Source organism: Streptococcus sp. V913, from assembly GCF_054353455.1.
This window is the reverse complement of record NZ_JBTHHX010000003.1, coordinates 1-57671: the sequence shown is the minus strand read 5'-3', so window position 1 is coordinate 57671 and position 57671 is coordinate 1. Positions and strand designations below refer to the sequence as shown.

55 protein-coding genes, 2 pseudogenes and 2 riboswitches are annotated in these 57671 nt (G+C 41.6%); of the genes and pseudogenes, 43 read left to right on the top strand and 14 right to left on the bottom strand.

Annotated features, from left to right (window positions below; all coding sequences use genetic code 11):
* Positions 1-112 precede the first annotated feature (112 nt).
* The 12 genes from ACXYSL_RS06410 to dltD all read left to right on the top strand — a co-directional run bounded on the left by ACXYSL_RS06410 (position 113) and on the right by dltD (position 11624).
* Entirely contained in the window at positions 113-787 is a 675-nt protein-coding gene (locus ACXYSL_RS06410; RefSeq protein ID WP_458624276.1) for a lysostaphin resistance A-like protein, read from the top strand.
* Between the two features lie 11 nt (positions 788-798).
* Positions 799-1464, top strand: coding sequence for a lysostaphin resistance A-like protein (locus ACXYSL_RS06405; protein WP_458624275.1), 666 nt, complete (start codon positions 799-801; stop codon positions 1462-1464).
* 70 nt (positions 1465-1534) lie between these two features.
* Positions 1535-2761 (top strand): MFS transporter, encoded by a 1227-nt coding sequence (locus ACXYSL_RS06400; protein WP_458624274.1) that lies wholly within the window; start codon positions 1535-1537, stop codon positions 2759-2761.
* Between the two features lie 158 nt (positions 2762-2919).
* Entirely contained in the window at positions 2920-3615 is a 696-nt protein-coding gene (locus tag ACXYSL_RS06395) for an AzlC family ABC transporter permease (protein WP_081730819.1), read from the top strand.
* Positions 3605-3928, top strand: coding sequence for an AzlD domain-containing protein (locus ACXYSL_RS06390; RefSeq protein ID WP_000253936.1), 324 nt, complete (start codon positions 3605-3607; stop codon positions 3926-3928). The genes ACXYSL_RS06395 and ACXYSL_RS06390 overlap by 11 nt, the downstream gene beginning before the upstream one ends.
* A gap of 103 nt (positions 3929-4031) precedes the next feature.
* A complete protein-coding gene (locus ACXYSL_RS06385; RefSeq protein ID WP_000724973.1) occupies positions 4032-4862 on the top strand; it encodes an amino acid ABC transporter substrate-binding protein in 831 nt (276 codons plus the stop codon).
* 153 nt (positions 4863-5015) lie between these two features.
* Complete coding sequence (locus ACXYSL_RS06380; protein WP_458624273.1) at positions 5016-5870, top strand: MetQ/NlpA family ABC transporter substrate-binding protein; 855 nt, start codon at positions 5016-5018, stop codon at positions 5868-5870.
* A gap of 98 nt (positions 5871-5968) precedes the next feature.
* A complete protein-coding gene (locus ACXYSL_RS06375) occupies positions 5969-7342 on the top strand; it encodes a M20 family metallopeptidase (RefSeq protein WP_084939977.1) in 1374 nt (457 codons plus the stop codon).
* The gene (locus ACXYSL_RS06370) at positions 7335-8396 is read left to right on the top strand and encodes a methionine ABC transporter ATP-binding protein (RefSeq protein ID WP_084921149.1); all 1062 of its coding nucleotides are present in this window, start codon (positions 7335-7337) and stop codon (positions 8394-8396) included. Before ACXYSL_RS06375 ends, ACXYSL_RS06370 begins: the two co-directional genes overlap by 8 nt.
* Before the next feature lies 1 nt (position 8397).
* Positions 8398-9090, top strand: coding sequence for a methionine ABC transporter permease (locus tag ACXYSL_RS06365; protein ID WP_000444640.1), 693 nt, complete (start codon positions 8398-8400; stop codon positions 9088-9090).
* Positions 9091-9249: 159 nt separating this feature from the next.
* Positions 9250-10404 (top strand): D-alanyl-lipoteichoic acid biosynthesis protein DltB, encoded by a 1155-nt coding sequence (dltB, locus tag ACXYSL_RS06360; RefSeq protein WP_084939979.1) that lies wholly within the window; start codon positions 9250-9252, stop codon positions 10402-10404.
* A 47-nt stretch (positions 10405-10451) separates the two neighbouring features.
* Entirely contained in the window at positions 10452-11624 is a 1173-nt protein-coding gene (gene dltD / locus ACXYSL_RS06355) for a D-alanyl-lipoteichoic acid biosynthesis protein DltD (protein ID WP_084872389.1), read from the top strand.
* Positions 11625-11798: 174 nt separating this feature from the next.
* On the opposite strand, the gene ACXYSL_RS06350 is transcribed toward dltD, so the two are convergent.
* Positions 11799-12368 carry an MptD family putative ECF transporter S component gene (locus ACXYSL_RS06350; RefSeq protein ID WP_458624272.1) on the bottom strand — a complete coding sequence of 190 codons (570 nt, stop codon included), beginning with the start codon at positions 12366-12368 and terminating at the stop codon, positions 11799-11801.
* A 133-nt stretch (positions 12369-12501) separates the two neighbouring features.
* On the opposite strand from ACXYSL_RS06350, the gene ACXYSL_RS06345 reads away from it, so the two are divergent.
* From ACXYSL_RS06345 to nrdI, 5 genes are all read left to right on the top strand, one after another.
* Positions 12502-13116, top strand: a complete 615-nt coding sequence (locus tag ACXYSL_RS06345; RefSeq protein WP_295589131.1) for a YesL family protein — start codon at positions 12502-12504, stop codon at positions 13114-13116.
* A complete protein-coding gene (locus ACXYSL_RS06340) occupies positions 13094-14764 on the top strand; it encodes a sensor histidine kinase (RefSeq protein ID WP_458624271.1) in 1671 nt (556 codons plus the stop codon). The genes ACXYSL_RS06345 and ACXYSL_RS06340 overlap by 23 nt, the downstream gene beginning before the upstream one ends.
* Positions 14765-14775: 11 nt before the next feature.
* Positions 14776-16062 (top strand): response regulator transcription factor, encoded by a 1287-nt coding sequence (locus ACXYSL_RS06335; protein ID WP_458624270.1) that lies wholly within the window; start codon positions 14776-14778, stop codon positions 16060-16062.
* Between the two features lie 58 nt (positions 16063-16120).
* Entirely contained in the window at positions 16121-16654 is a 534-nt protein-coding gene (locus ACXYSL_RS06330) for an ABC transporter permease (RefSeq protein WP_458624269.1), read from the top strand.
* A 78-nt stretch (positions 16655-16732) separates the two neighbouring features.
* Entirely contained in the window at positions 16733-17203 is a 471-nt protein-coding gene (nrdI, locus tag ACXYSL_RS06325) for a class Ib ribonucleoside-diphosphate reductase assembly flavoprotein NrdI (protein ID WP_000724242.1), read from the top strand.
* 80 nt (positions 17204-17283) lie between these two features.
* Here the strand turns inward: nrdI and ACXYSL_RS06320 are convergent, their stop codons facing one another.
* The 3 genes from ACXYSL_RS06320 to argS all read right to left on the bottom strand — a co-directional run bounded on the left by ACXYSL_RS06320 (position 17284) and on the right by argS (position 21051).
* The gene (locus tag ACXYSL_RS06320) at positions 17284-18546 is read right to left on the bottom strand and encodes an NRAMP family divalent metal transporter (RefSeq protein ID WP_061588586.1); all 1263 of its coding nucleotides are present in this window, start codon (positions 18544-18546) and stop codon (positions 17284-17286) included.
* Positions 18547-18743: 197 nt separating this feature from the next.
* Entirely contained in the window at positions 18744-18989 is a 246-nt protein-coding gene (locus ACXYSL_RS06315) for a MarR family transcriptional regulator (RefSeq protein WP_084850017.1), read from the bottom strand.
* 370 nt (positions 18990-19359) lie between these two features.
* Complete coding sequence (argS, locus tag ACXYSL_RS06310; protein ID WP_458624268.1) at positions 19360-21051, bottom strand: arginine--tRNA ligase; 1692 nt, start codon at positions 21049-21051, stop codon at positions 19360-19362.
* A 154-nt stretch (positions 21052-21205) separates the two neighbouring features.
* Here argS and argR point away from each other — a divergent pair, with 154 nt between their 5' ends.
* Both argR and mutS read left to right on the top strand, forming a co-directional pair.
* Complete coding sequence (argR, locus tag ACXYSL_RS06305; protein ID WP_084911200.1) at positions 21206-21652, top strand: arginine repressor; 447 nt, start codon at positions 21206-21208, stop codon at positions 21650-21652.
* A 50-nt stretch (positions 21653-21702) separates the two neighbouring features.
* Positions 21703-24237: a DNA mismatch repair protein MutS gene (gene mutS / locus ACXYSL_RS06300; protein ID WP_268720053.1), complete on the top strand. Its 2535-nt coding sequence runs from the start codon at positions 21703-21705 to the stop codon at positions 24235-24237.
* A 42-nt stretch (positions 24238-24279) separates the two neighbouring features.
* Here the strand turns inward: mutS and ACXYSL_RS06295 are convergent, their stop codons facing one another.
* Positions 24280-24738, bottom strand: coding sequence for a DUF3021 domain-containing protein (locus tag ACXYSL_RS06295; RefSeq protein WP_000743973.1), 459 nt, complete (start codon positions 24736-24738; stop codon positions 24280-24282).
* Positions 24735-25175 carry a LytTR family DNA-binding domain-containing protein gene (locus ACXYSL_RS06290; RefSeq protein WP_000861940.1) on the bottom strand — a complete coding sequence of 147 codons (441 nt, stop codon included), beginning with the start codon at positions 25173-25175 and terminating at the stop codon, positions 24735-24737. Before ACXYSL_RS06290 ends, ACXYSL_RS06295 begins: the two co-directional genes overlap by 4 nt.
* 208 nt (positions 25176-25383) lie before the next feature.
* On the opposite strand from ACXYSL_RS06290, the gene mutL reads away from it, so the two are divergent.
* Positions 25384-27333 carry a DNA mismatch repair endonuclease MutL gene (gene mutL, locus ACXYSL_RS06285; protein ID WP_458624267.1) on the top strand — a complete coding sequence of 650 codons (1950 nt, stop codon included), beginning with the start codon at positions 25384-25386 and terminating at the stop codon, positions 27331-27333.
* Positions 27334-27762: 429 nt separating this feature from the next.
* Here mutL and ribH read toward each other — a convergent pair whose 3' ends face one another.
* From ribH to ribD, 4 genes are read right to left on the bottom strand one after another with little or no spacing between them, the layout of a single operon-like run.
* Complete coding sequence (ribH, locus tag ACXYSL_RS06280) at positions 27763-28230, bottom strand: 6,7-dimethyl-8-ribityllumazine synthase (protein ID WP_000860624.1); 468 nt, start codon at positions 28228-28230, stop codon at positions 27763-27765.
* Positions 28231-29436, bottom strand: coding sequence for a bifunctional 3,4-dihydroxy-2-butanone-4-phosphate synthase/GTP cyclohydrolase II (locus ACXYSL_RS06275; protein WP_061588628.1), 1206 nt, complete (start codon positions 29434-29436; stop codon positions 28231-28233).
* Between the two features lie 19 nt (positions 29437-29455).
* Entirely contained in the window at positions 29456-30091 is a 636-nt protein-coding gene (gene ribE, locus ACXYSL_RS06270; RefSeq protein ID WP_061588592.1) for a riboflavin synthase, read from the bottom strand.
* Positions 30076-31176 carry a bifunctional diaminohydroxyphosphoribosylaminopyrimidine deaminase/5-amino-6-(5-phosphoribosylamino)uracil reductase RibD gene (ribD, locus tag ACXYSL_RS06265; RefSeq protein WP_045617813.1) on the bottom strand — a complete coding sequence of 367 codons (1101 nt, stop codon included), beginning with the start codon at positions 31174-31176 and terminating at the stop codon, positions 30076-30078. Before ribD ends, ribE begins: the two co-directional genes overlap by 16 nt.
* Positions 31177-31309: 133 nt before the next feature.
* A riboswitch (FMN riboswitch) is annotated at positions 31310-31424 on the bottom strand.
* A gap of 156 nt (positions 31425-31580) precedes the next feature.
* Between ribD and ruvA the strand changes: the two genes are divergently transcribed.
* Both ruvA and ACXYSL_RS06255 read left to right on the top strand, forming a co-directional pair.
* Complete coding sequence (ruvA, locus tag ACXYSL_RS06260) at positions 31581-32174, top strand: Holliday junction branch migration protein RuvA (protein WP_061588593.1); 594 nt, start codon at positions 31581-31583, stop codon at positions 32172-32174.
* Between the two features lie 9 nt (positions 32175-32183).
* On the top strand, positions 32184-32753 hold the full coding sequence (locus tag ACXYSL_RS06255; RefSeq protein ID WP_061588594.1) for a DNA-3-methyladenine glycosylase I: 570 nt from the start codon (positions 32184-32186) through the stop codon (positions 32751-32753).
* A gap of 37 nt (positions 32754-32790) precedes the next feature.
* On the opposite strand, the gene ACXYSL_RS06250 is transcribed toward ACXYSL_RS06255, so the two are convergent.
* From ACXYSL_RS06250 to ACXYSL_RS06235, 4 genes are all read right to left on the bottom strand, one after another.
* Complete coding sequence (locus ACXYSL_RS06250) at positions 32791-33828, bottom strand: S66 family peptidase (protein ID WP_458624266.1); 1038 nt, start codon at positions 33826-33828, stop codon at positions 32791-32793.
* A 168-nt stretch (positions 33829-33996) separates the two neighbouring features.
* Complete coding sequence (locus ACXYSL_RS06245; protein ID WP_000331822.1) at positions 33997-34344, bottom strand: TfoX/Sxy family protein; 348 nt, start codon at positions 34342-34344, stop codon at positions 33997-33999.
* A gap of 15 nt (positions 34345-34359) precedes the next feature.
* Entirely contained in the window at positions 34360-35037 is a 678-nt protein-coding gene (locus ACXYSL_RS06240; protein WP_045617808.1) for a DUF1129 domain-containing protein, read from the bottom strand.
* An 11-nt stretch (positions 35038-35048) separates the two neighbouring features.
* A complete protein-coding gene (locus ACXYSL_RS06235) occupies positions 35049-35993 on the bottom strand; it encodes a magnesium transporter CorA family protein (protein WP_000815618.1) in 945 nt (314 codons plus the stop codon).
* Between the two features lie 136 nt (positions 35994-36129).
* Between ACXYSL_RS06235 and uvrA the strand changes: the two genes are divergently transcribed.
* From uvrA to ACXYSL_RS06130, 21 genes and pseudogenes are all read left to right on the top strand, one after another.
* The gene (gene uvrA, locus ACXYSL_RS06230; protein ID WP_458624265.1) at positions 36130-38961 is read left to right on the top strand and encodes an excinuclease ABC subunit UvrA; all 2832 of its coding nucleotides are present in this window, start codon (positions 36130-36132) and stop codon (positions 38959-38961) included.
* Positions 38954-40015, top strand: coding sequence for a M24 family metallopeptidase (locus ACXYSL_RS06225; RefSeq protein ID WP_458624264.1), 1062 nt, complete (start codon positions 38954-38956; stop codon positions 40013-40015). The genes uvrA and ACXYSL_RS06225 overlap by 8 nt, the downstream gene beginning before the upstream one ends.
* A 55-nt stretch (positions 40016-40070) precedes the next feature.
* A riboswitch (M-box (ykoK) riboswitch) is annotated at positions 40071-40222 on the top strand.
* A gap of 196 nt (positions 40223-40418) precedes the next feature.
* Complete coding sequence (gene mgtA / locus ACXYSL_RS06220) at positions 40419-43079, top strand: magnesium-translocating P-type ATPase (RefSeq protein WP_458624263.1); 2661 nt, start codon at positions 40419-40421, stop codon at positions 43077-43079.
* Positions 43080-43213: 134 nt separating this feature from the next.
* Positions 43214-43612, top strand: coding sequence for a transcriptional regulator Spx (gene spx, locus ACXYSL_RS06215; RefSeq protein ID WP_000591165.1), 399 nt, complete (start codon positions 43214-43216; stop codon positions 43610-43612).
* Positions 43613-43678: 66 nt separating this feature from the next.
* On the top strand, positions 43679-44248 hold the full coding sequence (locus ACXYSL_RS06210) for an SP0191 family lipoprotein (RefSeq protein ID WP_458624262.1): 570 nt from the start codon (positions 43679-43681) through the stop codon (positions 44246-44248).
* An 86-nt stretch (positions 44249-44334) separates the two neighbouring features.
* On the top strand, positions 44335-44601 hold the full coding sequence (locus tag ACXYSL_RS06205) for an IreB family regulatory phosphoprotein (RefSeq protein ID WP_000507060.1): 267 nt from the start codon (positions 44335-44337) through the stop codon (positions 44599-44601).
* Between the two features lie 3 nt (positions 44602-44604).
* Positions 44605-45024 carry a Holliday junction resolvase RuvX gene (gene ruvX, locus ACXYSL_RS06200; protein ID WP_458624261.1) on the top strand — a complete coding sequence of 140 codons (420 nt, stop codon included), beginning with the start codon at positions 44605-44607 and terminating at the stop codon, positions 45022-45024.
* Positions 45025-45039: 15 nt separating this feature from the next.
* Positions 45040-45345, top strand: a complete 306-nt coding sequence (locus tag ACXYSL_RS06195) for a DUF1292 domain-containing protein (protein WP_000017622.1) — start codon at positions 45040-45042, stop codon at positions 45343-45345.
* Between the two features lie 256 nt (positions 45346-45601).
* The gene (locus ACXYSL_RS06190; RefSeq protein WP_458624260.1) at positions 45602-46852 is read left to right on the top strand and encodes a bifunctional folylpolyglutamate synthase/dihydrofolate synthase; all 1251 of its coding nucleotides are present in this window, start codon (positions 45602-45604) and stop codon (positions 46850-46852) included.
* Between the two features lie 87 nt (positions 46853-46939).
* Complete coding sequence (locus ACXYSL_RS06185; protein ID WP_458624259.1) at positions 46940-47395, top strand: SP_0198 family lipoprotein; 456 nt, start codon at positions 46940-46942, stop codon at positions 47393-47395.
* Positions 47396-47580: 185 nt separating this feature from the next.
* The gene (locus ACXYSL_RS06180; protein ID WP_458624258.1) at positions 47581-48732 is read left to right on the top strand and encodes an iron-containing alcohol dehydrogenase; all 1152 of its coding nucleotides are present in this window, start codon (positions 47581-47583) and stop codon (positions 48730-48732) included.
* A gap of 284 nt (positions 48733-49016) precedes the next feature.
* Complete coding sequence (gene cls / locus ACXYSL_RS06175; RefSeq protein ID WP_458624257.1) at positions 49017-50549, top strand: cardiolipin synthase; 1533 nt, start codon at positions 49017-49019, stop codon at positions 50547-50549.
* 73 nt (positions 50550-50622) lie between these two features.
* Positions 50623-50766 carry a hypothetical protein gene (locus ACXYSL_RS06170; protein ID WP_009729685.1) on the top strand — a complete coding sequence of 48 codons (144 nt, stop codon included), beginning with the start codon at positions 50623-50625 and terminating at the stop codon, positions 50764-50766.
* A 35-nt stretch (positions 50767-50801) separates the two neighbouring features.
* A complete protein-coding gene (locus ACXYSL_RS06165; protein WP_458624256.1) occupies positions 50802-52319 on the top strand; it encodes a damage-inducible protein CinA in 1518 nt (505 codons plus the stop codon).
* A 128-nt stretch (positions 52320-52447) separates the two neighbouring features.
* The gene (nrdD, locus tag ACXYSL_RS06160) at positions 52448-54655 is read left to right on the top strand and encodes an anaerobic ribonucleoside-triphosphate reductase (protein WP_458624255.1); all 2208 of its coding nucleotides are present in this window, start codon (positions 52448-52450) and stop codon (positions 54653-54655) included.
* Positions 54656-54666: 11 nt separating this feature from the next.
* On the top strand, positions 54667-54807 hold the full coding sequence (locus tag ACXYSL_RS06155; protein ID WP_000521635.1) for a hypothetical protein: 141 nt from the start codon (positions 54667-54669) through the stop codon (positions 54805-54807).
* A gap of 43 nt (positions 54808-54850) precedes the next feature.
* Positions 54851-55351 carry a GNAT family N-acetyltransferase gene (locus ACXYSL_RS06150; RefSeq protein ID WP_458624254.1) on the top strand — a complete coding sequence of 167 codons (501 nt, stop codon included), beginning with the start codon at positions 54851-54853 and terminating at the stop codon, positions 55349-55351.
* A gap of 4 nt (positions 55352-55355) precedes the next feature.
* A complete protein-coding gene (nrdG, locus tag ACXYSL_RS06145) occupies positions 55356-55952 on the top strand; it encodes an anaerobic ribonucleoside-triphosphate reductase activating protein (protein ID WP_084881549.1) in 597 nt (198 codons plus the stop codon).
* Positions 55949-56575, top strand: coding sequence for a uridine kinase family protein (locus ACXYSL_RS06140; protein WP_458624253.1), 627 nt, complete (start codon positions 55949-55951; stop codon positions 56573-56575). Before nrdG ends, ACXYSL_RS06140 begins: the two co-directional genes overlap by 4 nt.
* A 13-nt stretch (positions 56576-56588) precedes the next feature.
* Positions 56589-57377: pseudogene (locus tag ACXYSL_RS06135) on the top strand (preprotein translocase subunit SecY); the annotation flags it as partial.
* Positions 57368-57670: pseudogene (locus ACXYSL_RS06130) on the top strand (nucleoside monophosphate kinase); the annotation flags it as partial. The pseudogenes ACXYSL_RS06135 and ACXYSL_RS06130, both read left to right, overlap by 10 nt.
* Position 57671 lies beyond the last annotated feature (1 nt).

The following is a 57671-nucleotide window of genomic DNA, read 5'->3' as shown; positions in this document are numbered from 1 at the left end:
TCTTTTTAGAAATATAAGGCCGATTCCTCGTGCTAGAGCTTTTGATTGGACGAAAGGACTCTGGGCAGGTTTGGCTGAAAGAAGGCGCAAATAAAACTTAAAAGGATCAACTATGAAAAGGAAAGAAACGAAATTTTATTTAGGGACAATTTTGGTGCTCGTGTCTTATTACTCGATTTTTAATCTTGTAGCAAAATTAGACTCGGTGAACCAATTATCCGATTTTGGATTTTATGGGATTCAAATTTTATTGATAGTAATTGAGGGAATTGCTGCTACTGTGGTTCTTGTCAAGAGTCAACGTTGGAAAGAGTACGGTCGTTTCCAGTTCCGTTGGTCTTATATCGGTGTTTTATTTCTTTCTTTTATACTGATGTTTTTGTGGGTGAATATAACAACTCGGATCTTTCCAAGCACGCAAAATGGGAATACTATACGAGAAGTGGCGACTAATTTGACAGGATTTAGTTACTTTATAACGCGTATTTTCTATGGTAGTCTCATTGCTCCGATAGTTGAAGAATTGGTCTTTCGTGGGCTTCTGATGACAGCCCTATCTAAATTTAAAAAATACTTTATTGACGTCATCATTTCTTCCACACTCTTTAGTCTTATCCATGTTTTGCAATATGGATGGGTGATAACAGACTTCATCATTTATGCAGGAGCAGGTCTGCTACTCTGTATGCTCTTTCGTTATACACGTTCAATTTATTGGTCAATGGCACTCCACATCTTGTGGAATAGCTTTTTAATTATCGTCAGCTTATTGGTGTTTGGGTTTTAGAAAAGTGAAATATGAAAAAGATAATTTCACACCACTACTTTATTATAGCCGTTTTACTTGTCATTGCTGACCAGTTCTTCATTCGTCTGGTTTTACACAGTGACCTTGCTGCTGGTCTATCTGACTTTGCCTATTATTTGTCGGATATGATGTTGAATTTTCTTGTGGTTCTGCTTGCTATTATTGTTATGATTCGGTCAGGTAAATGGCAGGAAATCAACAGTAGAAAGTTTAAAGGATCCTATCTTTTCTATTCCTTTTTAGCTCTGCTTGCTTTTGTTGTTTGGAATTTCGTCACCTTTTTTCTTTTCCCACCTACCCGAAATGAAATTTCTTATCAACTTGCTGCTCCAAATTTTAAAGGAGCTACGGCATTTTTGATGTATTTTTTCTATCCTGTAATTGCAGGTCCCATTTTTGAAGAAATGATTTATCGTGGATTGGTGATGACTGCTCTGGAAAAAGGTAAGAAATGGGGACTGGATGTGCTTGGTTCTGCTGTTTTATTCGGGATATTGCATATTAGTAATCATGGTTGGGTCTTGACAGACTTTTTCTCATATATGGGTGGTGGCCTCATATTTGCAGTCTTATTTAGAGCAACAAAGTCAATTTATTGGCCTATTGGACTGCATATAGTCTACAATGCCATTGGTCAAATTTTACCGTTGCTGTAATTTTAGGTGCTCAGTAAGTTTGGTCTATTCTTGGGGGAAGCTTCCCATTTGAACTCAAAAAGGAGTTGCGATGAAAGTATTTATTCAAAATAGAGATTTTAGGCAATTAACCATCAACCAGTGGATCTCAACGGTTGGGGATACGATTTTTTATCTTGCTTTTTTGAATTATGTGGCAGATGCTTCGTTTGCCCCCTTGGCAATTTTACTCATTACGATTTCAGAGACTGTTCCTCAAATTCTGCAAATCTTTATGGGAGTTTTGGCTGACTTTCAACATCATCGTGTTTTAAAGTATACGGTTATTAGTTTTGTCAAATTTGTACTTTATTCTATAGTGGCACTTTCGCTTTCAGGGCAGTCCTTTTCCTTATGGCTTGTATTCTTTATTTGTTTGATGAACCTCTTGTCGGATACATTGAGTTACTTTTCAGGAGCCATGCTAACTCCTATTTTTATAAGAATCATTGGGAAAGAACATCTGACAGAAGCCATTGGCTTTAAACAATCAACAGTTAGTTTAGTTCGGACAATCAGTAATATTCTAGGAGGGATTTTGCTAGGAATTCTTTCCATTCAGTTCATTTCCTTGCTAAACGCTCTGACGTTTCTGATAGCATTTGTAGGTATTCTTCTCATAAAAAATGATCTTTTGAAAGTTGAAAAAACAATTAGCTATCAAGAAGGTCTTTCTATAAAATCGTTTTGCCAGCATTTGTTCCAATCATCAAAATTGATCTGGAATATGGATAGAGTGATCTTCATTTTATTTATCGTCTCTATCAGCCAAGCGGTGATTAATGTTACTGTTCCTATTTCAACTCTTTTTTTAAGAAACCAACCGTTTTTGGATTTACAAACTGGTCAATCACTCGCTTTGTTATCAACACTAGAATTGTTAGCACTTATTGTCGGAAGCCTTGTAAGTGGCTATCTGAAAAATACGATTTCTATAAAAACAGCTCTATACGCTTCGGTCGTCATCCAGTTACTCCTTCTAGTAGGATTTGCCACAGTTCATTTTGGTTTGATTCTGCTTTTCAGCTCCTTGGATGCCTTCATCGCAGGTATACTCTCTCCTAGATTGCAAGAACTCGTCTTTAAACAAATACCTGAGGAATCAATGGGAGCGGTTCAATCCTCTATTGGTGCTATTACGGTTGTTTTACCAAGTCTATTCACAATTGTTTTCGTAACGATTGCTACAAGTTTTGGAACCCTAGCGGTCAGCTTTATTCTATTGCTATTACTCCTAACCGCATTTGTCATGCTCTTGAATATCCATGAGAGCATTTAGAGGAGAATTTGTATAATAGGTGTTTGAGACTGGATCGCCAGTCTTTTTATGACGGCCAAAATCAGCAGACTTTTTTCTCTTCTTTGAATATGTTATAATAGTCCGTGCTGTGGCTGTGATGATGAACAGCCTCAACTGGAGAAAATATGAGGAGAAGGATGAAAGAAAAAGGATTTTGGGAAGGTGTACATGCGGCCATGCCGACTGCCCTCGGCTATGTTAGTATCGGTCTGGCTTGTGGGATTATCGGTGCGCCCTATGTGACACCTGTTGAGATGGGCTTGATGAGCCTCTTTGTTTATGCCGGGAGCGCCCAGTTTGCCATGTTGGCACTGATTGCGGTACAAGCGCCTGTGGCAGCTATTGCTATGACGGTCTTTTTGATCAACTTGCGACTCTTTTTGCTGAGCTTGCATGCATCGACCTATTTCCGTCATACTAGTCTCTGGCAAAATATCGGCATGTCTAGTCTCCTGACAGATGAGACCTATGGCGTTTTGATGGGAGAATTAGCCCATACAGATAAAGTCCATCCTATGTGGATGCACGGGAACAATCTCAATAGTTATGTAGCCTGGTTTATTGGGACAGTGGCGGGGACGGCTTTAGGTGGCCTTCTTCCAAATCCTGAAGTCTTTGGCTTGGACTTTGCCCTTGTTGGGATGTTTATCGGGATTTTTACTTCACAATTTCAGATTATGCAAAGACGGGTTCCTGTACGGAATCTGCTACTAATCCTAGCCGTTGTTGCGGTGTCCTTCTTTTTGCTCTTGACAGTAGTGTCTCAGTCGCTAGCTGTTTTGTTTGCGACCTTGCTAGGTTGTACCATGGGGGTGGTCTTAGATGGTCAGTAAATATCTTTTGTTAGCCGTTATCTTTTCAGGCCTAGTGACTTGGATTCCCCGTATGATTCCCTTCATCTTGGTTAAGTACAAGGGCTTGCCAGCTATCGTCGAGCGGTTTTTGAAGTTTTTGCCTGTTTCCATTATCTTTGCCTTGATCCTTTCAAGCGTAGTGACTGGCAAAGTTGGCAGTCTCCCTCAAATCAAATGGCTGGACTTTTTAGCAGTCTTTCCAACGGCTTGGGTAGCCTTTCGCTACCGCAATCTAGTAGGTACGGTTCTTTTTGGGGTAGTCTTGATTGCAGTCTTGCGTCTGGTCTTTTAAATCAGCCATAAAAAAAACCTATCACCGAGATAGATATCATATAATGGCAAAAAAAAATATTTTCTGTTAAGATAGTAAAGTATTCTATTTTGGAGGAAATGACATGAAAAAAATCGTTAAATACTCATCTCTTGCTGCTCTAGGACTTGTGGCTGTAGGTGTGTTAGCAGCTTGCTCAGGTGGTGCGAAAAAAGAGGGAGAAGCAGCTAGCAAGAAAGAAATTATCGTTGCAACTAATGCTACACCAAAACCATTCAACTATGAAGAAAATGGCGAATTGACTGGTTACGAAATTGAAGTGGTTCGCGCTATCTTTAAAGACTCTGACAAGTATGATGTCAAGTTTGAGAAGACAGAGTGGTCAGGAGTCTTTGCAGGACTTGATGCTGACCGTTACAATATGGCTGTTAGCAACATCAGCTACACTAAAGAACGTGCTGAAAAATACCTTTATGCAGCTCCAACTGCTAAAAACCCTAACGTTCTTGTAGTGAAAAAAGATGACCCTAGCATCAAATCGCTTGATGATATCGGTGGAAAATCAACAGAAGTTGTTCAAGGGACAACTTCTGCTAAACAGCTAGAAGACTACAACAAACAACATTCAGATAATCCAACTGTCCTAAAGTATACTAAAGCGGACTTCCAACAAATCATGGGACGCTTGAGCGATGGCCAGTTTGACTACAAGATTTTTGATAAAATCGGTGTTGAAACAGTCATCAAGGACCAAGGTTTGGACAACTTGAAAGTCATTGAACTTCCAAGCGACCAACAACCTTACGTTTACCCACTTCTTGCTAAAGGTCAAGATGAGTTGAAAACATTTGTAGACAAACGTATCCAAGAACTCTACAAAGACGGAACTCTTGAAAAGTTGTCTAAACAGTTCTTCGGAGACACTTATCTCCCAGCAGAAGCTGATATTAAATAAGTTTGTAAATCATCCACCTACGAGAGAATGGATGATTTTGCAACTTCTAGACTTATAGTTTCAAACTATATGTCTGCCTATCTAATAACAATTTGCGAAATCAAATAAAGTATGAGATACTATTACGGTATTATTTTTAAAGGAGAAAGAATCATGAAAATTAAAAAATGGTTAGGCGTAGCAGCTATTGCTACAGTAGCAGGCCTTACACTTGCAGCTTGCGGAAATTCAGACAAGAAAGCAGACAATACAACTACAGTTAAAATTGCGACTGTTAACCGTAGTGGCTCAGAAGAAGCACGTTGGGACAAAGTCCAAGAATTAGTTGAAAAAGACGGCATTAAATTGGAATTCACAGAGTTTACAGATTACTCACAACCAAACAAGGCAACTGCTGATGGTGAAGTAGACTTGAACGCTTTCCAACACTACAACTTCTTGAACAACTGGAACAAAGAAAACGGGAAAGACCTTACAGCGATTGCAGATACGTACATCTCACCAATCCGTCTTTACTCAGGTAAAAATGGTGAAGAAAACAAGTACACCAAAGTGGAAGAAATCCCAGATAAGGGTGAAATCGCTGTACCAAACGATGCAACAAACGAAAGCCGTGCGCTTTACTTGCTTCAATCAGCTGGTTTGATCAAATTGGATGTTTCTGGAACTGCTCTTGCAACAGTTGCTAACATCACAGAAAATCCAAAGAACTTGAAGATTACTGAATTGGACGCTAGCCAAACAGCTCGTTCATTGTCATCAGTTGATGCTGCTGTTGTAAACAATACCTTCGTTACAGAAGCAAAATTGGACTACAAGAAAGCACTCTTCAAAGAGCAAGCTGATGAAAACTCAGAACAATGGTACAACATCATCGTTGCGAAAAAAGATTGGGAATCATCACCTAAGGCTGATGCCATCAAGAAAATTATCGCAGCTTACCACACTGATGAAGTGAAAAAAGTTATCGAAGAGACATCAGACGGTTTGGACCAACCAGTTTGGTAATAAGACACAGGGAGGTGGGAGAGAGTTTCCACCTCTTGCTTTTGTATAGAGCATGAATTGTAAAGAAGACTATAGGTTCATAGAAAGGTAGAGAGAATATGGTTTTTCCTAGCGAACAAGAACAGATTGAAAAATTTGAAAGGGATCATGTAGCCCAGCATTATTTTGAGGTTTTGCGTACCTTGATTTCTAAGAAATCAGTCTTTGCCCAGCAGGTTGGACTGAAGGAAGTTGCCAACTATCTGGGTGAGATTTTCAAGCGTGTAGGGGCTGAAGTGGAGATTGATGAGACTTATACGGCTCCCTTTGTCATGGCGCATTTCAAGAGTTCGCGTCCGGATGCCAAGACCTTGATTTTCTATAACCACTATGATACCGTGCCAGCGGATGGGGATCAGGTCTGGACAGAGGATTCCTTTACGCTTTCGGTCCGCAATGGTTTCATGTATGGGCGTGGGGTTGATGATGATAAGGGTCATATCACAGCTCGTTTGAGTGCTTTGAGAAAATATATGCAGCATCATGATGACCTGCCTGTCAATATCAGTTTTATCATGGAAGGAGCGGAGGAATCCGCTTCTATGGATCTAGATAAGTATTTAGAGAAACATGCAGACAAACTTCGTGGGGCGGACTTGCTAGTCTGGGAACAAGGGACCAAGAACGCCTTGGAACAGCTTGAAATCTCTGGCGGAAACAAGGGAATTGTAACCTTTGATGCCAAGGTAAAAAGTGCGGATGTGGATATCCACTCGAGTTATGGTGGTGTCGTGGAGTCAGCACCTTGGTATCTTATCCAGGCCTTAAGTAGTCTGCGAGCTGCTGATGGCCGTATCTTAGTAGAAGGCTTGTACGAGGATGTTCAAGAGCCAAATGAACGAGAACTAGCCTTGATAGATACCTACGCCCAACGCAATCCTGAGGAAATTAGTCGCATTTATGGCTTGGAATTGCCTCTCTTACAAGAGGATCGTGCAGCCTTTCTAAAACGGTTCTTTTTCGAGCCGGCCCTTAATATCGAAGGGATTCAGTCAGGTTATCAAGGGCAAGGGGTTAAAACGATTTTGCCAGCAGAAGCCAGTGCTAAGTTAGAGGTTCGTTTGGTTCCTGGCCTAGAACCGCATGATGTTCTGGAAAAAATTCGGAAACAGCTAGACAAAAATGGCTTTGATAAGGTAGAATTATACTATACCTTGGGAGAGATGAGCTATCGAAGCGATATGAGCGCGCCAGCTATTCTCAATGTGATCGAGTTGGCCAAGAAATTCTATCCACAGGGCGTTTCAGTTTTGCCGACAACAGCGGGGACAGGGCCCATGCATACGGTCTTTGATGCCCTAGAGGTACCAATGGTGGCCTTCGGTCTAGGAAATGCCAATAGCCGAGACCATGGTGGAGATGAAAACGTGCGAATCGCCGATTACTACACCCATATTGAATTAGTAGAGGAGCTGATTAGAAGCTATGAGTAGAGATATTATCAAGTTAGATCAGATTGATGTGACTTTTCACCAAAAGAAGAGAACCATCACAGCGGTCAAGGATGTGACCATTCACATCCAAGAAGGGGATATCTACGGAATCGTTGGATATTCTGGAGCAGGGAAATCAACCCTTGTACGGGTGATTAACCTCTTGCAAAAGCCATCTGCTGGGAAAATTACCATTGATAACGACGTCATTTTTGATGGCAAGGTGACCTTGACAGCAGAGCAGTTGCGTCGTAAGCGTCAAGACATTGGGATGATTTTCCAGCATTTCAACCTGATGAGTCAAAAGACAGCAGAGGAAAATGTGGCCTTTGCCCTTAAACACTCTGGACTCAGCAAGGAAGAAAAGAAAGCTAAAGTAGCTAAGTTGTTAGACTTGGTTGGCTTGGCGGATCGTGCTGAAAACTACCCTTCACAACTATCAGGAGGGCAAAAACAGCGTGTGGCCATTGCGCGTGCCTTGGCAAATGATCCGAAAATTTTGATTTCAGATGAGTCAACGTCTGCCCTTGACCCTAAGACAACCAAGCAGATTTTGGCTTTGTTGCAAGATTTGAACCAAAAATTAGGCTTGACTGTTGTTTTGATTACGCATGAAATGCAGATTGTCAAAGATATTGCCAACCGTGTGGCAGTTATGCAGGATGGCCGTTTGATTGAAGAGGGCAGTGTCCTTGAAATCTTCTCAGATCCTAAACAGCCTTTGACCCAGGACTTTATCTCAACTGCGACAGGTATTGATGAAGCCATGGTCAAGATTGAGAAGCAAGAAATCGTAGAGCATTTATCTGAGAACAGTATCTTAGTGCAGCTCAAGTATGCAGGGGCTTCGACAGACGAGCCACTTTTGAATGAATTGTACAAGCGTTACCAAGTAACGGCTAACATCCTTTATGGAAATATCGAAATTCTCGATGGCACTCCTGTTGGAGAATTGGTTGTGGTCTTGTCAGGTGAAAAAGTAGCGCTAGCAGGTGCTCAAGAAGCTATTCGTCAAGCAGGCGTACAGCTAAAAGTATTGAAGGGAGGACAGTAAGATGGAATCATTGATTCAAACCTATTTACCAAATGTCTATAAAATGGGCTGGGCTGGTCAAGCAGGCTGGGGAACAGCCATCTACCTAACCCTTTATATGACAGTTCTTTCCTTCATCATCGGAGGGTTCTTGGGGCTGGTGGCAGGTCTTTTCCTCGTCTTGACAGCACCAGGCGGTGTCTTGGAAAATAAGGTTATCTTTTGGATTTTAGACAAGATCACCTCCATTTTCCGTGCGGTTCCTTTCATCATCCTCTTGGCAATCATGTCACCACTTTCTCACTTGATTGTGAAGACGAGTATCGGGCCAAATGCAGCCCTTGTCCCACTTTCTTTTGCGGTCTTTGCCTTCTTTGCCCGTCAGGTGCAGGTGGTCTTGGCTGAGCTAGATGGTGGTGTCATTGAGGCGGCGCAGGCTAGTGGAGCGACATTCTGGGACATCGTGGGTGTTTACCTATCCGAAGGTCTGCCAGATTTGATTCGTGTGACGACTGTGACCTTGATTTCCCTTGTTGGGGAAACAGCTATGGCGGGTGCGGTTGGAGCTGGTGGTATTGGTAACGTAGCCATTGCCTATGGATTCAATCGCTATAATCACGATGTGACCATCTTGGCGACTATCATTATCATCTTGATTATCTTTACAATCCAGTTCTTGGGAGATTTCTTGACCAAGAAACTAAGTCATAAATAATGGAAGGAGCCCAACGGGACTCCTTTTTGTTTTCTCACCGAAATGCAAGAAGAGTAAAGCTTCTTTTTAGAAATATGCTATAATAAAGAAAGGTCCCTCAATTAGCAAATCAGAAAGTTTGCTGTCGAAGGGATGATAATGTAAAGGAGTTTGGCTGGTATGAATTATTTCGAGGGGAATGATTTCTTCCTTCTCTTGTTTGTAGTTTTACTGATTGGTTTTGTGGTAAACTTTTTTGAAAAACGTAAGGACTACTATATTTTGACGCTCTCCCTCTTATTTGCAGGAGCTATCTATGGTAAGAGTCGAGCGATGATGGTATATTTGCTCGCCTTTGTCGTTTACCAGTATTTTCTGGTTTTTCTAGCACAGAGGATAGAGGTAAAGCGGCTGAAACCACTGGTTTTCCTTTCCATTCTTCCTTTGGTAATCAATAAAGTCTTTGCCCTGACTTCTCTGCATTTGTTGGCCTTTATTGGAATTTCTTACATGTCCTTTAAGACCATTCAGATCATGCTAGAGATATCGGATGGCTTGATCAAAGAAAAAATCAGTGTAAAAGATTATCTACAGTTTTTGCTCTTTTTTCCAACAGTTAGTGCTGGTCCGATTGATCGGAGTAGGAGATTTTTAAAAGAGATAAACGAGGTCATGCCCCGAAAAGAGTATCTAGAGTTAGCAGGGGACGGTGTGTATCGTATCGTTCTAGGCCTTCTTTATAAGGTTGTTTTATCAACCTATGTTTACCAGATGTTACTCGCTCTAAATAATACTGGCACAGTCGTTTACTCAATCAAGTATATGTACCTCTATACCTTGTATCTGTTCTTTGACTTCGCAGGCTATAGTCTAATGGCCGTTGGAAGTAGTAACATTCTAGGTATTCAGACACCGATGAACTTTAACAAACCTTTCTTGAGTGTTGATATCAAGGATTTCTGGACCAGATGGCATATCACCTTGTCGACTTGGTTGAGAGATTTTGTATTTTCAAGAGTATTGATGCAGGTTATCAGGAAAAAATGGTTTAAAAATAGACTACACAATGCAACCTATGCCTATATGGTCAATATGTTGGTCATGGGTTTTTGGCATGGTCTTAGTGTTAGTTACATTGTCTATGGTTTTTACCATGGTGTCTTGATGGCTGGATTTGAAGTGTATCAAAAGAAAAGCAATTTTTATAAGAAAAATAAAAACAAAAACTGGTATAAGCTACTAAGTTGGTTTGTGACCATGAATTTGGTTATGATTGGTTTCTTTATCTTTTCAGGTGAACCCTATAAAATCTTGCTTACGATTTTAAAGAGATAAGAGATTGAAAAGAAATCGGCTAGATCGAAGGGATAGGATAAAACGAGATGATTAAATTAAAAGCATTTTTACTATCGCTTGTGCTCGTAATTGCGACGCTTGCCCTTTTAAATGTGACGTATGTCAAGAAGATTGATGATTATTATAAAGTCAAGGATAACAGTATTCGTTATAGCACCTCGTATGAAAAGTATAAAAGTAGAGATATTCTAACAAGTAATATCACCCCCAATACACTGGTTCTAATGGGTTCTTCAGAGTTGGTTGCGACGATAAATGAAGACTATCATCCAAATAAAATTTTTAACTACAACGATTTTAATATCATGCAGATTGGGACTAGTTATTCTCAAAACATCATTCAGGCTTCTACTTTAGCCTCTATTGAAGGATCTATGAGTAAGCGAAAAGTGGCTATAGTAGAGTCGGTTCAGTGGTTTGAAAAAGATGGGACCCATCAAGATGCCTTTTTGAACAAGGCTTCTCAGGAACATATTTTCCACATGCTAGATAATGACAAGATTAGTAAGGAAACGAAAGAAAAACTAATCAATCGCATTATCGAGATTACCAAAGGAAACAAGCAACAAAACGACATCTACAAAAAATATAAAAGTTATTTCATAGATGGAAAAGGAACCATTGTTGATAAAAAACTATTAGAGTTCGATAAGGCGATGTATTCCTTTAAGCTCAAACAGACTTTTTATCAAAAACATGCCAAATCAGATTATCCTTCACTAGGAGACAAAACCCCAGACTATGATTGGCAGAAGATGACGGATCAGTTTGTGGAAGAGGTCAAAAAGAAAACAGACAATAATGACTATGCTGTTGATAATAACTACTACAATACTTACTTAAAAGACCGCTATGCATCACTGAAAGATTCTAATAAAGATTTGAGTTACCTAGAGTCACCAGAGTATTCAGATATGGAACTTTTCTTGACAGTTGCTAAGGAATTGGGCATTGAAGTTGAGGTTATTATTTTCCCAGTAAACGGGAAATGGAACGACTACACTGGTGTCTCAAGAGAAATGCGAGAAAAAACTTATAAAAAAATAGAAGATGTCGCAAAAAGCCATGGTGCAACGGTACTAAACTATGGAAACAGAGAGTATGATGATTACTTTTTATTTGACGTGATGCACGTTGGAGTGAAAGGATGGATGGAAGTTGAAAAAGAACTTTACAAATTTGCAAACCAAGCTAACTAACACACAGCGTTTAATCTTGTGGACACTATTTTTCTATACGGTTATCTTAAGCATCGTGATTTACTGTTTTGTGACCGATTTTTCGAATATTCAAGAATTTATCTATAGTGAATTCTAAGATTGTATACAAAAAGGCCCTGGAACTAGGCATTGCTAGTCTTCAGGGCTTTTACGTTACATTTTATCGGTGATTTTTTGACTTAGAAATTGCCCCATCACAGCCCCCATCAAGGCACCTAGGAGGATGCTTGAAACAAAGAGAAGGATTTTGTCCAACTCTGGAGCGACCATGATACGGTCGATGTATTCCTGGGATTTTCCACGCGCGAGTAAGGTGGACACGTAAGATTGGGGGTTGACCCACATGAGGAAGATAGGACCACTTGTGCTAAAAGCAAAGACAAGGAAGGAGAGGATGTTTTTGATTCGGTCTTTGTAGTTTCCGAGACGAGCGATGGCATCTGCTGCAAGACCACAGGCGACTCCTGGGAGAAAGGCACCAGCGCCATGCTTGCTAGCTAGGAAAAAAAGTGCCATAAAAAGGCCTAGAGTGGTGATAGCGCCAAAACGAGGGACCTTCGTCAAAAGAAGCATGTAGACACTGCCACCGACAAGGGCAGAAAAGGCAGGCGCGTAGAACATATTGCCTGTTTGGTCGACCAGATGTCCTAGGAAGACTCCAATCCCCACACAGAGGAAGTAGAGGACGGCGGCTAAGAGGGTGGTTAAGATATTTTTCTTCATGAGAATCTCCTTGATGCGAATTAACAAAACCCATTGTATCACGCTTTTTAAGGATTGTAAATGGGAGTTCTATATTTTTGAAAACGTTTGAAATATGATATAATAGTTACATCGTTAGTTTAAGGAGAGTGGCATGGGAAAATTTCTAGAATTCGTCTTTAATCGTATCTTTTTGGGAATGATTGCGACGGCTTATTTCTGGCTATTAACACTAGCAGGAGGAGTGGTCTTTGGTTTGGCACCAGCTAGTGCCACCCTTATGAGTTTGTATGCGGAGCATGGTTATACCTATCGAGCATACCATTTGAAGGAAGCTTGGGAATTGTATAAGAGCAATTTTGTCAAGAGCAATCTGGCTTTCTATAGTTTTGTGTTTGTGGATCTTGTTCTAGTTTATGGTTTGTATCTTCTAGTTCAATTGCCCCATCAGACGATTTTCCACCTCTTGGCGACCTTTCTCAATGTCCTTGTAGTTGCTCTTGTCTTTCTAGCCTACACTGTTTCCTTGAAACTTCAGGTGTACTTTGATTTATCCTACCGAAATACCTTGAAACTGTCCCTTATCGGGATTTTCATGAGCTTGCCTGCGATTGCCAAGGTTTTACTCGGGTCAGCTCTCCTTGTAGGAGTTGGTTATTATATGCCTGCCTTGCTCTTTTTTGTAGGAATTGGAATGTGGCATTTCTTTATCAGTGATATGTTGGAACCTATTTATGAAAGTATCCATGAAAAATTGGCGACAAAATAGAATGAAGCAGTTTTGGCTTCACTCTCTTTTACGGATTTATAGTTTGGTTATGATTGTGATCATTGCCAGTTTTGCGATTATGCTCTCGTATGCTGACTGGGATTCACGTGAGAAAGAGGCCCAAAGGGTTGCAGAACGTGTGACCACTCGGACAGTGAGTGAAGTGGAATATTATCACAGAGAGTCAACTCAACTCGCTCAGTCTTTGGTTGAAAATCAAGCCCGAATTGAAGGGATTTACAAGTATTTCAGTCTTAGCACCCCAGACTATTTCTATTGGCAATTAGAGCGTAAAACTTCGCCTTATATTTCTGTATCCTTGTATGAAAATATTGATAATATCTATGTTCGGAATGATTTTGTGACTGGAGTGGCTATTGTCCTTCAGGACTATAAGGAAGTGTATGTTTCGACTAGAGAAAAACGCAGCGGAGAGAAAGTCCCTGCGGAGGATTTTAAGCCGACAGCCAACAGTTTTGCCATTCCCGTTTCCGATCCTGTGTCTGACAAGGATTTAGGAGTGATCTATATCTCCTTATCGCCAGATGTTCTCCATGGAGCTATTGACAATACAAGGGGTCATATCCCGATGGCTGTAACAGTAACTTCGCCTTTTGAGACTGAGATGTTCCATATTGGGGAGAAGGTATCAGTCGAGAGGGAGAACTGGTTTGTAGGTGTTACCTCTCACGGTTATCAGGTTCAAGCTGCTGTTCCTAAAAATTTTGTTCTTACTGGAACTTTGACGAGTTCAGCTATTATTATTGGGCTAAGTATCCTCTTTATCATCATTTTGTACGTGACTCTTAGACAGACTTTCTCAAATTACCAAAAACAGGTCGTAGATCTAGTAGATTCGATCGAGGTGATTGCTCAAGGAGAAGAAGGGCTTCGAATTGATACCTCTGAAAAAGACCAAGAGTTGCTTCTCATTGCAGAAACAACCAATGATATGTTGGATCGCCTAGAAAAAAATATCCACGATATCTATCAGCTAGAGCTCAGTCAAAAGGATGCCAATATGCGAGCCCTACAAGCTCAAATCAATCCTCACTTTATGTACAATACTCTGGAGTTTTTACGGATGTATGCCGTTATGGAAAGCCAGGATGAACTGGCAGATATTATCTATGAATTTAGTAGCTTGTTACGCAACAATATCTCCGACGAGCGGGAAACCACGCTGAAGCAGGAGTTGGAATTCTGCCGAAAATATAGCTATCTCTGCATGGTGCGTTATCCTAAATCCATTGCCTATGGTTTCAAGATTGCACCAGAATTGGAAGAAATGAGGATTCCAAAATTTACACTCCAACCATTAGTAGAAAACTACTTTGCCCATGGTGTTGACCATCGCAGAACGGATAATGTCATCAGTATCAAAGCCTTGAAGGGCCAAGGATGCGTTGAAATCCTAGTGGAAGACAATGGTCGAGGAATGTCCTCTGAGAAACTAGCTAGCTTGCAAGAAAAATTAACTCAGCGAAGTTTTGAACACGAGGCAAGCTACAGTGGAGAGCGGCAATCAATTGGAATAGTAAATGTACACGAACGCTTTGTTCTCTACTTTGGGAATCGATACCAAATCAGTGTAGAGTCAGCTGAGCAAGAAGGTGTTCGTTACCAGATCACTATCCAAGATGAATAGAAAGGGTAGAAATGTATAAAGTTTTATTAGTAGACGATGAGTACATGGTGACAGAGGGGCTCAAGCGATTAATCCCCTTTGAAAAATGGGATATGCAAGTCGTCGCGACAGCAAGTCACGCAGATGATGCTTTGGACTACGTCAAGAAAAATCCAGTAGATGTGGTCATTTCCGATGTCAATATGCCAGATAAGACCGGACTTGAGATGATTAGGGAAATGAAAGAGCTACTTCCAGATACCTATTATATCTTGCTGTCTGGTTATCAGGAGTTTGACTACGTCAAAAAAGCTATGAACCTTAGTGTCGTGGATTATTTGGTCAAGCCAGTAGACAAGGTGGAGTTGGGAAATTTATTAGAGAAGATTGCGCGACAGCTTCAAGAAAAGGTGGAGCAAAGTCAGACCCTCAGTCAAGAATTGGATGAAGAAGGCTTTATCAGTTTCTTAGCAGGTAAAGACAGCTGGTGGATAGGACTTTCCAAGGAAAAGCAGGGCTCTTTTACCATTCCTTACTATGTTTTGGGACAAGATTGGCAGATTTTTATCTCTGATCAACCGCTCGATGGTATCGTTGTGACACCATTTGAAGCACCCTACCAGCAGTCCTTTGAGAATTGGAAGATCAACGCTGAAAAAGCCCTCTTCTACGGTTCAGTCAATCTAGAAAAATCCGAGAGTTTGTTTGCTTATTACGAGCCGATTTATCGGGTGATTATCCAAGGGAATATCAATCAAATCATCGAAGAATTAACCCTGCTAGAGAAGGTTGTTTTGGAGAATACCCCGCGCGTTGCCATCACGAAGCAACTCTTCACCCAGTTTGTCATGGACGTCTTTCATTTGTTTGAACACCTAAAAGCAGATGACATGACGGAGATTGTCAAAGCCATCCATGCCATTAACTCCTTTGAAGAATTGGTTGCCTATATCAAAGAAACCTTGACCAAGTTCTTTGGCCAGTACCGCATGAATGAAAATGTGGTGAGCGTTCTGGAGGTGATTGGGCGTGATTATCAGAAAGAGCTCTCGCTTAAGGATATCAGCAAGGATCTCTTTATCAATCCTGTCTATCTCGGTCAGCTAATCAAGAGAGAAACCAATTCAACCTTTGCGGAATTGCTCAATAAACAGCGAATTAAGGCGGCGCAGCAACTCTTACTTTCGACCAGTGATAGCATCGAAGATATTTGCTATGCAGTTGGCTACAGTAATGTTGGATATTTCTACAAGGTTTTCCGTAAATTGTGCGGAAAATCGCCGAAAGCCTATCGGAAACAAGTTGAAACCAGCTTGTAAAAGTTGTATTCCTGTACAAAAAATGCTATAATGTTCAAAATATCTTATGGAGGAAAACATGAAAAAGAATCCTATTTATCTTTGGGTCTTGTTAGTCCTATCAGCTCTCATTTCATCTATGTCATTATTTGGAATCTTGAGTCCATTGCCAAGTAAAGATGCTCTTCGTGCTAGCCTGGCAAATAGCGGGACGCTCACTGCCCAGCAATTAGAAGACACGGTTAACTATACTTACCAAGTAACAGCGTCATCGCACTCTATTTTTAATATGTTGTTGATTGTTTTATCTGCAATTTTAGTTGTAGTAGCCTTTGTGTTTCTCGTACGTAAAAACGTGCAACTTGCAAACTATACTTATATTGGCTATGTTTTACTAGCTATTGTTGGTTTGGTTTATAGCTATATGAACATTCAAGATGCAGTTCAATTAATCAAAGATAGTGCCCTTGGCTTAGGAATGGGAGCATTAGCAAAAGGGACGGATATTTTGTTCATCATCATCAATGTTCTCTTTTTAGCCTTAGTCTTTTACAAGATGTGGCGTCAACAAAAGGATTTGACCGAAGAAGTCGAAGCAGAAGAAGTTGCCTAAGTATTGACAAAAAAGAACTATCAAGTTACAATCTTGGTAGTTCTTTTTTAAATCGTAAACATAAAAATCGAGGTCAATATGAAAAAAATATCCTTAGTGTATATCAGTCTGAGTGGGAATACAGAGAGTTTTGTAACCCGACTCAAGGACTATCTCTTGTCCCAGTACGAAGGGATTGAGGTCCAAAAAATCCATATCAAGGACCTAGTCAAGGAAGGTCAAGAATTCTTTGAAATGGAACATCCCTATATCGCTTTCTTGCCGACCTATCTGGAAGGTGGGAATGGCGTCGATAACGGCGATGTTGAGATTCTAACGACTCCAGTGGGTGACTTTATCGCCTATGGAGACAATGCTAGTAAGTGTTTTGGCGTAGTGGGATCTGGTAATCGCAATTTTAACAATCAATACTGCCTGACAGCCAAGCAGTATAGTCAGCGCTTTGGTTTCCCAGTTTTGGCTGATTTTGAAATGCGTGGCATGCTGGGAGATATTAAAAAAGTCGCAGCAATCATTGCAGATTTGTATGAGTTAGAAACAGAAAAATAAAGTAGTACTGAGGGGCAGTTGAGATTTTCAACTGCTTTTTATGTATACAAAAAGCACCCCGTAAGGGTGCCATTTATAAACTATCCTGCTTTTCCGATAGCAAGTGCATAGATAAAGAAGATAGCGAAGCCAAAGAGGAAAATCAATCCTGCGATAGCGAGGAGTTTTAGCCAAGAAGGAAGATTTTTATTTTCACGTGTCACCAATACATAGTTCAAAAGAGCGAAGAATGGTGTTGTCAGGAAAGAACCAATCATGGCAAAGCGAAGCATGGTAGAAACTTGACCAGCAAAGAATTTAATGATTACGATACCAATGATAGCGGTAATGGTCATCCAGATGTTCAAAGATTTGCGAGAATCCTCTTTTTGACGAATCAAGAGTCGCAGCGATTCCTGATTGACACGAGAGTAACCATCGATAACGGTGATGACTGTTCCAAAGATACAGAGAAAGGCGATAAAGGTGATCAAATAACGGGACCATTCTCCAAGAACAGAGGCATACATACCCACGAATTGAGAGATGTATTTGGCTGAAGCGGCTTCAACTGCTTGACCTGTAGGATACTGAATAAGTGCTCCGAGTGCTACAAAGAATACAGCTAGGATAGCAGTTCCAATGTAACCAACGTTAAAGTCGAAAAGAGCGTCCGCTGTATTAAAGTTGACGGTCTTTTTCTTTTCAGCAGACCAGAGTGAATTGATGGCTGAAATTTCAATAGGTGCAGGCATCCATCCTAAGAGGGAAACGATAAAAGGGAGGGCCGCCATTTGCCAAGGTGTCTTTTCGACAAAATCAGAGCTGTATTCTGGATGCTTAATTGCCGCAATGATAACTGCAAGAACAGTTGCAATGGTCAAAGCAGACATGATCCATTTTGCCATACCATCCAATAGTTTGTAGCCACCAAATAGTAGCATGGCCCAAATGACTGCAACAAGGATCAGGGACCACTGAGTGATGCTAAGGCCAATCATTGGGAAGGCGCTAGCGATGATGGCTGAGCAAAGGATAGCGACTCCAGCTGTGTTGACCATGGCAGAGAAAACATTGAGGACAAAGAAAATCCAGAGATAGATTTTTCCTTTTTCGGCATAGCCTTCGACCAAGGTTTTACCAGTGTCAGCAGTATATTCGGCGCCAAAACGGAAAAATGGGTATTTAAAAACATTGGCCAAGATAACCAAGAGGAGTAGTGACCAACCATAAGAACCACCAGCTTGAGTAGAGGATACAATGTGAGAACCTCCAACGGCGGCAGAAGCCATGAGGATTCCTGGTCCCATTGCCTTTAGTTTGCTTGCCCAGGTTGACTGGTTTGATAACGTAACTTGTGACATAATAAACGCTCCTATTTTTGAATTTTCAGAATAATCTGAATAGATAGCTACTATTCTACAAAAAACTTAAAAGAAATGCAAGAATATTTTGAAAAAAGTTAGAAAATTACAGAAAAATTTATGTGCATTAATGAAATTTCTCCAAGGAGAATATGGTAAGCCTAAAAAATCCGAGAAGAAAGCTTCTCGGATTTTGATTATTTCAATTGATCTGTGACGTCTTTTGAGAGCAACATTCCCAGATGGTAAGTTTTATTGATATGTGCAATGACATCATTGATATTTTCAGTCGTGTGAATTTTCTCTTTGATGTCAGACCTAAATGTCTCATCCTTCAAGAGTTGCTCTTGGTAGAGTCTTTGAAGTCTTTCCTTCTCGTACTTATTGAGCAGAAAAAGGAAAACCAAGCTAATTATAACGAGGATATAAGCATATTGGCTCATAGGAAATCTCCATGTATGATAAAGAAATAGTAAAAGTGAATAAATTATTTCATTGAACAGCTGCAAGGCCGAACAAAATATAAATGTTATTTTGCCTCAACCTTTCAGATTGCTTTCAAGTAATTTAAAAGATTAGAATCTAAACCCAACTAAATCGCTGTTATTTGGTTGGGTAAGTTAGCGAAGCACCAGGCCAAATCACCATAGTTACTTAGACTGCTTTACAATAAAGTGATTAAAAGATTACGACATGAGCCTAACCAAATCGATATTATTTAGTTTGACAAGTTAGTGAAGCAGTTAGCTAGTCCGCATAAAGGCGGCTAGCGTCTAACAATTAGGAACTTTAGTTCCAATTGTTAGTACTGAATCACATCTTCTCCGGCGCTTCTACTCCGAGCAAACGAAGAGCTTCTTTGAGGACGACTGCGGTTGCGTAGCTGAGGGCTAGACGACTGTCGCGCTCAGGACTTTCATCTAGGATACGTGTATGTGCATAGTATTTGTTGAAAGCTTGAGCCAAACTAATCGCAAATTTCGCAATGATAGAAGGTTCAAAGTTATCTGCTGCACGATTGATAATACGTGGGAAGTCTTGGAGTAGTTTAATGATTTCCCAGCTTTCAGCATCATTCAGGCTGTAGTTGCCAGCTGTATTTGGTTTAAAATCGGCTTTGCGCAAGATAGATTGGATACGAGCGTAGGCGTATTGAACGTAAGGCCCAGTTTCTCCTTCAAAGGATACCATAGCTTCAAGGTCGAAGTCATATCCATTTGTACGGTCGGTTTTAAGATCATAGAACTTGATAGCCCCAACTCCAACAGCGTGGGCAACCTGGTCTTTATTTTCTAACTCAGGATTTTTCGCTTCGATTTGGGCCTTGGCACGACTAACAGCCTCTGCAATAGTAGGCTCTAGCAAGATGACATTTCCTTTACGAGTAGAGAGTTTTTTCCCTTCTTTTGTTACCAATCCAAATGGAACATGGACAATGTCTTGACTCCAATCGTAGCCCATCTCTTGTAGTACTGCCTTGAGTTGTTTGAAGTGGGCAGATTGCTCTTGACCAACAACATAGATGGATTTTGCAAATTGGTATTCGTTTTTACGGTAAAGGGCTGCAGCTAAGTCACGTGTGATATAGAGAGTTGCACCATCAGATTTTTTGATAAGGGCTGGATGTTCAATTCCATATTTCTCAAGATTGACAACTTGGGCTCCCTCTGACTCAACAAGAAGTCCTTTTTCAGCGAGAATGTCTACAACAGCATCCATCTTATCATTGTAAAAGGCTTCCCCGTTGTAGCTGTCAAATTCGACTTGCAATTCATTGTAAAGGCGGTTGAATTCCACTAAACTTTCATCACGGAACCATTGCCAGAGAGCGAGGGCTTCCTCATCTCCATTCTCCAGTTTGCGGAACCATTCGCGTGCTTCTTCATCCAAGCTAGGGTCTTTTTCAGCTTCAGCATTGATGCGAACGTAGAGTTTAAGAAGTTCATCGATTGGATGCGCTTTAACGGCTTCCTCATTTCCCCATTTCTTGTAGGCAACAATCAACATTCCAAACTGTTTTCCCCAGTCTCCTAGGTGGTTGACCTTGACCGTTTGATAGCCGATTTTTTGGAAAATATGTGATAAGCTATCTCCGATAACCGTTGAGCGCAGGTGACCAATAGAAAATGGTTTAGCGATGTTGGGACTAGACATATCGATAACGACATTTTCTTGCTTGCCAATGGTTTGGTCAGCATAGTGCTCTTTTTCAGTGATAACATCCTGTAATACTTGAGCCGAAATAGCACTTTTATCAAGGAAAAAGTTGACGTAAGGTCCTGTAGCAACAACCTTTTCAAAGGCTTGACTATTGATTTTTTCAGCAATATCTGCTGCAATCATTTGCGGAGCTTTACGCTCGACCTTTGCTAGAGAAAAGGCAGGGAAGGCGATGTCTCCCATTTCTGAGTTTTTAGGTGTTTCCAGTAAATTTAAAATAGCCTCTTGGTCCAGGCTATCAATGACGCTAGCCAACTCGCTAGCAATCAATTCTTTTGTATTCATAAGGGCTCCTTTTGGGCTTTTTTACTATTTTAACACAATTTACTACATTTTTTGAGAAAGAAAAGAATTTTTTTGAATTATCTATTTTTTTTGGTATAATATAGTTATAAAATAAATGTAAAATTTGTTATAAATATTCACTTAAGAGGATGATATGAGAAAAAGAGAACGGCATCAATTGATTAAAAAGATGATCACCGAAGAAAAACTTGGGACACAAAAAGAGATTCAAGATCGTTTAGAAGCTCGTAATGTTTATGTGACACAAACGACTTTGTCACGTGATTTGCGTGAAATCGGCTTGACCAAGATTAAGAAAAATGATATGGTGTATTATGTACTAGCAAATGAGACAGATAAGATTGATTTAGTTGAGTTTTTGTCTCATCATTTAGAAGGAGTTGCAAGAGCAGAGTTCACCTTGGTACTTCATACCAAACTTGGGGAAGCTGCGGTCTTAGCAAACATTGTAGATGCAAACAAGGATGAATGGATTTTAGGAACGGTTGCTGGTGCTAATACCTTATTGGTTATTTGTCGAGACCAGCACGTTGCCAAGCTGATGGAAGATCGTTTGCTAGATTTGATGAAAGATAAATAAGGTCTTGGGAGTTGCTCTCAAGACTTATTTTTAGCAAGGAGAGACGGAAAATGGCAACAGAAAAGCTATCACCCGGCATGCAACAGTATGTGGATATTAAAAAACAATACCCAGATGCTTTTTTGCTTTTTCGGATGGGTGATTTTTACGAGTTGTTCTATGAAGATGCAATTAATGCAGCGCAAATTTTAGAAATTTCCTTAACAAGTCGGAATAAAAATGCAGAAAATCCGATACCCATGGCGGGCGTCCCCTATCATTCTGCCCAACAGTATATCGATGTATTGATCGAGCAGGGCTATAAAGTTGCCATTGCAGAACAGATGGAAGATCCTAAACAAGCGGTTGGTGTTGTCAAGCGAGAGGTGGTCCAGGTCATCACACCTGGAACGGTCGTTGATAGCAGTAAGCCGGATAGTCAGAATAATTTTTTGGTTGCCTTAGATCGTGATGGCAATCAATTTGGCTTGGCTTATATGGATCTAGTGACAGGTGATTTTTATGTGACAGGTTTATTGGATTTTACTCTCGTTTGTGGGGAAATTCGCAACCTCAAGGCTCGAGAAGTGGTGCTGGGTTATGACTTGTCTGAGGAAGAAGAACAAATCCTCAGCCATCAGATGAATCTGGTACTTTCTTATGAAAAAGAAGGCTTTGAGGACCTTCATTTACTAGATCCACGACTGGCAGATGTGGAGCAAGCAGCAGCTAGTAAGCTGCTCCAGTATGTTCACCGGACCCAGATGCGGGAATTGAACCACCTCAAACCAGTTATCCGCTATGAAATCAAAGATTTCTTACAGATGGATTATGCGACCAAGGCTAGTCTGGATTTGGTTGAGAATGCCCGTTCAGGTAAGAAGCAAGGCAGTCTTTTCTGGCTTTTGGATGAAACCAAAACGGCTATGGGTATGCGGCTCTTGCGTTCTTGGATTCATCGTCCTTTGATTGATAAGGAGCGAATCGTCCAACGTCAAGAGGTGGTGCAGGTCTTTCTTGACCACTTCTTTGAGCGCAGTGATTTAACGGACAGTCTCAAGGGTGTTTATGACATCGAACGTTTGGCTAGTCGGGTTTCTTTTGGCAAGACCAATCCCAAGGATCTCTTGCAGTTGGCGACCACCTTATCCAGTGTACCACGGATTCGTGCGATTTTAGAAGGCATGGAGCAGCCTGCTCTGGGCTATCTTATCGCACAGTTGGATGCCATTCCTGAGTTGGAGAGCTTGATTAGCGCAGCGATTGCTCCTGAAGCTCCTCACGTGATTACGGAAGGGGGCATTATCCGTACGGGATTTGATGAGACCTTAGACAAGTACCGTCGTGTGCTCAGAGAAGGGACTAGCTGGATTGCTGAGATTGAGGCTAAGGAGAGAGAAAACTCTGGCATCAGCACGCTTAAGATCGACTACAATAAAAAGGACGGTTACTATTTCCATGTGACCAATTCGCAACTGGGAAATGTGCCAGCCCACTTTTTCCGCAAGGCAACGTTGAAAAACTCAGAACGCTTTGGTACCGAAGAATTGGCCCGTATCGAGGGAGATATGCTGGAGGCGCGTGAGAAGTCAGCCAACCTAGAATATGAAATCTTTATGCGCATCCGTGAGGAAGTCAGCAAGTACATCCAGCGTTTGCAGGCTTTAGCACAAGGAATTGCGACCGTTGATGTCTTGCAAAGTCTGGCGGTTGTGGCTGAAACCCAGCATTTGATCCGACCGGAGTTTGGAGACGATTCACAAATTGATATCCAGAAAGGGCGCCATGCTGTTGTCGAAAAGGTCATGGGAGCTCAGACCTATATTCCAAATAGTATCCAGATGGCAGAGGATACGAGTATTCAGCTAATTACAGGACCCAACATGAGTGGGAAGTCAACCTACATGCGCCAGTTAGCCATGACTGCGGTTATGGCCCAGCTGGGCTCGTATGTGCCGGCGGAGAGCGCCTATTTGCCTATTTTCGATGCTATCTTTACCCGTATCGGAGCAGCAGATGACTTGGTTTCAGGTCAATCAACCTTTATGGTGGAGATGATGGAGGCCAACAATGCCATTTCGCATGCGACCAAGGACTCCTTGATTCTCTTTGATGAATTGGGACGCGGAACTGCAACGTATGACGGAATGGCTCTGGCCCAATCCATCATCGAATACATCCATGAACATATCGGAGCCAAAACCCTCTTTGCGACCCACTACCATGAGTTGACCAGTCTGGAGTCTAGCTTGGAACACTTGGTCAATGTCCACGTGGCAACCTTAGAACAGGATGGACAGGTCACCTTCCTTCACAAGATCGAACCAGGACCAGCTGACAAATCCTATGGTATCCATGTTGCTAAGATTGCTGGCTTACCAGCAGAACTTTTAGCAAGGGCGGATAAAATATTGGCTCAACTGGAGAATCAAGGGACGGAAAGTCCTGCGCCGATGAGACAAACAAGTGCTGTTACAGAGCAGATGTCACTCTTTGATGCGCCTGAAGAACATCCTATCCTAGCAGAATTAGCTAAACTGGATGTTTACAATATGACACCTATGCAGGCTATGAATGTCTTAGTTGAGCTTAAACAAAAATTATAAAAAGGACCCCACTCATGTGTTTGTGAGTGGGATTTTTCTCTATTACTTTTTATGAGCCAAGAGTTGATTGATGTGGTCTACTTTTTTAGCTTCTCTTTTATAGAGAATAACCCAGATGATAAGGTAGACGATCGCAAACTCTGGAATGAGCTGGAGATAGAAGGTCCAGTGGAAGGGGAACCAACCAGCCAGAGTCGCTAGTGGGACAAAGCCAGCCAGCATGAGGAAGAAATGGGAAAGTGTTGCACGGAGCAAGCTCCAGTCACGGCTGAATAAACGACCACCAAAGCTAAAGAGAACGCCGATAGCTGACCAGATGATCATGCAGTAGAGCAAGACTAGAGCACCGTGAACCTGATGTTGCACCATCACTTGGCCGATCAGAGACTCGGGGCTCAGTGGGGCATAGGTATTTGGTGCATAAATGAGTGAAAAGAGGATAGAGAGGATGAGGCCGATGAGTACACCAGCGGCTGCATCGTGAAAGATTTGTTTTTTCATAGTTCTAATTTCTCCTTGATGGTTTTTAGGTAACGGCGTGAAGAGTAGGTGAAGCTTTCGTTTTTGAGAAAGATTTCGATCAGGCCGTTGGGGGTTAGTTTGAGATGAGAGATAGAGTCGATATTGACGATTTCAGATTGGGAAATTTGGATAAAAGTTGTCGGTAAGATTTCAAGAACTTGATAGAGTCGTAAATCAATGCTGTAGGTCTGAGATGCAGTTTCTGCTAGAACCTTTCGATTCTCGATATAGAAGCGTTGTATCTTACAAATCTTAACTAGATAGACCTGATCTTCAAACTTTCCTTTGATTGTTTCTTTTTGGTCAAGATTTTCAGCAAATTCGATGATTTTTTGGACGTTTTTAGTTTCTTGAGGAGCTTGGACAATCAGCTTTTCCTCCTCGTAAGTCTCCTTAATCTGTAGTTCTACTTTCATAAATTTCCCTCCTTTTCAGTTATACAAGGTTGTGATCACTTCCTGTACACCTTTATTAAACACTATTTTACGACCCATGGCAAGAGCTTTTGTCTATGTGGAGAGATTTGGAGTCTATGTGGTATTTGCTTTTTCTGGTAACATCTGAAATATGGTATAATAGCACTAATCAATTTCTAGGAAAATAGATACAGAAAGGGGCTGAAAGATGTCTCATATTATTGAATTGCCAGAGGTGCTGGCAAACCAGATCGCAGCTGGAGAGGTCATTGAACGTCCTGCCAGTGTAGTCAAAGAGTTGGTAGAAAATGCCATTGACGCGGGTTCTAGCCAGATTATCATTGAGATTGAGGAAGCTGGTCTTAAGAAGATTCAAATCACAGATAATGGTCATGGAATTGCCCACGATGAGGTGGAATTGGCCTTGCGTCGCCATGCGACCAGTAAGATAAAAAATCAAGCAGACCTCTTTCGGATTCGGACGCTTGGTTTTCGTGGTGAAGCCCTGCCCTCTATCGCTTCTGTCAGTGTCTTGACTCTGTTGACGGCGGTGGATGGTGCGAGTCATGGGACCAAGCTCGTTGCGCGTGGGGGTGAAGTTGAGGAAGTCATCCCAGCGACTAGTCCTGTGGGAACCAAAGTTTGTGTGGAGGACCTCTTTTTCAACACACCTGCACGTCTCAAGTATATGAAGAGCCAGCAGGCGGAGTTGTCTCATATCATTGATATTGTCAACCGTCTGGGCTTGGCTCATCCCGAGATTTCCTTTAGTTTGATCAGTGATGGTAAGGAAATGACACGAACAGCAGGGACTGGTCAACTGCGCCAAGCTATTGCTGGGATCTATGGTTTGGCTAGTGCCAAGAAGATGATAGCCATTGAGAACTCGGATCTAGACTTTGAAATTACAGGTTTTGTGTCTTTGCCTGAGTTAACCCGAGCCAACCGCAACTATATCAGCCTCTTTATCAATGGCCGTTATATCAAGAACTTCTTGCTCAATCGCGCTATCCTTGACGGTTACGGAAGCAAACTCATGGTAGGGCGCTTTCCACTGGCTGTCATTCACATCCATATCGATCCTTATCTGGCTGATGTCAATGTGCATCCAACCAAACAAGAAGTGCGAATTTCTAAGGAAAAAGAACTGATGGCGCTGCTTTCAGAGGCTATTTCTAACAGTCTCAAGGAACAAGCCTTGATACCTGATGCTTTAGAAAATCTTGCCAAGTCTACCGTGCGCAATCGTCAAAAGGTGGAGCAGACTATTCTCCCACTCAAAGAAAATACGCTCTACTATGAAAAAACAGAACTCTCAAAACCCAGTCAAGCTGAGGTGGCTGATCATCAGGTTGAATTAACTGAGGAAGGGCAGGATTTAACCCTGTTTGCCAAGGAAACCTTGGACCAGATGACCAAGCCAGCTAAACTGCATTATGCAGAGAGAAAGCCTGTCAGCTATGACCAACTAGATCACCCAGAGTTAGATCTTGCTAGCCTCGATAAGGCTTATGACAAGCTGGAGCGAGAAGAAGCATCCAGCTTCCCAGAACTAGAATTTTTCGGGCAAATGCACGGGACCTATCTTTTTGCCCAAGGGCGAGATGGCCTCTACATCATAGACCAACATGCAGCCCAGGAACGGGTCAAGTATGAGGAATACCGTGAAAGCATAGGTAATGTTGACCAGAGCCAGCAACAACTCCTGGTGCCCTACATCTTTGAATTCCCAGCAGATGATGCCCTTCGTCTCAGGGAAAGAATGCCTCTCTTAGAGGAAGTGGGTGTCTTTCTAGCAGAGTACGGAGAAAATCAATTTATCCTACGTGAACATCCTATTTGGATGGCAGAGGAAGAAATCGAGTCTGGTATCTATGAAATGTGTGACATGCTGCTCTTGACCAAGGAAGTTTCGATCAAGAAATACCGAGCAGAGCTAGCCATCATGATGTCCTGCAAGCGGTCTATCAAGGCTAACCATCGTATCGATGACCATTCAGCCAGACAACTCCTTTATCAGCTCTCTCAATGCGACAACCCCTATAACTGCCCCCACGGACGTCCTGTTTTGGTGCATTTCACCAAGTCAGATATGGAAAAAATGTTTCGACGCATTCAGGAAAATCACACCAGCCTCCGTGAGTTGGGGAAATATTAATACTCTTCGAAAATCTCTTCAAACCACGTCAACGTCGCCTTGCCGTACTCAAGTACAGCTTGCGGCTAGTTTCCTAGTTTGCTCTTTGATTTTCATTGAGTATAAAAGTACAAAAAAGACTGGGAAAAATTTTCAAAATCAGAAAAACGCATAAAATCAGATCTTCAAAAACCTTGATTCTATGCGTTTTATCATAGAAATATTTACTTTTTTTCTTCCGAATACTCGTCAAAGATCTCTTTAAACCACATCAGTTTTATCAGTAATCTCAAAATAGTGTTTTGAGCTAATTTTGCCAGTTTTGTCTGCAACATCGAAGCTGTGTTTTACCAATCTGCGACTGGCTTCCTAGTTTGCTCTATGATTTTTATAGGGTATTAAATTGCGATTTTGCCAAGTTTCTTTATTCACTTAAAAGTAGAGTCTGTTCTAAGCGTCTAACGTACGAATTAGGTTGACCATTTCAATAGCTCCTTGTGCACACTCAGAACCCTTATTTCCTGCTTTAGTACCAGCTCGCTCTATGGCTTGTTCAATTGTATCTGTCGTTAGCACACCAAACATAACTGGGATTTCGCTATTTAAACTGATTTGGGCGATTCCCTTAGATACCTCGCTACATACATAATCATAATGACTTGTACTACCTCTAATGACAGCTCCCAAGCAGATAATTGCATCATATTTGTTACTTTTTGCCATTTTTGATGCAATCAGTGGTATTTCAAAAGCTCCTGGAACCCAGGCTACCTCGATATCTTTCTCGTTTACATTCTCTCTTTTGAGATTATCTAGTGCTCCAGATAATAATTTTGAAGTTATAAATTCATTAAATCTCGCTACAACAATGCCTATTTTAATATTGTTCGCTACTAAATTACCTTCATAAGTCTTCATTTATTTTTCCTCCATATTTAAAATGTGCCCCATTCGATTTTTCTTTGTCTTTAAATAAAAACTGTCGTAAGGATTAGCTTCTATTTCGATTGGTATTCTACTGGAAATGGTAATTCCATATTTTTCTAACTGTTCAACCTTGTCAGGATTATTTGTCAGTAAATGCAGTGACTGTAGTCCCAGGTCTTTAAGCATTTGTGCTCCAATGTGATATTCTCTTAAATCACCTTCAAATCCTAACGCAAGATTGGCATCAAGCGTATCCATTCCTTGATCTTGTAAATGATAGGCTTTTAATTTATTGATAAGTCCAATTCCTCGTCCCTCCTGTCGCAAGTAAAGTAAGACACCCGAACCATTCTCAGCAATCATTTTCATAGCTTTATCAAATTGCTGTCCACAATCGCACCGTAAAGAGCCTAAAACATCTCCTGTTAAACATTCAGAGTGGACCCGACATAATACATTGGTTCCATCCTCTATATTTCCCATAATAAGAGCAAGGTGATGTTCCCCATTTAGTTTATCTATATAGCTAATTGCTTTAAAATTACCGTATCTAGTAGGCATATTGACAGTTGAAACTCGTTCTACCAGCTGATCATATACTTTTCTATATTCTTGTAATTCTTTGATGGTAATTAATGGAATGTTGTGTTTCTTAGAGAACTGAATTAAATCATCTGTTCTCATCATTTTGCCATCATGATTCATTATTTCACAACATAGGCCACACTCTTTTAGTCCTGCTAATTTTAATAGATCAACAGTTGCTTCTGTGTGTCCATTTCTTTCTAGAACACCACCGTTTTTCGCAATTAAAGGAAACATGTGTCCTGGCCTGCGAAAATCAGAGGGTCTTATATCTTCGGAGACACACATACGTGCGGTCAATCCTCTTTCCTCGGCAGAAATACCTGTGGTCGTTTCCTTATAATCAATTGAAACTGTAAAAGCAGTCTTATGATTATCTGTATTGTTTTCAACCATAGGTGAAAGCATTAATTGATTAGCTAAACTTTCGCTCATAGGCATACAAATTAATCCTTTGGCATAAGTAGCCATGAAATTAACATTTTCTGTTGTAGCTGCTTGTGCGGAACAAATTAAGTCTCCTTCGTTTTCTCTATCCTTGTCGTCTATAACAAGAACAAGTCGTCCCTTCTGCAATGCTTCTAATGATTCTTGTATTTTTCGATATTCCATTGACTGATCATCCTTTCTGCTAAAATCCATTTTGGTATAATAGTTCCTTAGATATCTCTGACTTCGGAGAGTTATCCATTAGTTTTTGCACATATTTACCTAATATATCATTTTCAAGATTTACTGTACATCCGACTTGTTTACTCTTAAGAATAGTTTGTTCCAAAGTATGAGGGATAACAGATACTGAAAAGTTTAGTTTGGAGACTTTAGCGACAGTCAGACTAATGCCGTCAATTGTAATAGATCCTTTTTCAACTATTAAATCTAAAATTTCTTTTTGTGTGTTGATTTGATACCATACAGCATTATCATCTTTTTTTATTGACGAGATTTTTCCTGTACCATCAATGTGTCCTGTAACGACGTGACCTCCAAGTCGACTGTTGACAGATAAGGCTCTTTCTAGATTTACCTCACTTCCATGTTTTAATAGTGTAAGAGCTGTTCGGCTCCATGTTTCATTCATTACATCAACTGTAAAGGATTGATGATTGAAATGAGTAACTGTAAGACAGATACCATTTACTGCTATACTATCGCCTAAATGGATATCCGTTAATACTTTTGAGGCTTTAATTGATAGTTTGCAATTACGAGAGTCTTTCTGTATTCTTTCAACTTTTCCGATTTCTTCAATTATTCCTGTGAACATGGATAAATCACTTCACTTTCTATGAGATAGTCATCTCCTATTTGAGAAAAAGCATAAGGTTTCAAGCTAATAGCGTCATTTGGCAAAGAAATACCTTCACCTCCGACAGGAAACTTGGCATTGCCTCCAAAAATTTTTGGTGCAATATATATTTTCAGCTCATCAACAATTTGTTGTTCTAAAGCACTCCAATTCATTAGACTGCCCCCTTCCAGAAGTAGGCTATCAATCTGCATGTTTCCTAGATGTTGCATTAAACTTGATAAGTCTATATGATTGCCTTTTTTCTTTATGGAAAGTATTTCACAGCCATGATTTTGATATAGCTTCATTTTATTTTTGTCTTCAGAGGAAGTGGCAATGTAAGTTTTAATATCATTTGCTGTTTTTACTATTTTAGAGGTAAGAGGAGTTCGTAAATGTGTATCGCATATGATACGGATAGGATTTTTCCCTTCCTCCAATCTACATGTCAGCAAAGGATCGTCTTGAATAACAGTATTGACTCCCACCATAATCGCACTAACATGGTGTCGTAACTGATGTACATGCTTTCTTGCCTCTTCTCCAGTAATCCATTTGGATTGATTTGTTTTAGTGGCTATTTTTCCATCCATTGTCATTGCATATTTCATAAAAACATAGGGTACATGCTGGGTAATATACTTTCTAAAACTTTTTATTAAGTTAAGACACTCATTTTCTAAAACTCCAACAGTAACTTGAAGATTATTTTCCTCAAGTATCTTTACTCCTTTTCCAGATACAATAGGGTTACAGTCTAGGCTTCCAATGACTACTCTTGTAATACCACTATCGATTATAGCGTCTATACAAGGAGGTGTTTTCCCGAAGTGACAACAGGGTTCAAGTGTTACATAAAGCGTCGCTCCGACAGGGGATTCTCTACAGTTTTTTAGAGCATTTCTCTCAGCATGTGGGCCACCAAAAAACTCATGATAACCTTGTCCGATAATGTGATTATCTTTTACAATAACTGCGCCAACCATAGGATTGGGATTGACGTAACCAGCTCCTTTTTGTGCCAATTTTATTGCTAATTTCATATATTTTGAGTCGCTCATCTCACTACCTCCAAAAAAAAATACCTTGAATAGGGGACTATTCAAGGCATACAAAAGAAAACTTATGCGATTAACAAAAATGCTCTGAAATGACAAGTAATCATTTCAGAGCACGCAAAAAGCACAAATATACTTTTATCTTCTTTCATCCAGACTATACTGTCGGCTTTGGAATTTCACCAAATCATGCCTTTCGGCTCGTGGGCTATACCACCGGTAGGGAATTGCACCCTGCCCTGAAGATAGTTATTCAATTACAAATGATTATAGTACTTAATTTTCAATATGTCAATAGATAAGCATAAATTATTTTTGATATACTGTATTTGTGATAGTCGATTCTCACTCCTCGGATAAAGAAAATATGATATACTAGATAAACGAAATAAGAGAAAAGGAAAACTATGTACGAATATTTAAAAGGAATCATTACCAAAATTACTGCTAAATACATTGTTCTTGAAACCAACGGTATCGGTTATATCCTGCATGTAGCCAATCCCTATGCTTACTCGGGACAGGTCAATCAAGAAGCTCAAATTTATGTGCATCAGGTTGTGCGTGAGGACGCCCATCTACTTTATGGATTTCGCTCAGAAGATGAGAAAAAACTCTTTCTCAGTCTGATTTCGGTATCTGGGATTGGGCCTGTGTCAGCTCTTGCTATTATCGCTGCTGATGACAATGCTGGCTTGGTTCAAGCCATCGAAAGCAAGAACATCACCTACTTGACCAAGTTTCCTAAAATTGGCAAGAAAACAGCCCAGCAGATGGTGCTGGACTTGGAAGGCAAGGTAGTTGTGGCTAGTGATGACCTTCCTGCTAAGGTGGCAGTGCAAGCAAGTGCTGAAAACCAAGAACTGGAAGAAGCTATGGAAGCTATGTTGGCGCTGGGCTACAAGGCAACCGAGCTCAAGAAAATCAAGAAATTCTTTGAAGGAACGACAGATACAGCTGAGAACTATATCAAGTCGGCCCTTAAAATGTTGGTCAAATAGGAGCAGATCATGACAAAACGTTGTTCGTGGGTCAAGATGACCAATCCGCTCTACATCGCCTATCATGATGAAGAGTGGGGACAGCCCCTTCATGATGACCACGCCCTTTTTGAGTTGCTTTGTTTGGAGACCTATCAGGCTGGTCTGTCTTGGGAAACGGTGCTAAACAAGCGCCAAGCTTTCAGAGAAGCATTTTACAACTACCAAGTCCAAGGTGTTGCAGAGATGACGGATGCCGAGTTGGAGACCTTGTTAGACAATCCAACCATCATTCGAAATAGAGCCAAGATTTTTGCTACGCGTGCCAATGCTCAAGCATTTTTACAAGTCCAGAAAACCTATGGCTCTTTTGATGCCTATCTCTGGTCTTTTGTTGATGGACAAACCATCATCAATGATGTCCCTGACTATCGCCTAGCACCTGCTAAAACAGCCCTGTCTGAAAAGTTATCTCAAGATCTCAAAAAACGAGGCTTCAAGTTTACAGGTCCCGTCGCTGTTTTGTCTTTTCTACAGGCGGCAGGTCTGATAGATGATCATGAGAATGATTGTGAGTGGAAGAGCGGTGCAGGCGTTTAACTATCTGAGAATATAGAAAAAAACTGAGAAATTCATCTCAGCTTTTTTTATTATAGTCAAAGCGAATGACTTGCTTATTTGCATCCACATAAGCATAGATGCCAAAGGGCACAATGGCTCTTGGTGTGGCATGGCCTACGTTTAAATTATAGACAATCGGGATATTGCTGTCAATGATGTCCATTAGCGCCTCCTTATAGTCGTCATAGAAGGTTTCATCCATAGGTTTCCCGACCAAGAGTCCACTGATGACCTCAAATATCCCAGTTTCTTTCAAAGCCTGCAACATTTTTTTGAAGTTTTCCGGCTCAGGCTTTTCTTCGCTTGTTTCTAGCAAGAGGATCTTTCCTTCCCAGTCAGATAAGTCAGGGAAGAGTTTGTACTTTCGGCAGAGTTCTCTACTGTCTGCATATCGAGAATTGTCAAAGATATCATAGAGAGACTCAAGGCAACCACCGAGGATTCCTCCCTCAAACTGGGCATTTCCTTGCAACAAGTCAAAACCGGTATTTGCATGACTGACACGAGTTGTTCCCAGGGCCTTGGGACTAAAATCAGTCCGTTCCTCATACCAAACGTCGCTAGGGCGGATTTCTGAGATTCTTCCTGTCTTGATCAGTTCTTTAAAGTAGTGAAAGCTATAGGGCAACATCTCCTTGTCCAATTCACAAATGTCTGCTAGAAAGGATTGTCCATAAAAAGTCTTGATTCCTAGTTTATGCAACATAAGGTGGTTCATAGTGGTATCCGAGAAACCAAGAAAAATCTTTGGTTTGATAACCTTTTGAAGCTGGTCGTTTTCAAAAAGATAAGGTAGCAAGCGATAGGTATCATCCCCACCAATGGCGCATAGGATCATGTCGATGCTATCGTCCGAAAAGGCCTGCATCAAATCCTCTGCACGTGCCTCCGGATGGTCCTTGATAAAGTCTAACCCTTTTAGCGAATGGGGCAAAAAGACAGGATTGAGTCCCAAATCCTTGAGACGTTGGAGACCCAAATCGACTTCGTGTTTGACAAAATCCTCTCCGATAACACCACTAGACAAACTAACAATACCAATAGTAGAAATCATATCTCATCCTCCTAGAAATTGATTGTGCCTATTTTATCATAAAAGATGAGAGAAAACGATAGAGATTAGACTCAGAAGTGCTATAGAATCTCAAGAAAGCAAGTGAAAAAGCAACCACCTGAGCAGTTGCTTTTCGTTTTTCTAATCTATAATCTCGCTAGATATGAGTTACTTGGTCAATTCTTGATTATAGGAGAGGGCTAAATCAATCCAGTAAGGCAGTTCTTTTTGACCTTCGATATCTAGGTCTATATAGCCATGATAAGGTCTCCCTCTCATCAATGTAGTATGAGCTCCTGTTCGGGGTAGAACTTGCTTTTCTATTTCTTTGCCAATTCTCACCATAACCAGCTCGTCCTTTCTGGAACTGACTGTAAGGACCATTTTCCCACGAATCATAAAGGCTAGGCCACCAAACAGTTTCTTTTCTTCTAGCTCTTCTTCGAAAATTTGGGGAGGAAGTTTGAGTGCTAGAATTTTTCGAATCTGCTGAGCTAAGGATTGACTATATGCCATAGCTTTTCACTTTTCTTAATAACGTGATGGGCCCGCGCTTGCGCTTCGGATATTGAAACGTTTCTTGAGATAGAAGCGAAGGGCGAGAAGGGCTGCTCCCAGGATAGCCAAAGGCAGTGGAGCAAGGATTGGATTGAGGTTGGCTGGTAGGAAGCTTGTTGCGAAGAAGACAGCCAACCAGAGAAGCATAGCAGCGAGGATGACGAGGATTGATTTCCAGAAAGGAGGGCGCTGGCTACGATCTGTGTCTGGTCCATAATACTGGTAGACAAAGTAGTACATCAAGTAGAAGGCCACCCCTCCGACAAGTCCAACCAACAAGAGGGTAATCAAACCATAGCCAATAGCCTGGTCTGTAGAGAAAAAGTTGGTCAGAGCGCTAACCAGTGCAAAGAGACTGGTGATAAAAAGGGCTGAGTCCATAATCATGAGTTTTGGATCATCATTTTCTTTTGGATGCTCTTTTTCGTACTGTTCCTTAACTGTAAAGCTATGAGCCCAGTGAGTTGGAGCGCCGTAGAGGGAACGAGCTGTCGTTCCTTTGGTTTGCTCCTCAAGGATTTTAGGAATAACTTCCTCAAAAACAGCCTTGATTTCAGCATCTGTTTTGCCATCTTTGATAAATTGCTGGGTAGCAATATGGATAAACTCTTGGTTTTTTTTGGTTAGTTTTTGTAAATCAATCTGAGACATAGGAATTCCTCTTAGAACCATTTTTTATGGATGAGATAGAGAGTGAGTGAAACACTCATAGCAAAGGCGATAAAGACGATTAACCAGAAGGCGTGAGGCTCACCGTTCAAAGGGATTTCATTATCCTTGAAGTTCATCCCATAGGCTGAGAAGATCATGGTTGGGACAGACATGACGATGGTCACGAGAGCCAGAGTTTTCATGATGTTGTTCTGGTTGTTGGAAATGATAGAGGCAAAGGTCTCTGTCATAGAGTGAAGGACATTTCCATAGATATCTGCCATCTCGATGGCCTGTTGGGTTTCAATCAGGGTGTCTTCGAGCAGGTCTTCGTCTTCTAGGTATTTCTTGATATTGCTGGTTGCGCTGGTCAATTTCTTAATCACGCGCTCGTTCGTCTTCAGTGAGGCCTTGAAATAGACGATGGTCTTTTCCAATTCCATGAGCTCGATTAGCTCTTCGTTTCGAGTGGATTTGTGAAGTTGACTTTCGATTTGTTCACTCTTACGGTCAATCGAACGAAGGGCAGTCAGGTAAAGCTCAGCATTGCGATAAAGGAGTTGAAAGATAAAGCGTGACCGCATGAAAGTGTAGAAGTTACGCAGTTTGCGGTTGATGAAGACATCAAGAACAGGGAGGGATTCCAAACAGGTAGTGATAATGGTTTCCTCGGTGATGATAATTCCTAGCGGAATCGTAACGTAGTAGGTACGATTGTTTCTCTCCTCTGTGATGGGGACGTCCACGATGATCAAAGTATACTCGTCTTCGATGGTAATACGGGACATTTCTTCCGCATCGAGTGGTGCTCGAAGGTCGGCAATATCAATGTCAAAGGCATTAGCAATTTCCAATGATTCATTTTGTGTAGGATTGACGAGGTTGATCCAAGTACCCGGTTCAAGCGTGTCGATCTCTTTAAATTCAGTTGTTGTTGAGAGAAAAACTTGTTTCATATCCCCTATCCTTTCCTACTATTCAGTGATTCATTTTTTGCACCGTACTATTATACTATAAAAACAGCTTTTTGGGTAATAGAATTTCATATTTTTTGGTATAATGGAAAGCAATAATGGACTAGAAAGAACAAAGATGCAAGATAAAATTGTGATTCATGGGGCACGTGCCCATAACTTAAAAAATATTGATGTGGAGATTCCGCGAGATAAGTTGGTTGTCGTGACCGGTTTGTCGGGTTCGGGGAAATCCAGTCTGGCCTTTGATACCCTCTATGCGGAGGGACAACGTCGCTATGTGGAGAGTTTGTCAGCCTATGCTCGTCAATTCTTGGGGAATATGGAGAAGCCTGATGTGGATGCCATTGATGGTCTCAGCCCAGCTATTTCTATCGACCAGAAAACGACTAGTAAAAATCCTCGCTCGACGGTGGGAACTACGACTGAAATCAATGACTATCTGCGTCTCCTCTATGCGCGTGTGGGGACGCCTTACTGTATAAACGGGCATGGGGCTATCAAGGCTTCTTCTGTGGAGCAAATCGTGGATAAGGTTTTGGAGTTACCTGAACGCCAGCGCCTGCAAATCTTAGCCCCAGTTATCCGTAAGAAAAAAGGACAGCACAAGAGCGTTATTGAAAAGATTCAGAAAGATGGGTATGTTCGTGTCCGTGTGGATGGGGAAGTCTATGATATGACCGAAGTGCCAGAGTTGTCCAAGAGCAGACAACACAATATTGATGTCGTGGTTGACCGTATTGTCATCAAGGAGGGCATTCGTAGCCGTCTCTTTGATTCCATTGAGGCTGCCCTTCGTATCGCAGAAGGCTATGTCATTATCGACACTATGGACGATTCTGAGTTGCTATTCTCTGAGCACTATGCCTGTCCAGTTTGTGGTTTTACTGTACCAGAGTTAGAGCCTCGTCTCTTCTCCTTCAATGCTCCTTTTGGTTCTTGTAGTGAGTGTGACGGTTTGGGCATCAAGCTGGAGGTGGATACTGACTTGGTAGTGCCAGATGCCAGCAAAACGCTACGTGAGGGGGCTTTGGCACCTTGGAATCCTATCTCATCTAACTACTATCCAAATATGCTAGAGCAGGCCATGACAGCCTTTGGAGTAGATATGGACACGCCTTTTGAGGACTTGTCAGAAGAAGACAAGCACTTGATTCTCTATGGTTCGGATGGCAAGGAATTTCATTTCCACTATGAAAATGAATTTGGTGGTGTGCGCGATATCGACATTCCTTTTGAGGGAGTTGTCACTAATATCAAGCGTCGCTACCATGAAACCAATAGTGACTACACCCGCACCCAGATGCGCCTCTACATGAATGAGCTAACCTGCGGAACTTGCCATGGCTACCGTCTCAATGACCAGGCCTTGTCTGTCCGTGTGGGTGGAGAGCAAGGACCCCATATCGGAGAGATATCAGACCTGTCTATCGCAGACCACTTGGACTTGGTGAGTCAGCTGACCTTGTCTGAAAATGAAGCCATCATTGCTCGTCCCATTCTCAAGGAAATCAAGGATCGCTTGACCTTCCTCAATAACGTTGGGCTCAACTATCTGACCCTATCTCGTTCGGCAGGAACCCTATCGGGAGGGGAGAGTCAGCGTATTCGCTTGGCTACCCAGATTGGTTCCAACCTCTCAGGAGTCCTCTATATCTTAGATGAGCCGTCGATTGGACTTCACCAGAGGGACAATGACCGCCTGATTGCCAGTCTCAAAAAGATGCGTGATTTGGGTAATACCCTTATTGTAGTGGAACATGACGAAGATACTATGCGTGAGGCAGATTATCTGATTGACGTCGGTCCTGGTGCGGGAGCTTTTGGTGGGGAGATTGTCGCTGCAGGAACGCCTAAGCAGGTGGCTCGCAACAGCAAGTCCATCACAGGCCAATATCTATCAGGGAAACGTGCCATTCCAGTACCAGAAGAGCGCCGTGTAGGAAATGGTCGCTTTATCGAGGTGACAGGAGCGCGTGAAAATAACCTACAAAATGTCACTGCCCGCTTCCCATTAGGAAAATTTATCGCTGTGACGGGGGTGTCAGGTTCAGGGAAGTCGACCTTAATCAACAGCATCCTCAAAAAAGCCATTGCGCAGAAGCTAAACCGTAATTCAGACAAACCTGGTAAGTTTAAAACGATTACGGGGATTGAGCATGTCGATCGTCTGATTGATATTGACCAAAGTCCAATCGGACGGACACCAAGGTCCAATCCTGCCACCTATACGGGAGTTTTTGATGACATTCGTGACCTCTTTGCCCAGACAAACGAGGCCAAGATTCGAGGTTATAAAAAGGGCCGTTTCAGTTTCAACGTCAAGGGTGGTCGTTGTGAAGCCTGCTCAGGTGACGGGATTATCAAGATAGAGATGCACTTCTTGCCAGATGTTTACGTGGCTTGTGAAGTCTGCCATGGCACCCGCTACAACAGTGAAACCCTAGAAGTTCACTACAAGGAAAAGAATATCTCGCAAGTCTTGGATATGACGGTTAACGATGCGGTGGAATTCTTCCAACACATTCCTAAGATTCAACGCAAACTCCAGACCATCAAGGATGTGGGGCTGGGCTATGTAACGTTAGGACAACCAGCTACCACCCTTTCAGGTGGAGAAGCCCAGCGTATGAAGTTAGCTAGTGAACTCCACAAGCGCTCAACAGGTAAGTCATTCTACATTCTGGATGAACCGACGACAGGACTTCATACCGAGGACATCGCTCGTCTGCTCAAGGTTTTGGCTCGCTTTGTCGACGATGGCAATACCGTCCTCGTTATCGAACATAATCTGGATGTTATTAAAACAGCAGACCATATCATCGACTTGGGACCTGAGGGCGGTGTCGGTGGTGGAACCATCATCGCAACAGGAACTCCAGAAGAAGTAGCGGCCAATGAAGCCAGCTACACAGGACACTATTTGAAAGGAAAGTTACATCATGAATAAACGTGTACAAGCATTTCTAGCGAAAATGCAAGAAAAAGAACTAGATGGGATCATCATCAACAACCTTAAAAATGTCTATTATTTGACTGGTTTTTGGGGTTCGAACGGAACCGTTTTTATCAGCCGTGACCGTCAGATTTTGGTGACGGACTCTCGTTATATCATTGCTGCTAAGCAAGAAGTAACAGGTTTTGAGATTGTGGCTGACCGTAATGAGTTGGCTGTCATTGCAGGAATTGTCAAGGATATGGGTTTGTCTCGCATCGGTTTTGAAGATGAGATTTCGGTCTCTTATTACCACCGCATGCAGGCTGCTTTTGCAGGAATTGATTTGCTTCCTCAGACTCAGTTTGTTGAAGCACTTCGAATGATTAAGGATGAAAAGGAGATTGCGACTATTCGCAAGGCTTGTTCTATCTCAGACCAAGCCTTCCGCGATGCACTTGACTTTATCAAACCAGGAAAAACTGAGATCGAAATTGCCAACTTCCTTGATTTCCGCATGCGTGAGTTGGGAGCATCTGGCTTGTCTTTTGATACCATTCTAGCCAGTGGTATCAACTCTTCTAAACCACATGCCCACCCAATGCATAAACCAGTGGAGTTGGGAGAAGCTATTACCATGGACTTCGGATGTCTCTATGACCACTATGTCAGCGATATGACACGGACCATCTATCTAGGCCATGTCAGTGACGAGCAAGCAGAAATTTACAACACAGTTTTGAAGGCTAACCAAGCTCTGATTGACCAAGCCAAGGCAGGTTTAGGATTCCGTGATTTTGACAAGATCCCTCGTGACATTATCGTAGAAGCGGGCTATGGTGACTACTTTACCCACGGTATCGGACATGGTATCGGCCTCGATATCCACGAGGAACCTTACTTTAGCCAAACCTCGACGGATACAATCAAGGCAGGAATGACCTTGACAGATGAGCCTGGTATCTATATCGAAGGTAAATACGGGGTTCGTATCGAGGATGATATCTTGATCACAGAGACAGGTTGCGAATTGTTGACTTTAGCACCGAAGGAATTAATTATTATTTAAGAAAATTATGATAAATCGTTGACTTTTATATTCTAAAGGTTTATACTGAAAGACGAAAACGGTAGGTGAGGCTACCATAGGGATACGGATGACTACCGCAAAGCAGTGGAGACACTACTCGTTGGTCAACAGTTCTGGTCGCGAAGGCCAAGACTAAGCTCATTACATCGCCCTATGGAGTTAAAGCTTGAACGAAAAAACAGATAATTAGTTTTTTAATCCTGCCATTTTTATGGTGGGATTTTCTACTGTTTTAGAACAAGGAAAGGAGACAGACGATGCAAATTGACGATCATCCAGAACCGCACATACACAGCCAATCGCTGATTTGTGTCGTTCTGCCCTTATAAAGTGATTGGTCTCTGTGTATGAAACACATCATTCATACAGATAGGAGAAACCAATGAAAACTACAAAAGAAAGATTAGCAGCAGCTATTCATACACCTTTAAACGAAACTCTATCTTTTTACAAGACAAGTCTAACAGGCTTAACTGAGGAACAGATAGAAAAGAATCGTGATTTATATGGTGAAAACACCATCACCAAGGGTCAGGAAGACAGTATCCTCAAAAAAATTTACGAATCTATTATCAATCCATTTACAATCATCCTCCTGGTCATCGCTATGATCTCCATGGTGACCAACGTCTGGTTGGCGAAGCCTGGGCAAGAAGATCCGACGACCTCTATCATCATCGTTGTCCTAGTCCTCATTTCTGGTGGCATACGCTTTGTCCAAGAATTACGGAGCGACAAGGCTGCGACCAATCTTTCAAAAATGATTGTGAACACAGCCACGGTTATTCGCGAAGGCCAGAGTTTAGAGGTCGCAATTGAAGATTTGGTCGTTGGAGATATAGTCAAATTGAGTGCTGGGGATATGATTCCGGCAGACCTCCTTTTAATTGAATCACGCGATTTCTTTGTTCAACAGTCTGGCTTGACGGGTGAAAGTGATTCGGTTGAAAAATTGGCTTTGTCAAAAATGAGTCAGTCAAATTTTGATAGTCTGCTAGAAGCAGAAGCGCTCGCCTTTATGGGAACCAACGTGATATCAGGAAGTGCCAAGGCTTTGATTCTAGCAGTTGGTGATGACACCATGATGGGGGAAATAGAGCAGACTCTCAATACTTATGACGAGCCTACCTCTTTCGAACGGGATATGAACAGTATCTCCTGGCTTTTAATCCGTTTGATGTTGGTCATGGTTCCCATCGTATTTCTTTCCAATGGTTTGACGGATGGAGATTGGTTAGAGGCTGGCGTATTTGCTTTGAGCGTGGGTGTCGGGCTTACACCTGAGATGCTTCCTATGATCATCACGGCTAGTTTAGCAAAAGGCTCCATTATCATGGCCAAGGAAAAAGTCGTCATCAAAAAACTCAATGCCATACAGGACCTAGGTGCTATTGATATCCTGTGTACGGATAAAACAGGAACCCTTACCCAAGACGAAATTGTCCTTGAATATCCTTTGGATATACATGGAGATTTGGATTTGTCTGTGTTGAGACGTGCCTATCTCAATTCCTATTTTCAAACCGGTTTGAAAAACTTGATGGACCGTGCTATTATCAGTAGAACTGAAAAAGAAGCTAAAGAACACGCTATTCTACAAAATTTGGATACTAGCTTCCAAAAAATAGATGAATTGCCCTTTGATTTTGAACGCAGGCGGATGAGTGTCATCGTCAAGGATGAGAACGAAGTTGTTAGTTTGGTAACCAAGGGTGCCCTAGAGGAAATGCTTGCGATTTCAACCCATGTGGAATATCAAGGGCAGATCAGCCCTTTGACGGATGATATCCGGGTGGAAATCTTAAAAGAAGTAGACCAACTCAATCAACAGGGCTTGCGAGTCTTGGGAGTCGCCTATAAAACAGGTCTAAAAGAAGGTTTTGCTTACTCCGTTGAAGATGAAAAAGAGATGATTCTAACAGGATATCTTGCCTTTCTAGATCCACCAAAACCATCAGCAGCACCTGCTATCCAAGCTTTGTTAGAACACGGCGTTCAAACAAAGATCTTGACGGGGGACAATGAGAAGGTAACCCAATCAGTTTGCGAAAAAGTTGGTTTAGACGTTGATCAAATCTTGTTGGGTTCTGATATTGACGCCATGACGGACGAAGAGTTGGCCCAAGCAGTTGAGAAGGTGACTGTCTTTGCCAAACTTTCTCCGGATCAAAAAGCACGAATCATTTTACAAATCAAATCTAATGGACATTGTGTCGGCTATATGGGAGATGGGATCAATGATGCCCCTTCTATGAAAGTGGCAGATGTGGGGATTTCTGTTGATACAGCAGTAGATATTGCCAAAGAAACCGCTGATGTCATTTTGCTAGATAAGGATTTGATGGTGCTTGAAAAAGGGCTGGTTGAAGGACGCAAAGTCTATGCTAATATGACCAAATATATCAAGATGACGGTCAGCTCTAATTTCGGGAACATTTTTTCTCTGTTAGTGTCTGGTATCTTTTTACCTTTCCTGCCAATGGCTCCGATTCACTTGATTGTCTTAAACCTAGTCTACGATCTTTCTTGCATTGCCTTGCCATTTGATAATGTGGATGAAGACTTTTTGAAGCATCCTCATAAGTGGGAAGCCAAGTCTATTACTCGCTTTATGATTTGGATGGGTCCGATTTCTTCTGCCTTTGATATTTTGACCTTTATCTTGCTCTATTTTGTCATTGTTCCAATGGCGACAGGTCATGCTTATGTTCACGGAGCAGAGTCTGCAACGGGCTTTATCATCCTGTTCCAGACAGGTTGGTTCATTGAATCCATGTGGTCCCAAACCATGGTAATCCATATGCTTCGTTCAGCAAAACTTCCTTTCTTACAAAGTCGTCCATCATGGTTTGTTCTTGGAACAAGCATGCTAGCAGCCAGTTTTGTGACCTTCCTTCCCTACTCTTCAATTGCTAGCCTTCTTCATTTAGCCCCTTTGGAACCAATTTATTTCCTCTTTTTGCTTTTGATTATCGTCCTTTATATGATAAGTGTTACAGTTGTGAAACGATTGTATATCAAAAAATTTAAAAGTTGGCTATAAATTGATTTTGTCAAGAAAAAAGCACGAAAATCGCTAAAAAAGTTAAATTTTTTTAAAAATAGGTCGCAAGTCGGATGTTTTTTATGGTATAATAGACTAAACTGATAGTAACATGTAGCGAAAGGGGTAGGCACATGATTAAGATTTATACCGTCTCCAGTTGCACAAGCTGTAAGAAAGCGAAGACTTGGCTCAACGCACACCAGTTAAGTTATAAAGAACAAAACCTTGGTAAAGAAGGGATTACGAGAGAAGAACTACTTGATATTCTGACAAAGACAGATAATGGAATTGCCAGCATTGTATCATCAAAAAACCGCTATGCGAAAGCTTTAGGAGTTGACATCGAAGATTTGAGTGTGAATGAAGTACTCAACTTAATCATGGAAACACCACGGATCTTAAAGAGTCCGATTCTCGTTGACGAGAAGCGCCTGCAAGTCGGCTATAAAGAAGATGATATCCGTGCCTTCTTGCCACGCTCTGTCCGTAATGTAGAAAATGCAGAAGCACGTCTACGTGCAGCTCTATAAAACATCAAGGCTGGGAGTGATTCCTGGCCTTGTTTTCTCTTTTATTTCAAAATCATGTGAGGAATTATGAAAAAGTTACTAATTGCTAGTTTTGCTCTCCTCTTTTTGCTTGCAGGATGTGGGCAAAAAAAGGAAACCCCTGCTGCTTCCACAACAGCATCTGAACCTCTCCAATCAAACCTTCCCGTTTTGGACAATGCCGAAAAGAATACGGTTGTCACCAAGACCCTGTTGATGCCGAAGTCGGAAAATGGAACGCAGCAGATTCAGACCATTACCTATAAAGGCAACCAATTTTTGACCCTGACCATTCAGCAAAAACGACCTGTCGGGGATGAACTCAAGACCTTTATCTCTGAAAATGGCCTAGAGGAGGCGCAAAGAGCGCTCTTAGAGGCTGAAGAGAAGGATGAGACCATCCAAGAGGCACGCAAACTAGCAGGATTTACACTGGAAACCAAGCTACTCAGCGAGACAGAAATCCAGACCACAACGACTTATGATTTTCAAGTATTGGATGTCAAAAAGGCATCTCAGCTAGAATATTTAAAAAATATCGGCCTTGAAAATCTCTTAAAAAACGAGCCTAGCCAATATATTGCAGATAGAGTGGCAAATGGGGCGACAGAACAATAGAAAATCCAAATAAATAGACTGACTTATTTGTAGAACGTCAGGGAATGTGCTATAATAGTACTATTCTAAAGAAAGAGGGTGTTGGAATGGGATTTACTGAAGAAACTGTACGGTTTAAATTGGATGATTCCAATAAAAAAGAGATTAGCGAGACGTTGACAGATGTCTATGCTTCTTTGAATGAAAAGGGTTATAATCCGATAAATCAAATCGTCGGTTATGTATTGAGTGGAGACCCTGCCTACGTTCCTCGTTACAACAATGCACGAAATCAAATCCGTAAGTATGAGCGTGATGAAATTGTTGAAGAATTGGTGCGCTATTACCTTAAAGGACAAGGAGTCGATCTATAATCTATGAGAATTATGGGATTGGACGTCGGTTCAAAAACAGTGGGTGTTGCCATTAGCGACCCACTAGGCTTTACCGCTCAAGGACTTGAAATCATCCAAATCAATGAGGATCAGGGTCAGTTTGGCTTTGACCGTATCAAGGAATTGGTTGACACCTATAAGGTGGAACGCTTTGTAGTAGGTCTGCCTAAAAACATGAACAATACCAGTGGACCGCGGGTAGAAGCTAGTCAAGCTTACGGAGCAAAATTAGAGGAACTTTTTGGTTTACCAGTAGACTATCAAGATGAGCGTTTGACAACGGTCGCTGCGGAGCGTATGTTGATTGAACAAGCAGATATCAGTCGCAACAAGCGCAAGAAAGTTATTGATAAGTTGGCTGCTCAGCTGATTTTGCAAAATTATTTAGATAGAAAATTTTAAGACAGAGGAGAAACTATGTCACACGATCACAACCACGATCACGAAGAACGTGAATTGATTACACTAGTAGATGAGCAAGGAAATGAAACTTTATTTGAAATCCTTTTGACCATTGATGGAAAAGAAGAATTTGGTAAGAACTATGTTCTGCTTGTACCAGTTAACGCAGAAGAAGACGAAGACGGGCAAGTTGAAATCCAAGCCTACTCATTCACTGAAAATGAAGACGGAACAGAAGGCGAATTACAACCAATTCCAGAAGACTCAGAAGACGAATGGAACATGATTGAAGAAGTCTTCAACAGCTTTATGGAGGAGTGATACAGTCTGGGAGACTGTATCAGCCCAACTCCTGAAAATTAGAAGAGTTGGAACGTCCGGGGAACATTTTTACCCTTACGCTAAAAATAAAGACCGTAAGTAATTCTGGGGGACGTTTTTAGCCCACGTTGAAATTCATAGTAGCTAGTGATTAGCTAACCAGGTAAGAGGTTGGGATTTTAGTCCCGACCTCGCTTTTTATTTGTAATCATACTTTGATGCGGTAGTTGATTGGACTTTTGTTAAGGAGACATGTATGTTTGAAGTAGAAGAATGGCTTCATAGTCGGATTGGTTTAAACTTTAGATCTGGTCTTGGACGAATGCAGCGAGCTGTGGATTTGTTGGGGAATCCTGAGAAGACTTATCCCATTATCCACGTAACAGGGACTAACGGTAAAGGGTCAACTATTGCCTTTATGAGGGAGTTGTTTGTCGTCCATGGTAAAAAAGTTGGTACTTTTACCTCTCCTCATATCATTAGTATCCATGATCGAATCTGTATCAATGGACAACCGATCGCAGATGAAGACTTTATCCGTATAGCTAACCAAGTCAAGGAGATGGAGAAAACTCTTTTAGAAACACATGACCACTTGTCTTTCTTTGAGTTGTTGACCCTGATTGCATTGCTTTACTTTAAAGAGCAGGAAGTGGATCTAGTTCTGCTAGAAGTGGGGATCGGTGGTTTGCTTGACACGACTAATGTCGTAACAGGTGAGATTGCAGTTATTACTTCGATTGGTCTAGATCATCAGGAGACCTTGGGCGATAGTCTGGAGGAAATAGCAGAGCAGAAAGCTGGTATTTTCAAGTCTGGCAAGAAGGCGGTCATTGCTAAGCTTTCTCCAGAAGCAGAGCTTGTCTGCCAAAGTAAAGCGAGAGAGTTAGACGTAGACCTTTATCAAACCGGGCAAGACTTTACCTTGAAAGCTGGGGATTTTTCGAGTAGCCTAGCGAGCTTTTCCCAGCTTGAAATTGGTTTGGAAGGCACCTATCAGCAAGAAAATGCTGCCTTAGCTTTACAAACTTTTCTTCTGTTTATGGCGTCAAGAGAGGAAGGTGTCGAAGAAGAGCTTGTCAGACAGGCCTTGAAAGAGACCCACTGGGCCGGTCGATTGGAACGGATTCGTCCGCATATCTACCTAGACGGGGCTCACAATCTTCCAGCTTTAAGTCGTTTAGTTGAGTTTATTCAGGAAAAAATCCAGCAAGGCTTCCAAGTTCAAATCCTTTTTGGCGCTCTTAAACGCAAGGATTATCAAGGGATGCTAGGTTATTTAACAGATGCTTTGCCAGAGGCGGAAGTCAAGGTGACTGGCTTTGATTACCAAGGCTCTTTAGAAGAAAGCGATGTTTCTGGTTATAAACTGGTTGACTCTTATCGTGATTTTATCAGCGAATTTGAAGAAAGTGCCAATGATCAGGACCTGCTTTTCGTGACGGGCTCCCTCTACTTTATCTCGGAAGTGCGAGCGGGTTTGGTGGGAAAGCGTGAGATTAATTGACCTTCTAGGTTTAAGTTGCTATACTGGGGATAGGAAAACTCGAAAACGATTTCAGAAATACATTAGCACAAAAGAAAGGAAGTCGCTATGAAAACGAAAATATTCACACTTTCTATTGCTTCTTTAGCAATTCTTAGTCTTTTAGCAGCTTGTGGACCTAAGGCACAAGCCCCTACCCAGCAATCTGCTCAGCAATCATCTACTCAACAAGAATCATCTTCTAGCGCTGCGACAAGTGCTAGTCAACCACAGGTGTCTTCAAGTCAGGATACTACTGTAGCTCAACCTACGAACATCGATGGTACCTATACTGGAAAAGATGAGAATGACCAAATCACTCTTGTTGTAACAGGTAAAACTGGTAGATGGACTGAGGTCGAGCCAGATGGATATAAGGAAATCCAGCAAGTCACCTTTGAGCCAGAAAATCAACGTGTCATTATCGGTGATGATGTCAAAATTTACACGGTTAATGGTAATCAATTGATTATCGATGATATGGACCGAGAGCCATCTGACCGAGTGGTATTAACTAAGCAATAATCATTCAGTAAAAGTTCCAATGAGATGAAATCCATCTTTTTGGAGCTTTTTTGTTTAAAAACGTGACCAGTGGTTCTTTACTATTTTTTTATTTAAAGCGCTTACAAATATTTGTAAAATGAAGGGTAAGGTCGTATACTTAAGGTAAATAATCAAATAGCGCAAAGGCGCAGGAGGAAAAACATATGGCTACATTTTACGTTCCGGCAGTTAACCTTATTGGTAAAGGTGTTGTAAATGAAGTAGGTCCGTATATCAAGGAACTGGGGTATAAAAAGGCTCTTTTGGTGACAGACAAGTTCATTGAAGGTAGTGATATTTTACCCAAAGTCCTAAAACCGTTAGATGCTGAAGGGATCGAATATGTGATCTTTAGCGATGTGGAGCCAAATCCGACTTGCAAGAACGTCACAGACGGAGTGGCTGCCCTGAAAGAGCATGGATGCGACTTCATCATCAGTCTTGGAGGAGGATCTCCTCAGGATGCGGCTAGTTGTATCTCTATCATCGCTACAAATGGCGGAAAGCCACAGGACTACGAAGGTCTCCACAAGTCTGCTAAAAAAGGCTTGCCAGTGGTTGCAATCAATACAACAGCTGGAACTTCTGCAGAAATCACCATTAACTATGTTATTACTGACGAAGAACGCAAGGTCAAGATGGTAATGGTAGATAAGAACAGCCTTGCTCAGATCTCTGTCAATGATCCAGAACTTATGGTATCAAAACCGAAAGGATTGACAGCGGCGACAGGTATGGATGCTCTTACTCACGCTGTCGAAGCCTTGGTAACACCAGGTGCTTATAATGTGACCAAGAAACTCTCTATCGGAGCTATCGAACTCATCAAGGAGTACCTCCCTCGTGCTGTGGCAAATGGCCAAGATATTGAAGCGCGTGAGGCGATGGTCAATGCCATCTTCCTCGGTGGTATGAGCTTTAACAATGCTGGTTTGGGCTATGTTCACTCTATGGCTCACCAACTCGGTGCGGTATATAACTTGCCACATGGTGTCTGCTGTGCCATGCTTCTCCCAGTTGTAGAACGTGAAAATGCCAAACGTGTACCAGAAGCTTTTCGCAATGTAGCCAAGGCTTTGGGACTCCATGTTGAAGGGAAAACAGACCAAGAATGTGCGGACTATGCTATTGCTGAAATTGAGAAACTGTCTGAAACAGTAGGTATTCCGAAGAAACTCACTGAACTCGGTATCCAAGAAAAAGACTTTGACTTTGACTACCTTTCTAAGAATGCCTTGATTGATGCCTGTGCACCAGGCAATCCATTTATGCCGACTTTGGAAGAAACCATTGCTCTTTATAAAGAACTATTCTAAAGATCAAGTAGAGTGGAAGCAATGTATTCCCAAAAATATAAATAATATTGGAAAGAACTATCATTTTGGTAGTTCTTTTTAGGCCTCTTAATATCCTAGTTAAAAATATAAAAAATGAACAGCGCTTCGTATAGTGAGGATGTAGTTTAAGAATCTTGCAGCTCTTGGAATAGTTTGAATAGAAAAAGGTAAAAGGTTGCCATCTACCCCTGAACTGAGGTATACTAGTAGAAAGATTAGTTTATCAAGCGGCGAGGGAGAATGTTAGAAAAGGAAGGGGATGTATGACAGCTAGAAAAATGCAGCTACTCATGTCCAAGTATGGCTTTAGTATTACCATCATGTTGGCAGAGTTGTTTATCGTCTTTGGTTTATTTCTCTATCTAGGGCGGATGGCTCCGATTGTCTGGATTATCCTAGTCATTTTAGTGAGCTTAGCGACCATTGTATCGATTGTGAATAGATCTATGAATCCTGAGAGTAAGGTAACATGGTTGTTAGTAGCCTTTGTGCCAGTTTTTGGCCCTTTGCTCTATATCATGTTTGGAGAGCGCCGTTTATCTAAAAAAGAATTGAAGCAGCTAAAGCAGCTCCAATCAATGGTTTACCGAGAGGACAATAGCAGGGCTCTCCGTTTGGAGTTAAAAGAACAAGACAAGTCGGCTTACGGGGTTATCAAATCTCTCCTCAGTATGGACACGAATGCAGATGTCTATAATCGAACGGATACCCAATTTTTTGCATCTGGTAAAAGCATGTGGCGCCAGATGCTAGAGGATCTCAAGAAAGCAGAGAAGTTTATCTTTCTCGAATACTATATCATCGAAGAAGGTTTGATGTGGAATAGTATTTTGGAGATTTTGGAAGAAAAGGCAGCTCAAGGAGTAGAGGTGAAGCTCCTCTATGATGATATTGGTTGTATGGCCACCTTGCCTGGAGATTACACCATCCACCTTCGTGGTCGAGGAATTGAGGCCCATAAATTTAATAAGGTGATTCCGCGCTTAACCGTCGCCTATAACAACCGTGACCACCGTAAAATCATGGTTATTGATGGTCAAATTGCCTATACAGGTGGTGTCAATCTGGCAGATGAGTATATCAACCATATCGAACGCTTTGGTTATTGGAAAGATAGCGGTATTCGCCTAGATGGATCAGCGGTCAAGGCCTTTACTAGACTCTTTTTATCAACCTGGTATATCAACCGTGGAGAAATTAGCGACTTTGACCAATACCATCTCGAAAATCAACCAAAAGATGGGATGGGGCTCTGTATTCCCTACAGTAGCGGTCCCAAACCCATATACCGAGCCCAGGTTGGAAAAACGGTCTATCAAAATCTTATCAATCAAGCTACAGATTACGTCTACATCACGACTCCCTATCTGATCGCCGACTACGATCTAACTGAAAGTATCAAAAATGCAGCTCTGAGAGGGGTAGATGTGCGAATTGTGACGCCGTGTATCCCAGATAAGAAGGTTATTCAGTTAGTTACTCGAGGAGCCTACCCAGACTTGCTATCTGCGGGGGTTCGTATTTATGAGTATAGCCCGGGATTCCTTCATAGCAAGCAAATGCTTGTTGATGGAGAGGCGGCTACTGTGGGAACCATCAATTTTGACTATCGGAGTTTGCTTCACCACTATGAAAATGCCGTCTTGCTTTATAGAACGCAGTCCATCATCGATATTGAAAAGGACTTTGAAGAGATTTTTAAAGTTTCTCAAGAAATTTATCCCCACACCATCAAAACAAGCTGGTATCAAAGCCTGATCAAGGAAATTGTCCAGTTGTTTGCACCTATGCTCTAACTATCCATCAAGATCTAGCCCAAGGCTGGATCTTTTTTGTCTTCTTACGAATAGATAGGTAAAGGAGAAAAACATGCTTAATCTAGAAGATGACGATTTTATTAGAGAGTATAGAGACAGTCGATTCCACCGTTTTCGTGAAATCGAACGCTTTGCGATATTGGATAAGAAATTCAGCAAATATCAATCCCAAGCTGACATTCCTGTAAGATTTTGATATACTAAAACAGATAAACTTAGAGGAGAAATTGAATGAATGTATATGGGAAAATAGATGAGAAACAAGAAGAATCTCAGTACCAAGACTGGTCCGTTCCAGAAAAGCGAGAAGGAGCTTCCATTCCCTTTTTTAGTATCTTGCTTTGGAGTTTAGTGGCTACAGCTATTTCTGTGGTTATCCCCCTTATTTTGGGTTTAGTAAGCCCGCAACAAACTCAGGATCTTTATACCGGTTGGGCCTTGCATCAAAATGGTCAAATGTATACAGATTATTTTGGGACTGAGGGATTGCTCTATTACCTGCTTACCTATCTTTCACAAGGCAGTATTCTGATTGCTTTGGTTGAGTGGTTGGCCTTGTTTGGAGCAAGCGTTTTTCTTTTTAAATCTGCGGATAGTCTTACAGACCGTGTAGAAGAAGCCAAGCAGCTTGTGTTTGTGTTTAATTTGTTGGTAGCAGGTCTCGCTTTTGGTGGTGGCTATGCTCTCTTGCTAGCCTTGCCTTTCCTATTTTATTCACTTAGCATTGTTACGAACTACCTAGCTTATCCAAACGGTGACAAAGGATTTTTACGTGTTGGTATGAGCCTTGCTCTCGCTTTCTTCCTTGCGCCAATCCCAACAGCCTTATTTGCAGCTACACTAGCCTTGGGAATTATCGGCTTTAACTTAGGCAAAGGTCACTTTGTTCATGGTTTATATCAATTTTTTGCGTCAGCCTTAGGGTTCTCACTCTTATTCTATCCTTTGGGCTACTATACAGTATTAACAGGTAGTTTTGGGGATGCCATTAGCCAGACCTTGTATCCGGTAAATACTCTTAGCCTCTTTTCAAATGCGCATTTGCTTGAAAATGCAGCCTTCTACGGCTTACTTGCTATTGGGCTAGGTTCCCTTAGTTTGCTCTTTTCTGGTTTGTTCCAGTCAAAATCAGCTAAGCAATATTCCCTATCGATTGCTGCTAGTTTGGGCTTATTGCTTTCTTTGGGGCTCTTGATTTTTTCCAAAGAACCCATCAACGGTACTCATCTTGTGGTACTAATTCCTTTCTTGGTCTTGCTCCTTCTGACAGGAATCAAGGAAGATGTTTCGGATGGAGGCAGTCGTCGTAGAAGAAGACGTGAGAAACAAACTTCTTTCCTTAAAGGAAATTTCTATCTACCACTGATTGCCCTTGCCTATCTTATTGTTCTTCCTATCGTGAGTCGCTACCTTTCGCATCCAGCGACTTATCAGGAGAGAGAACGTCTTGCTAGCATGGTAAAACAGCAAACGAGTTCTGAGGATCGTGTCTATGCTTGGGATGATCGTCCTGATTTCTACCGTGCAAGTGAACGCTTGGCGCCGACTTCTCTATCAACTCCAACACTCTATACTGCAAGCGACGAAAATAAAACCAAACTGATGAATGATCTGAAAGAGAATCAACCGAAGATGATTGTGGTCAATCAAAAAGTTGCCTTGTGGTCAGATGTAGAGAGCTGGCTCAGTGAAAACTATGAGCTTGTTCAGACAGATACTAGCGAGTTTAAGCTTTATAAATTCAAATAACAAAAATCAATATCTTGTGGAATTTTAAAAATTTTAGGATTTTTAACACAAGATATTGATTTTTATTTTTAGAGTGGTATAATACTGAATATAAACTATTCAACAATATTTTAGAAAAGAGCATGGATATGATTGTATTAGAAGAAAAGCTTGCAACCGTTCCCACCTTGTTCGTTGAAAAACGAGATGGTAGACGTGTAGTGTTTGATGTAGACAAGATTGACAAGGCTCTCCACAAGGCGGCGGAAAAGGTTATGGACGTTACGCCTCTAGTAGAAAAACGCCTAAATGGTCTAGTTGAAAGAATCGTGACGGAAATTCACAGTCGTTTCCCTAAAGGTGTGAAGATTTATGAGATTCAGAATATCGTAGAACATGAACTTCTTGAAGCCAAAGAATATGCCTTGGCTGAAGAGTATATCACTTATCGGACACAGAGGGATTTTGAGCGCTCAAAAGCGACAGATATCAACTTTAGCATTCATAAACTTCTCAATAAAGATCAAGCGGTTGTCAATGAAAATGCCAATAAAGACAGCGATGTCTTTAATACTCAACGTGATTTGACAGCAGGGATTGTGGGGAAATCAATCGGATTGCAAATGCTTCCTAAGCACGTAGCCAATGCTCACCAAAAAGGGGATATACACTATCATGACTTGGACTACAGCCCCTACACTCCTATGACCAACTGCTGTTTGATTGATTTTAAAGGGATGTTGGAAAATGGTTTTAAAATTGGGAATGCAGAGGTAGAGAGTCCCAAGTCTATCCAGACTGCGACAGCTCAGATTTCTCAGATCATCGCCAACGTTGCTTCTAGCCAGTACGGGGGCTGTTCAGCTGACCGTATTGATGAAGTCTTGGCGCCTTATGCAGAGAAGAATTACCAAAAGCACCTCAAAGATGCGAAAGAATGGGTCTTGCCTGAAAAACGGGATGATTATGCTTGGAAGAAAACCCAAAAAGACATCTATGATGCCATGCAATCTCTTGAGTATGAAATCAACACCCTCTTCACTTCAAATGGACAAACACCTTTTACTTCACTAGGTTTTGGTCTAGGAACTAGTCGTTTTGAACGGGAAATTCAAAAAGCTATCTTGACTATTCGTATCAAGGGTCTTGGTTCAGAACATCGAACAGCCATCTTCCCTAAACTCATCTTTACGTTGAAAAGAGGACTCAACTTAGAAGAAGGTTCACCTAACTACGACATCAAACAGTTGGCTCTTGAGTGTGCGACCAAGCGGATGTACCCAGATGTCTTATCCTATGATAAGATTATCGAGCTAACAGGTTCTTTCAAGGTTCCTATGGGCTGCCGTTCGTTCCTCCAAGGATGGAAGGATGAGAATGGCGTAGAAGTCAATTCTGGTCGGATGAATCTAGGTGTTGTGACGGTCAACCTTCCTCGCATTGCCCTTGAGTCTGAGGGCGACATGAATAAGTTCTGGGAAATCTTCAACGAGCGGATGAACATCGCAGAAGATGCTCTAGTTTACCGTGTTGAACGGACCAAGGAAGCAACACCAGCAAACGCCCCTATTCTCTATCAGTACGGGGCCTTCGGACGCCGTCTTAGAAAAGACGAGAGCGTTGATCAGCTCTTTAAGAATCGTCGTGCGACAGTTTCATTGGGCTACATCGGTTTGTACGAGGTAGCGACGGTCTTCTTTGGCAATAGCTGGGAACATAATCCAGAAGCCAAGGAATTCACGCTTGACATCATTCGCGATATGAAACGTCGGGTGGAAGAGTGGTCAGATCAATATGATTACCATTTCTCTATCTACTCAACACCGTCTGAAAGCTTGACAGATCGCTTCTGTCGCTTGGATACAGAAAAGTTCGGTTCTATTCCTGATATTACAGACAAGGAATACTACACCAACTCGTTCCACTATGATGTTCGTAAAAATCCAACGCCGTTTGAAAAATTGGACTTTGAGAAGGCTTATCCAGAAGCAGGTGCAACAGGTGGTTTCATCCACTACTGTGAGTATCCAGTTCTTCAACAAAATCCTAAGGCTCTGGAAGCTGTCTGGGACTATGCCTATGATTGTGTCGGCTATCTAGGAACAAATACTCCGATTGATCGTTGCTACAAGTGCGATTTTGAAGGGGATTTTGAACCAACTGAAAGAGGATTTGCTTGTCCAAACTGTGGGAATAGCGACCCTAAAACAGTAGATGTAGTCAAACGAACTTGTGGCTATCTAGGTAACCCTCAGGCTCGTCCGATGGTCAATGGGCGCCATAAGGAAATCGCTGCGCGTGTCAAACACATGAACGGTTCTACTATTAAAACGGCAGGACATGAAGTAACAAATTAGAAGGAAACGCAATGGGGAAATACCAATTAGACGATAAGGGACGCGCACAAGTGACCCGTTATCACGAGAAATACTCTAAAGGTGGAACAGGTAAAAAAGAACGCTTGCTCAACCTCAGAGAACAGTTTTTAAACAAGAACAAGAAAAAATAAAAGTGAGAGTTGCCTCTCACTTTTCTCTTAATTGGAGGTAAAAATGATACTACGCAGACCAAGATTAGCAGATAAAGAAACAGTTTTAGAGATGATGGCAGAGTTTGAACAGACTCAATCACCCCACGATGGTGGGTTTTGGAACGCCAACAATTTTGTTTATGAAGAGTGGCTAGAAGAAAATCTTCAAGCGGAAGCGGGCCTCAATATTCCTGAAAACTGGGTTCCTGCTATCCAGCTGGTTAGTTTTGACGTAGCAGGCCAGGCTCTTGGCTTTCTCAACCTTCGTCTCCGATTAAATGACTACTTACTAGAAAATGGGGGTCATATCGGCTACTCCATTCGTCCATCTGAAAGAGGCAAAGGTTATTCCAAAGAAGCTCTCCGACAAGGCTTGCAAGTTGCCAAGGAAAAGAACATCAAAAAAGTACTTGTGACCTGTAGTACGGAAAATCCTGCTAGTAGGGTGGTGATTGTGACAAATGGCGGACTCTTTGAGGATGTTCGCAATGGCGTAGAACGTTACTGGATAGATTTGGAGTAGAATCATGACATGGAATACACCAAAACCTGGTGAATGGAAAAGCGAGGAGCTTAGTAAAGGGCGAATCATTGACTACAAGGCCTTTAACTTTGTCGATGGAGAAGGCGTGCGCAATTCTCTCTATGTATCAGGTTGCATGTTTCACTGTGAGGGGTGCTATAATGTTGCGACTTGGTCTTTCAATGCAGGAATTCCTTATACAGCAGAGTTAGAAGAACAGATTATGGCAGATCTTGCCCAGCCCTATGTTCAAGGCTTGACCCTGCTGGGAGGAGAACCCTTTCTTAATACAGGCATTCTCTTACCTCTCGTTAAACGCATTCGGAAGGAATTACCAGATAAAGACATCTGGTCTTGGACAGGTTATACTTGGGAAGAAATGATGCTGGAGACTCCAGATAAACTGGAACTCTTGTCGCTGATTGACATCCTTGTCGATGGTCGTTATGACAAAAGCAAGCGCAATCTCATGCTCCAGTTTCGAGGTTCCTCTAATCAACGGATTATCGATGTGCAAAAATCTCTCAAAAGTGGTCAAGTGGTCATTTGGGATAAACTCAATGATGGAAAAGAAAGCTATGAACAGGTGAAGAGAGAATGAAGAAAAAAGACCTGATAGAACAACTGGTTTCAGAGACTGAAACGGGAAGAGTTAGGACACTGGGAATCTACGGTCATGGGGCTTCGGGTAAATCAACCTTTGCACAGGAATTATATCAAGCTTTAGATTCTACTACAGTAAATTTACTAGAAACAGATCCCTATATCACCTCAGAACGTCACCTGGTAGTACCAAAGCAAGCACCAAATCAAAAGGTGACAGCTTGTCTCTCAGTGGCGCATGAACTGGCAAGTTTACAGAGAGATATTCTCGCCTTGCAGGCAGGTATGGATGTCTTAACAATCGATGAACCGTGGAAGGCTAGTGAAATCTTATCTGGAGCCAAGCCGATTCTGATTGTTGAAGGGATGTCTGTGGGCTTTCTACCCAAGGAACTCTTTGACAAGACCATCTGCTTCTACACGGACGAAGAAACAGAATTAGAGAGACATCTAGCTCGGGATACGACAATGAGAAATCGAGATGCTTCCTTTGTGTTAGTTAGCTATCAGATGAGACGGGAGCAGTATCTGCGTTACTATAGAGAAACCGAGTCTAAAGCAGATATCTTAGTAGATCAATCAGAAAATAAATTCAAAGTCAAAATGACTCGTATTATATAGAAGAAAAGATTGAATTTTAGGATTATTAAAAGAAGCGCTCAAGGTTAAACAAGTTCGATCAAAAATTCTCTTTACGATTTTTATCATTCTTGTTTTCCGTATTGGGACAAGTATTACTGTTCCAGGTGTGAATGCGAAAAGTTTAGAAGCTCTCAGCGGATTATCTTTCTTGAACATGCTTAGTCTTGTTTCAGGGAATGCCATGAAGAACTTCTCCGTTTTCGCACTCGGAGTAAGTCCGTATATCACTGCTTCCATCGTTGTTCAATTGCTACAAATGGATATTTTACCGAAGTTTGTAGAATGGGGCAAACAAGGAGAAGTAGGACGGAGAAAACTAAACCAAGCTACTCGATATATTGCACTTGTGCTTGCATTTGTTCAATCTATCGGGATCACAGCAGGGTTTAATACACTATCTGGAGCGAAATTATTAACGACAGCTTTAACTCCACAGGTCTTTGTTACTATTGGGATCATCCTCACAGCAGGTAGTATGATTGTAACTTGGCTTGGGGAACAAATTACAGATAAAGGATATGGTAACGGCGTTTCCATGATCATCTTTGCAGGTATTGTCGCTTCAATTCCTGAGATGATTAAGGGTATCTATGTTGACTACTTTGTCAATATCCCAAGTAGCCGATTGATTTCATCTATTATCTTTGTTGTTATTTTGATTATCGCTGTCTTGTTGATTGTTTACTTTACAACCTATGTTCAACAGGCAGAATATAAAATTCCAATCCAATATACAAAAGTTGCTCAAGGTGCCCCATCTAGTTCCTACATTCCATCGAAGTGAACCCAGATTGTCTCTTGGAACGTTTGAGTGGCCGTATCATTCACCGCGAAACAGGTGAAACCTTCCACAAAGTTTTCAACCCACCAGTTGACTACAAAGAAGAGGATTACTACCAACGTGAAGATGATAAACCTGAGACAGTTAAGCGTCGTTTGGATGTGAATATTGCACAAGGTGAACCAATCATTGCTTACTACCGTGCCAAAGGTTTAGTTCATGATATCGAAGGAAATCAAGATATCAATGATGTGTTCAAAGACATCGAAAAAGTATTGACAAATTTGAAATAAA

Bases quoted from the DNA above. Each gene is read 5' to 3' on its own strand.
- ACXYSL_RS06275 (WP_061588628.1), bottom strand. From the start codon at position 29,436: ATGGAATATCGAAAAATACAAGAATCATTAGAAGCATTGCAGAAGGGA.
- ACXYSL_RS06140 (WP_458624253.1), top strand. From the start codon at position 55,949: ATGAAGAAAAAAGACCTGATAGAACAACTGGTTTCAGAGACTGAAACG.
- ribD (WP_045617813.1), bottom strand. From the start codon at position 31,176: ATGAGCGACTCAAAATATATGAAATTAGCAATAAAATTGGCACAAAAA.
- ACXYSL_RS06210 (WP_458624262.1), top strand. From the start codon at position 43,679: ATGAAAAAGTTACTAATTGCTAGTTTTGCTCTCCTCTTTTTGCTTGCA.
- ACXYSL_RS06235 (WP_000815618.1), bottom strand. From the start codon at position 35,993: ATGAAACAAGTTTTTCTCTCAACAACAACTGAATTTAAAGAGATCGAC.
- mutS (WP_268720053.1), top strand. From the start codon at position 21,703: ATGGCAACAGAAAAGCTATCACCCGGCATGCAACAGTATGTGGATATT.
- ACXYSL_RS06255 (WP_061588594.1), top strand. From the start codon at position 32,184: ATGACAAAACGTTGTTCGTGGGTCAAGATGACCAATCCGCTCTACATC.
- ACXYSL_RS06385 (WP_000724973.1), top strand. From the start codon at position 4,032: ATGAAAAAAATCGTTAAATACTCATCTCTTGCTGCTCTAGGACTTGTG.
- ACXYSL_RS06205 (WP_000507060.1), top strand. From the start codon at position 44,335: ATGGGATTTACTGAAGAAACTGTACGGTTTAAATTGGATGATTCCAAT.
- ACXYSL_RS06245 (WP_000331822.1), bottom strand. From the start codon at position 34,344: ATGGCATATAGTCAATCCTTAGCTCAGCAGATTCGAAAAATTCTAGCA.
- ACXYSL_RS06375 (WP_084939977.1), top strand. From the start codon at position 5,969: ATGGTTTTTCCTAGCGAACAAGAACAGATTGAAAAATTTGAAAGGGAT.
- nrdG (WP_084881549.1), top strand. From the start codon at position 55,356: ATGACATGGAATACACCAAAACCTGGTGAATGGAAAAGCGAGGAGCTT.
- ACXYSL_RS06290 (WP_000861940.1), bottom strand. From the start codon at position 25,175: ATGAAAGTAGAACTACAGATTAAGGAGACTTACGAGGAGGAAAAGCTG.
- ACXYSL_RS06395 (WP_081730819.1), top strand. From the start codon at position 2,920: ATGAAAGAAAAAGGATTTTGGGAAGGTGTACATGCGGCCATGCCGACT.
- ACXYSL_RS06250 (WP_458624266.1), bottom strand. From the start codon at position 33,828: ATGATTTCTACTATTGGTATTGTTAGTTTGTCTAGTGGTGTTATCGGA.
- dltD (WP_084872389.1), top strand. From the start codon at position 10,452: ATGATTAAATTAAAAGCATTTTTACTATCGCTTGTGCTCGTAATTGCG.
- ACXYSL_RS06195 (WP_000017622.1), top strand. From the start codon at position 45,040: ATGTCACACGATCACAACCACGATCACGAAGAACGTGAATTGATTACA.
- ACXYSL_RS06225 (WP_458624264.1), top strand. From the start codon at position 38,954: ATGAATAAACGTGTACAAGCATTTCTAGCGAAAATGCAAGAAAAAGAA.
- ruvX (WP_458624261.1), top strand. From the start codon at position 44,605: ATGAGAATTATGGGATTGGACGTCGGTTCAAAAACAGTGGGTGTTGCC.
- ACXYSL_RS06150 (WP_458624254.1), top strand. From the start codon at position 54,851: ATGATACTACGCAGACCAAGATTAGCAGATAAAGAAACAGTTTTAGAG.
- ACXYSL_RS06400 (WP_458624274.1), top strand. From the start codon at position 1,535: ATGAAAGTATTTATTCAAAATAGAGATTTTAGGCAATTAACCATCAAC.
- mutL (WP_458624267.1), top strand. From the start codon at position 25,384: ATGTCTCATATTATTGAATTGCCAGAGGTGCTGGCAAACCAGATCGCA.
- ACXYSL_RS06320 (WP_061588586.1), bottom strand. From the start codon at position 18,546: ATGTCACAAGTTACGTTATCAAACCAGTCAACCTGGGCAAGCAAACTA.
- ACXYSL_RS06330 (WP_458624269.1), top strand. From the start codon at position 16,121: ATGAAAAAGAATCCTATTTATCTTTGGGTCTTGTTAGTCCTATCAGCT.
- ACXYSL_RS06190 (WP_458624260.1), top strand. From the start codon at position 45,602: ATGTTTGAAGTAGAAGAATGGCTTCATAGTCGGATTGGTTTAAACTTT.
- ACXYSL_RS06185 (WP_458624259.1), top strand. From the start codon at position 46,940: ATGAAAACGAAAATATTCACACTTTCTATTGCTTCTTTAGCAATTCTT.
- dltB (WP_084939979.1), top strand. From the start codon at position 9,250: ATGAATTATTTCGAGGGGAATGATTTCTTCCTTCTCTTGTTTGTAGTT.
- spx (WP_000591165.1), top strand. From the start codon at position 43,214: ATGATTAAGATTTATACCGTCTCCAGTTGCACAAGCTGTAAGAAAGCG.
- ruvA (WP_061588593.1), top strand. From the start codon at position 31,581: ATGTACGAATATTTAAAAGGAATCATTACCAAAATTACTGCTAAATAC.
- mgtA (WP_458624263.1), top strand. From the start codon at position 40,419: ATGAAAACTACAAAAGAAAGATTAGCAGCAGCTATTCATACACCTTTA.
- ACXYSL_RS06165 (WP_458624256.1), top strand. From the start codon at position 50,802: ATGAATGTATATGGGAAAATAGATGAGAAACAAGAAGAATCTCAGTAC.
- ACXYSL_RS06390 (WP_000253936.1), top strand. From the start codon at position 3,605: ATGGTCAGTAAATATCTTTTGTTAGCCGTTATCTTTTCAGGCCTAGTG.
- ACXYSL_RS06180 (WP_458624258.1), top strand. From the start codon at position 47,581: ATGGCTACATTTTACGTTCCGGCAGTTAACCTTATTGGTAAAGGTGTT.
- ACXYSL_RS06410 (WP_458624276.1), top strand. From the start codon at position 113: ATGAAAAGGAAAGAAACGAAATTTTATTTAGGGACAATTTTGGTGCTC.
- ACXYSL_RS06295 (WP_000743973.1), bottom strand. From the start codon at position 24,738: ATGAAAAAACAAATCTTTCACGATGCAGCCGCTGGTGTACTCATCGGC.
- ribH (WP_000860624.1), bottom strand. From the start codon at position 28,230: ATGAAGACTTATGAAGGTAATTTAGTAGCGAACAATATTAAAATAGGC.
- ACXYSL_RS06350 (WP_458624272.1), bottom strand. From the start codon at position 12,368: ATGAAGAAAAATATCTTAACCACCCTCTTAGCCGCCGTCCTCTACTTC.
- ACXYSL_RS06315 (WP_084850017.1), bottom strand. From the start codon at position 18,989: ATGAGCCAATATGCTTATATCCTCGTTATAATTAGCTTGGTTTTCCTT.
- cls (WP_458624257.1), top strand. From the start codon at position 49,017: ATGACAGCTAGAAAAATGCAGCTACTCATGTCCAAGTATGGCTTTAGT.
- ACXYSL_RS06405 (WP_458624275.1), top strand. From the start codon at position 799: ATGAAAAAGATAATTTCACACCACTACTTTATTATAGCCGTTTTACTT.
- ACXYSL_RS06345 (WP_295589131.1), top strand. From the start codon at position 12,502: ATGGGAAAATTTCTAGAATTCGTCTTTAATCGTATCTTTTTGGGAATG.
- argR (WP_084911200.1), top strand. From the start codon at position 21,206: ATGAGAAAAAGAGAACGGCATCAATTGATTAAAAAGATGATCACCGAA.
- uvrA (WP_458624265.1), top strand. From the start codon at position 36,130: ATGCAAGATAAAATTGTGATTCATGGGGCACGTGCCCATAACTTAAAA.
- ribE (WP_061588592.1), bottom strand. From the start codon at position 30,091: ATGTTCACAGGAATAATTGAAGAAATCGGAAAAGTTGAAAGAATACAG.
- ACXYSL_RS06340 (WP_458624271.1), top strand. From the start codon at position 13,094: ATGAAAAATTGGCGACAAAATAGAATGAAGCAGTTTTGGCTTCACTCT.
- argS (WP_458624268.1), bottom strand. From the start codon at position 21,051: ATGAATACAAAAGAATTGATTGCTAGCGAGTTGGCTAGCGTCATTGAT.
- ACXYSL_RS06155 (WP_000521635.1), top strand. From the start codon at position 54,667: ATGGGGAAATACCAATTAGACGATAAGGGACGCGCACAAGTGACCCGT.
- ACXYSL_RS06240 (WP_045617808.1), bottom strand. From the start codon at position 35,037: ATGTCTCAGATTGATTTACAAAAACTAACCAAAAAAAACCAAGAGTTT.
- ACXYSL_RS06380 (WP_458624273.1), top strand. From the start codon at position 5,016: ATGAAAATTAAAAAATGGTTAGGCGTAGCAGCTATTGCTACAGTAGCA.
- nrdI (WP_000724242.1), top strand. From the start codon at position 16,733: ATGAAAAAAATATCCTTAGTGTATATCAGTCTGAGTGGGAATACAGAG.
- ACXYSL_RS06335 (WP_458624270.1), top strand. From the start codon at position 14,776: ATGTATAAAGTTTTATTAGTAGACGATGAGTACATGGTGACAGAGGGG.
- nrdD (WP_458624255.1), top strand. From the start codon at position 52,448: ATGATTGTATTAGAAGAAAAGCTTGCAACCGTTCCCACCTTGTTCGTT.
- ACXYSL_RS06370 (WP_084921149.1), top strand. From the start codon at position 7,335: ATGAGTAGAGATATTATCAAGTTAGATCAGATTGATGTGACTTTTCAC.
- ACXYSL_RS06365 (WP_000444640.1), top strand. From the start codon at position 8,398: ATGGAATCATTGATTCAAACCTATTTACCAAATGTCTATAAAATGGGC.
- ACXYSL_RS06170 (WP_009729685.1), top strand. From the start codon at position 50,623: ATGCTTAATCTAGAAGATGACGATTTTATTAGAGAGTATAGAGACAGT.